This window comes from Streptomyces sp. NPDC018263 (assembly GCF_055562575.1).
Map to the genome: position 1 here is coordinate 170,422 of NZ_JBVHFA010000003.1, position 54,316 is coordinate 224,737.

56 protein-coding genes and 1 pseudogene (2 of these 57 running past the window's edge) are annotated in these 54,316 nt (G+C 71.7%); 23 read left to right on the plus strand and 34 right to left on the minus strand.

Annotated elements, in window-relative coordinates:
* The 9 genes and pseudogenes from ACZ3HQ_RS09885 to ACZ3HQ_RS09925 form a co-directional block, all read right to left on the minus strand.
* Window positions 1–107: the beginning of a hypothetical protein gene (locus ACZ3HQ_RS09885; RefSeq protein WP_467509200.1), read on the minus strand. Its footprint begins 544 nt before the window's first position; only the first 107 of its 651 coding nucleotides appear in the window; it begins with the start codon at window positions 105–107; its stop codon lies off the left edge, out of view.
* Window positions 104–556, minus strand: coding sequence for a hypothetical protein (locus ACZ3HQ_RS09890; protein ID WP_467509201.1), 453 nt, complete (start codon window positions 554–556; stop codon window positions 104–106). The genes ACZ3HQ_RS09885 and ACZ3HQ_RS09890 overlap by 4 nt, the downstream gene beginning before the upstream one ends.
* A gap of 104 nt (window positions 557–660) precedes the next feature.
* Entirely contained in the window at window positions 661–3,759 is a 3,099-nt protein-coding gene (locus ACZ3HQ_RS09895; RefSeq protein ID WP_467509202.1) for an FG-GAP repeat domain-containing protein, read from the minus strand.
* A gap of 473 nt (window positions 3,760–4,232) precedes the next feature.
* A complete protein-coding gene (gene crcB, locus ACZ3HQ_RS09900) occupies window positions 4,233–4,607 on the minus strand; it encodes a fluoride efflux transporter CrcB (protein ID WP_467509203.1) in 375 nt (124 codons plus the stop codon).
* Window positions 4,608–4,642: 35 nt separating this feature from the next.
* A pseudogene (locus ACZ3HQ_RS09905) lies at window positions 4,643–4,831 on the minus strand (DUF190 domain-containing protein); the annotation flags it as partial.
* The gene (locus ACZ3HQ_RS09910; RefSeq protein ID WP_467509204.1) at window positions 4,828–5,304 is read right to left on the minus strand and encodes a fluoride efflux transporter FluC; all 477 of its coding nucleotides are present in this window, start codon (window positions 5,302–5,304) and stop codon (window positions 4,828–4,830) included. The pseudogene ACZ3HQ_RS09905 and the gene ACZ3HQ_RS09910, both read right to left, overlap by 4 nt.
* 187 nt (window positions 5,305–5,491) lie before the next feature.
* Window positions 5,492–6,265: a TIGR03943 family putative permease subunit gene (locus ACZ3HQ_RS09915; RefSeq protein WP_467509205.1), complete on the minus strand. Its 774-nt coding sequence runs from the start codon at window positions 6,263–6,265 to the stop codon at window positions 5,492–5,494.
* Complete coding sequence (locus ACZ3HQ_RS09920; RefSeq protein WP_467509206.1) at window positions 6,262–7,299, minus strand: permease; 1,038 nt, start codon at window positions 7,297–7,299, stop codon at window positions 6,262–6,264. The genes ACZ3HQ_RS09915 and ACZ3HQ_RS09920 overlap by 4 nt, the downstream gene beginning before the upstream one ends.
* Before the next feature lie 175 nt (window positions 7,300–7,474).
* The gene (locus tag ACZ3HQ_RS09925; RefSeq protein WP_467509207.1) at window positions 7,475–7,948 is read right to left on the minus strand and encodes a carboxymuconolactone decarboxylase family protein; all 474 of its coding nucleotides are present in this window, start codon (window positions 7,946–7,948) and stop codon (window positions 7,475–7,477) included.
* Between the two features lie 331 nt (window positions 7,949–8,279).
* On the opposite strand from ACZ3HQ_RS09925, the gene ACZ3HQ_RS09930 reads away from it, so the two are divergent.
* Window positions 8,280–9,155, plus strand: a complete 876-nt coding sequence (locus ACZ3HQ_RS09930) for an SCO2400 family protein (protein ID WP_467509208.1) — start codon at window positions 8,280–8,282, stop codon at window positions 9,153–9,155.
* Window positions 9,156–9,525: 370 nt separating this feature from the next.
* Here the strand turns inward: ACZ3HQ_RS09930 and ACZ3HQ_RS09935 are convergent, their stop codons facing one another.
* A complete protein-coding gene (locus ACZ3HQ_RS09935) occupies window positions 9,526–10,260 on the minus strand; it encodes a TIGR03943 family putative permease subunit (protein WP_467509209.1) in 735 nt (244 codons plus the stop codon).
* Window positions 10,257–11,270 (minus strand): permease, encoded by a 1,014-nt coding sequence (locus ACZ3HQ_RS09940; protein WP_467509210.1) that lies wholly within the window; start codon window positions 11,268–11,270, stop codon window positions 10,257–10,259. Before ACZ3HQ_RS09940 ends, ACZ3HQ_RS09935 begins: the two co-directional genes overlap by 4 nt.
* Window positions 11,271–11,430: 160 nt before the next feature.
* Here ACZ3HQ_RS09940 and ACZ3HQ_RS09945 point away from each other — a divergent pair, with 160 nt between their 5' ends.
* Window positions 11,431–13,218, plus strand: coding sequence for an NAD-binding protein (locus ACZ3HQ_RS09945; protein ID WP_467510001.1), 1,788 nt, complete (start codon window positions 11,431–11,433; stop codon window positions 13,216–13,218).
* A gap of 61 nt (window positions 13,219–13,279) precedes the next feature.
* Here the strand turns inward: ACZ3HQ_RS09945 and ACZ3HQ_RS09950 are convergent, their stop codons facing one another.
* A complete protein-coding gene (locus ACZ3HQ_RS09950) occupies window positions 13,280–15,088 on the minus strand; it encodes a S9 family peptidase (protein WP_467509211.1) in 1,809 nt (602 codons plus the stop codon).
* Between the two features lie 122 nt (window positions 15,089–15,210).
* On the opposite strand from ACZ3HQ_RS09950, the gene ACZ3HQ_RS09955 reads away from it, so the two are divergent.
* Complete coding sequence (locus ACZ3HQ_RS09955; protein WP_467509212.1) at window positions 15,211–16,014, plus strand: SURF1 family protein; 804 nt, start codon at window positions 15,211–15,213, stop codon at window positions 16,012–16,014.
* Here ACZ3HQ_RS09955 and ACZ3HQ_RS09960 read toward each other — a convergent pair.
* The 7 genes from ACZ3HQ_RS09960 to ACZ3HQ_RS09990 form a co-directional block, all read right to left on the minus strand.
* Window positions 16,011–17,303 (minus strand): hypothetical protein, encoded by a 1,293-nt coding sequence (locus tag ACZ3HQ_RS09960; RefSeq protein WP_467509213.1) that lies wholly within the window; start codon window positions 17,301–17,303, stop codon window positions 16,011–16,013. The two genes, ACZ3HQ_RS09955 and ACZ3HQ_RS09960, sit on opposite strands and share 4 nt — an antisense overlap.
* On the minus strand, window positions 17,300–18,004 hold the full coding sequence (locus ACZ3HQ_RS09965; RefSeq protein ID WP_167513599.1) for a SigE family RNA polymerase sigma factor: 705 nt from the start codon (window positions 18,002–18,004) through the stop codon (window positions 17,300–17,302). The genes ACZ3HQ_RS09960 and ACZ3HQ_RS09965 overlap by 4 nt, the downstream gene beginning before the upstream one ends.
* A gap of 325 nt (window positions 18,005–18,329) precedes the next feature.
* A complete protein-coding gene (locus ACZ3HQ_RS09970; RefSeq protein ID WP_467509214.1) occupies window positions 18,330–19,388 on the minus strand; it encodes an aspartate-semialdehyde dehydrogenase in 1,059 nt (352 codons plus the stop codon).
* Window positions 19,388–20,665 carry an aspartate kinase gene (locus ACZ3HQ_RS09975; RefSeq protein ID WP_030817256.1) on the minus strand — a complete coding sequence of 426 codons (1,278 nt, stop codon included), beginning with the start codon at window positions 20,663–20,665 and terminating at the stop codon, window positions 19,388–19,390. Before ACZ3HQ_RS09975 ends, ACZ3HQ_RS09970 begins: the two co-directional genes overlap by 1 nt.
* 158 nt (window positions 20,666–20,823) lie before the next feature.
* Entirely contained in the window at window positions 20,824–21,483 is a 660-nt protein-coding gene (locus tag ACZ3HQ_RS09980) for a DUF5063 domain-containing protein (protein ID WP_467509215.1), read from the minus strand.
* Entirely contained in the window at window positions 21,476–22,075 is a 600-nt protein-coding gene (gene recR, locus ACZ3HQ_RS09985) for a recombination mediator RecR (RefSeq protein ID WP_467509216.1), read from the minus strand. The genes ACZ3HQ_RS09980 and recR overlap by 8 nt, the downstream gene beginning before the upstream one ends.
* 52 nt (window positions 22,076–22,127) lie before the next feature.
* Window positions 22,128–22,466, minus strand: coding sequence for a YbaB/EbfC family nucleoid-associated protein (locus ACZ3HQ_RS09990; protein ID WP_467509217.1), 339 nt, complete (start codon window positions 22,464–22,466; stop codon window positions 22,128–22,130).
* 787 nt (window positions 22,467–23,253) lie between these two features.
* On the opposite strand from ACZ3HQ_RS09990, the gene ACZ3HQ_RS09995 reads away from it, so the two are divergent.
* Entirely contained in the window at window positions 23,254–23,979 is a 726-nt protein-coding gene (locus tag ACZ3HQ_RS09995) for an SLATT domain-containing protein (RefSeq protein ID WP_467509218.1), read from the plus strand.
* Window positions 23,980–24,096: 117 nt separating this feature from the next.
* On the opposite strand, the gene ACZ3HQ_RS10000 is transcribed toward ACZ3HQ_RS09995, so the two are convergent.
* Complete coding sequence (locus tag ACZ3HQ_RS10000; protein WP_467509219.1) at window positions 24,097–24,651, minus strand: hypothetical protein; 555 nt, start codon at window positions 24,649–24,651, stop codon at window positions 24,097–24,099.
* A 648-nt stretch (window positions 24,652–25,299) separates the two neighbouring features.
* Between ACZ3HQ_RS10000 and ACZ3HQ_RS10005 the strand changes: the two genes are divergently transcribed.
* The 5 genes from ACZ3HQ_RS10005 to ACZ3HQ_RS10025 all read left to right on the plus strand — a co-directional run bounded on the left by ACZ3HQ_RS10005 (window position 25,300) and on the right by ACZ3HQ_RS10025 (window position 30,063).
* The gene (locus ACZ3HQ_RS10005) at window positions 25,300–26,685 is read left to right on the plus strand and encodes an aminotransferase class III-fold pyridoxal phosphate-dependent enzyme (protein WP_467509220.1); all 1,386 of its coding nucleotides are present in this window, start codon (window positions 25,300–25,302) and stop codon (window positions 26,683–26,685) included.
* Between the two features lie 198 nt (window positions 26,686–26,883).
* Entirely contained in the window at window positions 26,884–27,576 is a 693-nt protein-coding gene (locus ACZ3HQ_RS10010; protein ID WP_467509221.1) for a GntR family transcriptional regulator, read from the plus strand.
* Window positions 27,577–27,907: 331 nt separating this feature from the next.
* Entirely contained in the window at window positions 27,908–28,702 is a 795-nt protein-coding gene (locus ACZ3HQ_RS10015; protein WP_467509222.1) for a hypothetical protein, read from the plus strand.
* Window positions 28,703–28,713: 11 nt separating this feature from the next.
* The gene (locus tag ACZ3HQ_RS10020) at window positions 28,714–28,905 is read left to right on the plus strand and encodes a hypothetical protein (RefSeq protein ID WP_393605664.1); all 192 of its coding nucleotides are present in this window, start codon (window positions 28,714–28,716) and stop codon (window positions 28,903–28,905) included.
* Between the two features lie 282 nt (window positions 28,906–29,187).
* A complete protein-coding gene (locus tag ACZ3HQ_RS10025) occupies window positions 29,188–30,063 on the plus strand; it encodes a LysR family transcriptional regulator (protein WP_467509223.1) in 876 nt (291 codons plus the stop codon).
* Between the two features lie 2 nt (window positions 30,064–30,065).
* Here ACZ3HQ_RS10025 and ACZ3HQ_RS10030 read toward each other — a convergent pair whose 3' ends face one another.
* Entirely contained in the window at window positions 30,066–30,815 is a 750-nt protein-coding gene (locus ACZ3HQ_RS10030; protein WP_467509224.1) for an oxidoreductase, read from the minus strand.
* Between the two features lie 214 nt (window positions 30,816–31,029).
* Here ACZ3HQ_RS10030 and ACZ3HQ_RS10035 point away from each other — a divergent pair, with 214 nt between their 5' ends.
* Window positions 31,030–31,680 carry a hypothetical protein gene (locus tag ACZ3HQ_RS10035; protein WP_467509225.1) on the plus strand — a complete coding sequence of 217 codons (651 nt, stop codon included), beginning with the start codon at window positions 31,030–31,032 and terminating at the stop codon, window positions 31,678–31,680.
* Here ACZ3HQ_RS10035 and ACZ3HQ_RS10040 read toward each other — a convergent pair.
* A complete protein-coding gene (locus ACZ3HQ_RS10040) occupies window positions 31,673–32,104 on the minus strand; it encodes a hypothetical protein (RefSeq protein ID WP_467509226.1) in 432 nt (143 codons plus the stop codon). The two genes, ACZ3HQ_RS10035 and ACZ3HQ_RS10040, sit on opposite strands and share 8 nt — an antisense overlap.
* 124 nt (window positions 32,105–32,228) lie before the next feature.
* Between ACZ3HQ_RS10040 and ACZ3HQ_RS10045 the strand changes: the two genes are divergently transcribed.
* Together ACZ3HQ_RS10045 and ACZ3HQ_RS10050 are read left to right on the plus strand one after the other, a co-directional pair.
* The gene (locus ACZ3HQ_RS10045) at window positions 32,229–33,071 is read left to right on the plus strand and encodes a helix-turn-helix domain-containing protein (protein WP_467510003.1); all 843 of its coding nucleotides are present in this window, start codon (window positions 32,229–32,231) and stop codon (window positions 33,069–33,071) included.
* Window positions 33,068–33,310 (plus strand): DUF397 domain-containing protein, encoded by a 243-nt coding sequence (locus ACZ3HQ_RS10050; protein ID WP_467509227.1) that lies wholly within the window; start codon window positions 33,068–33,070, stop codon window positions 33,308–33,310. Before ACZ3HQ_RS10045 ends, ACZ3HQ_RS10050 begins: the two co-directional genes overlap by 4 nt.
* Here ACZ3HQ_RS10050 and ACZ3HQ_RS10055 read toward each other — a convergent pair.
* Together ACZ3HQ_RS10055 and ACZ3HQ_RS10060 are read right to left on the minus strand one after the other, a co-directional pair.
* The gene (locus tag ACZ3HQ_RS10055; protein WP_467509228.1) at window positions 33,288–33,479 is read right to left on the minus strand and encodes a hypothetical protein; all 192 of its coding nucleotides are present in this window, start codon (window positions 33,477–33,479) and stop codon (window positions 33,288–33,290) included. The genes ACZ3HQ_RS10050 and ACZ3HQ_RS10055 overlap by 23 nt on opposite strands.
* A 91-nt stretch (window positions 33,480–33,570) precedes the next feature.
* Window positions 33,571–34,854 (minus strand): adenylosuccinate synthase, encoded by a 1,284-nt coding sequence (locus ACZ3HQ_RS10060; protein WP_399569710.1) that lies wholly within the window; start codon window positions 34,852–34,854, stop codon window positions 33,571–33,573.
* A gap of 186 nt (window positions 34,855–35,040) precedes the next feature.
* Between ACZ3HQ_RS10060 and ACZ3HQ_RS10065 the strand changes: the two genes are divergently transcribed.
* Complete coding sequence (locus ACZ3HQ_RS10065; RefSeq protein WP_467509229.1) at window positions 35,041–35,829, plus strand: diacylglycerol kinase family protein; 789 nt, start codon at window positions 35,041–35,043, stop codon at window positions 35,827–35,829.
* Window positions 35,830–35,838: 9 nt separating this feature from the next.
* Here the strand turns inward: ACZ3HQ_RS10065 and ACZ3HQ_RS10070 are convergent, their stop codons facing one another.
* Both ACZ3HQ_RS10070 and ACZ3HQ_RS10075 read right to left on the minus strand, forming a co-directional pair.
* Entirely contained in the window at window positions 35,839–36,297 is a 459-nt protein-coding gene (locus ACZ3HQ_RS10070) for a MarR family winged helix-turn-helix transcriptional regulator (protein WP_467509230.1), read from the minus strand.
* A gap of 68 nt (window positions 36,298–36,365) precedes the next feature.
* Window positions 36,366–36,902 carry a GbsR/MarR family transcriptional regulator gene (locus ACZ3HQ_RS10075; RefSeq protein WP_467509231.1) on the minus strand — a complete coding sequence of 179 codons (537 nt, stop codon included), beginning with the start codon at window positions 36,900–36,902 and terminating at the stop codon, window positions 36,366–36,368.
* Between the two features lie 73 nt (window positions 36,903–36,975).
* Here ACZ3HQ_RS10075 and ACZ3HQ_RS10080 point away from each other — a divergent pair, with 73 nt between their 5' ends.
* The 7 genes from ACZ3HQ_RS10080 (at window position 36,976) to ACZ3HQ_RS10110 (ending at window position 42,873) form a co-directional block, all read left to right on the plus strand.
* A complete protein-coding gene (locus ACZ3HQ_RS10080; protein WP_467509232.1) occupies window positions 36,976–37,872 on the plus strand; it encodes an ABC transporter ATP-binding protein in 897 nt (298 codons plus the stop codon).
* Window positions 37,872–39,428, plus strand: coding sequence for an ABC transporter permease (locus tag ACZ3HQ_RS10085; protein WP_467509233.1), 1,557 nt, complete (start codon window positions 37,872–37,874; stop codon window positions 39,426–39,428). Before ACZ3HQ_RS10080 ends, ACZ3HQ_RS10085 begins: the two co-directional genes overlap by 1 nt.
* 118 nt (window positions 39,429–39,546) lie before the next feature.
* Window positions 39,547–39,945 (plus strand): hypothetical protein, encoded by a 399-nt coding sequence (locus ACZ3HQ_RS10090; RefSeq protein WP_467509234.1) that lies wholly within the window; start codon window positions 39,547–39,549, stop codon window positions 39,943–39,945.
* A 100-nt stretch (window positions 39,946–40,045) separates the two neighbouring features.
* On the plus strand, window positions 40,046–40,720 hold the full coding sequence (locus tag ACZ3HQ_RS10095) for a DUF4097 family beta strand repeat-containing protein (protein WP_467509235.1): 675 nt from the start codon (window positions 40,046–40,048) through the stop codon (window positions 40,718–40,720).
* A 76-nt stretch (window positions 40,721–40,796) separates the two neighbouring features.
* Window positions 40,797–41,312 (plus strand): GNAT family N-acetyltransferase, encoded by a 516-nt coding sequence (locus tag ACZ3HQ_RS10100; RefSeq protein ID WP_467509236.1) that lies wholly within the window; start codon window positions 40,797–40,799, stop codon window positions 41,310–41,312.
* A gap of 251 nt (window positions 41,313–41,563) precedes the next feature.
* Window positions 41,564–42,028 (plus strand): glycine-rich domain-containing protein, encoded by a 465-nt coding sequence (locus ACZ3HQ_RS10105; protein WP_467509237.1) that lies wholly within the window; start codon window positions 41,564–41,566, stop codon window positions 42,026–42,028.
* Between the two features lie 152 nt (window positions 42,029–42,180).
* Window positions 42,181–42,873, plus strand: coding sequence for a class I SAM-dependent methyltransferase (locus ACZ3HQ_RS10110; protein ID WP_467509238.1), 693 nt, complete (start codon window positions 42,181–42,183; stop codon window positions 42,871–42,873).
* Here the strand turns inward: ACZ3HQ_RS10110 and ACZ3HQ_RS10115 are convergent.
* Entirely contained in the window at window positions 42,853–44,061 is a 1,209-nt protein-coding gene (locus tag ACZ3HQ_RS10115; protein WP_467509239.1) for a cytochrome P450, read from the minus strand. The two genes, ACZ3HQ_RS10110 and ACZ3HQ_RS10115, sit on opposite strands and share 21 nt — an antisense overlap.
* A gap of 110 nt (window positions 44,062–44,171) precedes the next feature.
* Between ACZ3HQ_RS10115 and ACZ3HQ_RS10120 the strand changes: the two genes are divergently transcribed.
* The gene (locus tag ACZ3HQ_RS10120; RefSeq protein ID WP_467509240.1) at window positions 44,172–44,393 is read left to right on the plus strand and encodes a DUF7489 domain-containing protein; all 222 of its coding nucleotides are present in this window, start codon (window positions 44,172–44,174) and stop codon (window positions 44,391–44,393) included.
* A 2-nt stretch (window positions 44,394–44,395) separates the two neighbouring features.
* On the opposite strand, the gene ACZ3HQ_RS10125 is transcribed toward ACZ3HQ_RS10120, so the two are convergent.
* The 3 genes from ACZ3HQ_RS10125 to ACZ3HQ_RS10135 all read right to left on the minus strand — a co-directional run bounded on the left by ACZ3HQ_RS10125 (window position 44,396) and on the right by ACZ3HQ_RS10135 (window position 47,521).
* Complete coding sequence (locus ACZ3HQ_RS10125; protein WP_467509241.1) at window positions 44,396–45,289, minus strand: alpha/beta hydrolase; 894 nt, start codon at window positions 45,287–45,289, stop codon at window positions 44,396–44,398.
* A 185-nt stretch (window positions 45,290–45,474) separates the two neighbouring features.
* On the minus strand, window positions 45,475–46,668 hold the full coding sequence (gene kynU / locus ACZ3HQ_RS10130) for a kynureninase (protein WP_467509242.1): 1,194 nt from the start codon (window positions 46,666–46,668) through the stop codon (window positions 45,475–45,477).
* Window positions 46,661–47,521, minus strand: a complete 861-nt coding sequence (locus tag ACZ3HQ_RS10135) for a tryptophan 2,3-dioxygenase family protein (RefSeq protein WP_467509243.1) — start codon at window positions 47,519–47,521, stop codon at window positions 46,661–46,663. Before ACZ3HQ_RS10135 ends, kynU begins: the two co-directional genes overlap by 8 nt.
* A 449-nt stretch (window positions 47,522–47,970) precedes the next feature.
* Here ACZ3HQ_RS10135 and ACZ3HQ_RS10140 point away from each other — a divergent pair, with 449 nt between their 5' ends.
* Both ACZ3HQ_RS10140 and ACZ3HQ_RS10145 read left to right on the plus strand, forming a co-directional pair.
* The gene (locus ACZ3HQ_RS10140; protein WP_467509244.1) at window positions 47,971–49,401 is read left to right on the plus strand and encodes a glycosyltransferase family 39 protein; all 1,431 of its coding nucleotides are present in this window, start codon (window positions 47,971–47,973) and stop codon (window positions 49,399–49,401) included.
* Window positions 49,398–49,817, plus strand: a complete 420-nt coding sequence (locus ACZ3HQ_RS10145; protein ID WP_467509245.1) for a DUF3151 domain-containing protein — start codon at window positions 49,398–49,400, stop codon at window positions 49,815–49,817. The genes ACZ3HQ_RS10140 and ACZ3HQ_RS10145 overlap by 4 nt, the downstream gene beginning before the upstream one ends.
* A gap of 195 nt (window positions 49,818–50,012) precedes the next feature.
* Here ACZ3HQ_RS10145 and ACZ3HQ_RS10150 read toward each other — a convergent pair whose 3' ends face one another.
* The 4 genes from ACZ3HQ_RS10150 to ACZ3HQ_RS10165 form a co-directional block, all read right to left on the minus strand.
* Window positions 50,013–50,462, minus strand: a complete 450-nt coding sequence (locus ACZ3HQ_RS10150; RefSeq protein ID WP_467509246.1) for a hypothetical protein — start codon at window positions 50,460–50,462, stop codon at window positions 50,013–50,015.
* 60 nt (window positions 50,463–50,522) lie between these two features.
* Entirely contained in the window at window positions 50,523–52,850 is a 2,328-nt protein-coding gene (locus ACZ3HQ_RS10155; RefSeq protein ID WP_467509247.1) for a tetratricopeptide repeat protein, read from the minus strand.
* A gap of 115 nt (window positions 52,851–52,965) precedes the next feature.
* Window positions 52,966–53,475 (minus strand): hypothetical protein, encoded by a 510-nt coding sequence (locus tag ACZ3HQ_RS10160; RefSeq protein ID WP_467509248.1) that lies wholly within the window; start codon window positions 53,473–53,475, stop codon window positions 52,966–52,968.
* 122 nt (window positions 53,476–53,597) lie between these two features.
* On the minus strand, window positions 53,598–54,316 hold the 3' portion of the coding sequence (locus ACZ3HQ_RS10165; protein ID WP_467509249.1) for an MFS transporter. The gene runs 754 nt beyond the window's last position; the window shows 719 of its 1,473 coding nt (coding positions 755–1,473); the start codon falls outside the window, past its right edge; its stop codon occupies window positions 53,598–53,600.

A 54,316-nucleotide genomic window follows, 5' to 3' on the forward strand; every position in this document is an offset into this window, starting at 1 on the left:
TGGCCGACCATGCCCAGCTCGCCCAGTTCACCCAGCGCCTCCGTCAGGCCCTTGGCGATCTCCTCCAGGCCTTGCGCCTGGAGATCCATCCCGCCCTCGCCGCTCATACCGCACCCCCGTGCCGCGTCTCGTCGTCCAGGTCCACCGCCGCCTCGTCCGGCACGATCCCCGCGACCGGCGGGAACACCATCCCGTCAGACCCGTCCGCACAGTCCAGCGCCACCCCGCACGGCACGCCCGCGGCGGGCACCGCCAGGTCCAACAGCCGTGCACCCAGAATGCGTTGATACGGCCACTCCCGCGCCGACTCCCCGCGCGCGGTGGCGTACCGGGCGAGCGCCTGCTCGTCGGAGAAGGCCAGGATGAAACGGATGCCGTTGAAGTCGGCGGTCAGCAAAGCTTGTTCGCCGCCCGGGTCGCCGCCCAGCGCTACGAGCACGGGAGTACGGCGGAACTCCCCGAGCAGCTCGGCGAACGCCCGTCTGCGAGCCGCCACTTCCGCCGCCTGGGCGGGCGCAATGCCCGAACCCGCCTTCCGGTCCCCGTTCTCAGACATGCCGCCATCATCACGACTGCGACGAGAGCGGACAAGTTCATACCCGTCACGCCCTTGTCACGTGCGGGGCGTGGCGGTCGCGGGTACCGCGTCGTTCCCGGCCGTCAGGACAGCGCCTTGTAGAGGCCCCAGCCAGTGCCGATCTTCACACGTCCGCCGAAGCCGCCCTTGCCGTTGCCCGCCCAGCGGTACAGGTTGCCCGAGGTGTCGCGGGCGACGAGGTCGTTGCGCCCGTCCTGGGTCAGGTCGCCCACACCGACCAGCGCGTTGTACGTGCGGAAACCGGCGGCGATCTTCACTCGCCCCCCGAAGCCGCCCTTTCCGTTTCCGTACCAGCGGTAGAGGTTGCCGGCCTTGTCCCGGCCCAGGAGGTCGCCGGTTCTGTCGCCGTTGAGGTCACCCACTCCCACCAGCGCCGTATAGCCGGACAGTCCGGTGCCGACGCGCACCCGGGACTTGAACGTTCCCTTGCCGGTGCCGGCGTGGAACCACAGGGCTCCGGACCGGTCACGGGTCAAGAGGTCGGAGTGGCCGTCCCGGTTGAGATCCCCGGCCGAGGTCAGCATGTCGTACGTGTTCCAGCCCTTGCCGAGGAGGGTGGACTTGTTGCTTCCCCGGGCGAAGTACACCTGCCCGAAGCCCCAGTACGCCCGCAGCTCGCCTGCGGAGTTGCGGACCAGCATGTCCGCGTACCCGTCGCCGTTGATGTCGCCGACCGGCACCAGGGTGGAGGAGGTCGGCCAGTCAGCGGTGTAGCTGCGGTTGTAGAAGTGCCCCTGGGGATGACCCTCCCACGAGTCGGTCCGGCCGTCCTTGCGGACCGCCACCATGTCGGGGAATCCGTCGCAGTCGTAGACATGGGTCGGGAGGGCGCCGCACAGCACCTGGAGGAGGCCGCTTCCCACCTTCACCGGCGCGGTCCCGCCGCCGACGCGAGCGGTCAACTGGTAGGTGTAGGTGCCGCTCGGGGGGAGAGCGCCGTTCGGCTCCCTGCCGTTCCACGAGGCCTGGACGGGGTAGCGGCTTCGTACGGCTCCGCCCCTCAGCGTGGCCACCCTGCGCCCGGTCGCCTTCTGGGCGATGTCCACCTGCCAGGAGTCCACGGGGCGGCTCAGATGGAACGAGGCCGTCCAGGTCGAGTAGTACGACGAGGGCTCCCTGGGCGCGACGTTCCCGTTGGTGTATTCCTCCCCCACGACCGGGCCGGAGTCCGGCACGCCGTCCGCCGCCACGTGCACGCGGCGGTCGGCGTCCGCGTAGGCGACATGACCGCTGTACTTGTCCACCGTCCATGTGATCCCGCGGTCGTCCGCGAGCGGGCCGGCGGGGAGAGCGGCGAAGGAGCGCTCCGCGAGCGGGCTGCCGGTGTGGAAGTCGGTCAGTTTGAGCTCGCCCGCCGCACGGTCGTGCCGGATCACATAGCCGTCCCCGAGCATGGCGGGGCCCGACGGCACGGCGAAACCGTGATTGTTCGTCAGGTCGTAGACGCCGGCCTGCTTGTCGGCGCCGCAGGACCAGTACAGCCATCGCGCGGTCGCCTGCAGTTCGGTGGGCACACAGGCGGCACCGGTCCGCACGGTGCGCACGGGCTTGCCGGGCACGGTGGCGTCCGAGGTCAACCGCTCCGCGGTCAGCGTTCCGGGGGCGGCGGGGGCCGCGCTCCACAGGGTGGAGTACCAGAGCGCCGCGGCCTGCACCGGGCGGCTGCGGATCACCCGGCCGTAGCCCGGGTCGATCAGATACTGGGTCTTCGGGGAACCGCCGTCCACCACCACGTACGAGGGGGAGGCGTCCCGCACTGCGCCGCCGCTGCCGGGCAACTGCACCCGCACGTGCGAGGTGTAGGGGTCCACCCGGGTCTCCAGGTACGTTCGCCCGCCCGTCTCGGAGAGGAAGGAGACCCCGTACTCGTTGCCCTCCACCATCCGTACACAGTCCTCACCCGTCGCGCAGCGCACGGTGGACGAGGGCATGCCCACGGGCAGGGGCTCGGCCGCTCCCGCGACAGGGACCGGCCCGGTGCCGATGTCCTGCTGATGGATGGAGATCCTGCCCTCGGTGCTGTCCACCCGGCCGAGGGTGCCCCGGTACAGGCTCAGTCCCAGAAGCTTGGCGGACACCGGGGGCAGCGGCTGGGCCACCTCGTGTGCCGGTGTCCCTTCGGGGCGCGCGGTGAAGCGGTGTACCGCCCAGTCGCCGCTGCCGGTACCGCCGACGACCAGGGCGCTTCCGTCCGCCGCCTGGGGCGGAGAATCCGATGCGAGCGCGAGGTGCTCGAGCACGGTGGTCGGCTCCGTGCCGTCGAGCGGGCGGGCGGTCAGCCGCGGGCCGAGCGCGGTACCCGAGGTGGTGTCGGGTGAAGAGGTCAGGAGGGTGTCGCCGAGCAGCGCCAAAGGGAACGCGTCGTCGGGGAGCGGAAACTCCTCCGTACCGGTGGAGAAGTCCCCTCGCGGCAGCCAGCGCAGGCCGGCGTAGCCGTGCCCCCACCAGGCGATCCGGTCGGCGCTCAGCAGGATGTTGAGTCCCTCGCCGCTCATCGCCTCGGGGAGCGGGGTGATCACGGCCGTCGCAGGGTCCAGCAGTCCGTAGCGGTACGCGCCGTCCTGCCGGAAGGAGATCACCGCGCCGCGGTCGTCCGTGGCCTGCTGCTGCAGGGAGAGGCTGCTCAGGCTGGCACCCTCGGGCAGGCCGGTGATCTGCAGCGGCTGCGCGGCGGAGGCTGCCGGGTCCAGGAGCACCCCGGCGGAGCTGGTGGTGCTGGTCGCGGACTCCAGTGCCAGCACCTTGCCGCCGACGGTCCCCCGGAAGGTGTGGTGCGCCGGGAGCTGTATGTCCCGCCGCTCACCGGTGTGCGGATCGAGCACGGTGTACCAGGCGGCGCCCCGGGCCGGGCTCGGTGAGATGGCAAGCAGGTCGCCACCGGCGCCGACGGGACGTACGAGCGCGTTGGCCGGCAGGGTCTGCAGGCCGGGCACCTGCGTCGGGGTGCCGCTCGCGAAGTCGGTCCAGGTGTAGCCGTCCCTGCCCTCCTGCTGGTGCAGAAAGCCGGTGCCGGTTGCCGCCAGCGGGGTGTCCTCACGAGGTGTGGCCCGGTCGGCGGGCGGGATCACGACCTCCTGGGACGGATTCGCCGCGGTCGTCACCTGGGCGGCCTGCGCGGCCGTGGCGAGCGGGACCGCTGTTCCTGCAACCGCCAGAACCATGGCGGCCGCACCGGCCGCGAGGCTCCCGCCCCCGCTGCGGCGGCCACGTCCAGGCAGTGCTTCAGTCGACGTCCGGGTCGATGCCCCCACGCCACGCCCCCTTATTGATGCGATTATGTGCCGCCGTGCGGCGCCCCCGTTCGTGGCCGGACACTGCCGCGCCGGTCCACGGTGGCCGCGGTGGATCTCGTCAGCCACGTGCGGCTAGACGTTAATGGATCAACGAGGCCCTGGTCAGCCGCGTAAAGATCACGATCAGGCAATCTGACGGTGGGGAACCGCTACGGCGCCTGGTTCACCAGAATGCTGCGCGGGGAGGCACCCACTTCCGGGGCGGTTCGGCGGGGTACGGCAGGTCGAGGTGGAGGGTGAGACGGCGGCGAGGGGCGGGAGTCTGGTGCCGTAAATGGCCCTGAGACCTTGGGGGTTGATGAGGTGTTCGGGCCATGGCTCAGGGGGCGTACGAGTCCGCATCAACCCCAGATCGCCTCCGCGAACGCCGTCCCCACGAACGCCGCGCCCAGGCCCGCCACCACGCTGGCGACGACGTTGGCCGCGGCCATGAAGCGGGCGCCGTCCTCCGTCAGGCGGAGAGTCTCGTAGGAGAAGGTGGAGTACGTGGTGAGGGCGCCGCAGAGGCCGGTGCCTATGAGGAGTTGGATGTGGGAGGAGGCGGCGCCCGCTACGACCGCGCCCGTCAGGAGGCCGAGGATGAAGCAGCCGAGGACGTTGACGGTGAAGGTGCCCCAGGGGAAGACGGCGTCGTGGCGTTTCTGGACGGCGCGGTCGGTGAGGTAGCGCAGCGGGGCTCCGGCCATGCCGCCGAGGATCACGAGAAGCCAGTTCACGCCTTCCTCTCCTTGCCCGGGTGACGCCGGGAGTGCCGGGCGGTGTGGATGAGCGAGGACGCGTCGAAGCCCTCGATGCCCCGGAACACGCCGGCGCCCGCGAGGCCGGCCGCGTGCGCGCGGCGCACGATCTCGCTGTAGAGCGGCTTGTGGTGGTGGGTGTCGTGCTCGCCGACGAAGAGGGTCACCCTGAGGGCGTCGCCGGTCAGCCGTGTCGTGGTCATCGCTGCCTCCGGGCCAGGACGCGCCGCGTGAGCGCGACCGCGAGCCCTGCCGAGCCGAGGGCCGCGAGCGGGGTCGCGGCCAGATAGGCGAGGGCAGTGCGCGCCTCACCGGCGTTCACCAGCCGCTCGATCTCGACGGCGTACGTGGAGAACGTGGTGAAGCCCCCCAGCACCCCCGTGCCGAAGAACGGCCGGACCAGCCGGTGCGCCGTCCACACCTCGCTGATCAGCACCATGAACACGCCGATGACCGCGCAGCCGGTGACGTTGACCAGCAGGGTGGTCCAGGGGAAGCCGGGGTTCGCCACCGGCCACAGCAGCGACGCCGCGTAACGGGCCGTCGCGCCGATCGCGCCGCCGGCCGCGACCACCGCCACGACCGGGCCCTGACCGCGCCAGGCTTCCTGCCACCGGGCGGGAGAGCACGGGTCGACGTCGGGGTCGACGGGTTCGTTCGTCGTGGGTCGTGTCATGGGCGTACGTCTCCTACTCGCCGGCACCCGCGCACGCGGGCGCACTCCGTCGCAAGTAGGGACTGTCGGCGGCGTCGATGCCGCGGTTCGGGTACGGCGAGCCCCACCGCCGCGCCGCGCGGGTGAGGCGCGGCCGGTCACCAGGGTATCGCGGGGGCGGGGCGGGGTGCGGCGCGGCCGTCCGGGGCTACGACGGGGTCAGCGGGAGGTCGTCCGTGTACGCGTTGACCGGCTGGGCGATGGGGTGGCTCTCCTTGACGTCCAGCGCGGCCTCGGCGGTCTTGGTGCCGAGGCGGCCCGCGGGGTGCCAGGTGCCGGTGACCGCGAGCCAGGTGTTGGCGGGCGGGGCGTCGGTGCCGTGGACGCGGACCTTCACGGTCTGGGAGTCGGCGGCGCAGCAGGTGAAGATGATCCGGGTCAGGTACCAGCCGCCGCCTGCCCCGGCCGGGGTGACGAAACCGGTGAGCTGGACCTGCCGGCCCTTGATCGCCAGCGTGGGGTCCTGCTGGACGCGCTGGGTGAAGGCGGTGAGGGTCAGGGGGAGCGGGGAGGTGGTGGGGAGGGCGGGGAAACGTTCCTTCGGGGCGGTCTCCACCGGCTTCCCGTTGGAGTGGGCCGCCGTGTACGCGCCGAGGGCGGGCGGGGCGTAGAGGAGGAGGCTCAGGGCGGGGAGGGCGAGGAGCCAGGCGACCTTGGGGGCGGTGGAGTGGTCGTGGCCGTGCGTGTGTTCATGGGGGGCGTGGGCGTCGTGCGGGGCGTGGGCGTCGTCGGGGTTTTCGCTTCGGCGCAGGTCGAGTACGGCGTTCACCGCGGCGAGGAGCAGCAGGACGATGCCGGAGGCGATCAGGACGGGGCGCAGGCCCTCCTTGACATAGCGCAGGTAGAGGTCGGTGAAGAGGGCCGTGTGCAGCAGGCCCGCGCCGATGAGGGCGAGCAGGGCGGTCTGGGCGAGGCGTCTCACAGCAGCGCGCCTCCGATCAGGGCGCTGGCGGCGACGGCGACGACCGTGGTCGCGGCGGAGAACCGTACGGCGAAGGCGCGGCCGAAGGTGCCTGCCTGAAGGGCGATCAGCTTCAGGTCCACCATGGGGCCGACCACCATGAAAGCGAGCCGGGCTGTGGGGGAGAAGCCTGTGAGGGAGGCCGCCACAAAGGCGTCCGCCTCCGAGCAGACGGCGAGCAGGACGGCGAGCCCGGCGAGGAACAGCACGGAGAGCCAGGGCGAGCCCGAGAAGGTGTCGAGCACGGTGCGCGGTACGGCGACGTTGAAGGTGGCCGCGGCCATCGCCCCGAGCACCAGGAAGCCCCCGGCGTGCAGGAAGTCGTGCTGGAAGCCCTGGCGGAACTCGGCCCAGCGGCTGTGTCCGTGCTGGTGGCCGGTGTGCCGTACGGCCGGGCGCAGCCACTTCTCCTTGCCGAAGCAGAGCCACAGCCAGCCCATCACGGCGGCGGTGGCCAGCGAGGCGACCAGCCGGGCGGCGACCATCGCGGGGTTGCCGGGGAAGGCGACCGCCGTGGCGGTGAGCACGATCGGGTTGATCGCGGGCGCGGACAGCAGGAAGGCGAAGGCGGCGGCCGGGGTGACGCCCCGCCGGATCAGGCTGTTGGCCACCGGTACGGACGCGCATTCGCACCCCGGCAGCACCGCGCCCGCGACTCCGGCGACCGGTACGGCGAGCGCGGCCCGCTTGGGCAGCACGCGGGTGAACAGGTCGGCCGGGACGAAAGCGTTGATCGCGCCGGACAGCACGGTGCCCAGGATCAGGAACGGCAGCGCCTGCACGGTGATCGCCAGGCAGACCGTGCGCCACGCCTGGACGGCGGGGCGGTCGAGCACCCCCGCGCGGGCGAGCAGCAGCACCGCGATCCCGACGGCCGCCGCGGCGGTGAGGGCGAGCAGGGGGCGTACGGGGCTGGGGCGGGCCGGTGGAGCGGTGGGGGTGGCGACCGTCGCCGCCCCGTCGACCACTCCCACCAGCTCATCCGTTTTTCCCATTTTCACTCCGGATGTCGGTGTTTGGCCGACGATAAGCGAGGGGCGTGTGCGGGGTGGGATGCACACGCCGTCTCGCCTCCGGATGCGTGAGGAGGTTGCGGGCCGGGGTTGGTTCGACCCGGCCCGGCCCGGCCCGGTCTGGCTCGGCCCGGCCCGGCTTCGACCCGGTTTCGGCTCAGGCCAACTGGCCGACCTGGTAGTCGCCGGCGGGCATGCGGATCATGACGTTCATGCGGTTGTAGGCGTTGATGAGGCCGATGAGGAAGACCAGGGCGGCGAGCTGGTCCTCGTCGTAGTGCTTGGCCGCGTTCGCCCACGCCTCGTCGGTGACGGCACCGGGGGTGTCGGCGAGGCGGGTGCCCTGCTCGGCCAGTTCGAGTGCGGCGCGCTCGGCGTCGGTGAACACGGTGGCCTCGCGCCAGGCGGCGACCATGTTCAGCCGGAGCTGGGTCTCGCCCGCGTGCGCGGCCTCCTTGGTGTGCATGTCGAGGCAGAAGCCGCAGCCGTTGATCTGGCTCGCGCGGATCTTCACCAGCTCCTGGGTGGCGGCGGGGAGGGTGGAGTCCGAGACCACCTTTCCGGCCGCGTTGAAGTGCTTGATGATCTTTGCGGTGGCGGGGATGGCGAAGGGGTTGAGGCGGGGGTCCATGGATGCGCTCCTGGAGGTCGTTCCGGTGGATTCACGGTTACGACGGGTGGAGTGGCGGGGGTGTGACATGGGCGGGTGTGAGGTGGGTCACTCACATGGCTTCGGGTCACATGGCTTCCGGTCACACGGTGTGCGGCCACACAGGGCTCGACCACATGGAGTGCGCCCCACATGAGGTACGCCCACACGGCTTCCGGCCACATAGGTTCCGGCCACTCGGAATCCGCTGGGAATGTGTGCAGGAGAGCCACATGGGGCGCACACACTCTGCTGATGGTCCCGTTACGGTGGCGGGCGCTCACCCGCGCCCGTCGACCCAGGAAGACCGCGAATGGACTACTGCTCCGCCTGCCGTCGGCATCTGAACGGCGCCCTGGTCTGCCCGGGCTGCGGCGTCTGCGCCTCCCCGGACCTGGCCCCGATGCCGGTCCGCACGAGCGCGTACGCCGTACGGCAGCCCGTCGACGACGACGTACCCGTGTCCCGCCAGGGCAGGTCGGTGCCCCCGCCGGCCGTTCCGCGCCGTCCGGCCGAGGTGGCCTCGGGCAGTGGCCGCGCGGCCCGGCGCCGGGAGCAGTCCCGCTGGCGGAAGACGCGTCGCAGGGCCGCCCTGGCGACGGCCGTCGCGCTGGTCGGCGGTGGCTTCACCCTGGCCGCCGCCCTGAACCACCAGCCGGCCGACCGCACCCGCCCGACCGCGGCCCAGGGCGAGCAGCCGATGGGCGGTACGGGCCCCGAGGCCACGGCCGGCCTCCCGGCCCCGACGGTGCCCCCGACCGGGCGCCCCACCCCAGCCCCGAGCACCCCGCCGCACACGAGCGCCGAGCCGAAGTCCGCGGCGGCTCCCCGCTCCAGCAGCACCCCCACGCCGCACAAGGCCGGCCCGAAGGCCACCAAGCCGTCCCCGTCCGCGTCCCCCTCGACGCACCCCCACTCCCGCTCCCTGCTCCCCCTCCCCCACGACCCGGTGCCGGTCTCCACCACCCCCGTCTCCCGCCTCACCCCGCCGAAGCAGTCCCCCACTCCCGCGAAGCCCACCCCCACGACGCCCTCCCCCACCGAGCGCACCCAGCGCACCGAGTCCCCGTCGACCCCACCCTCCGAGCCGCAGTCCGCGACCCCCACGGACTCGCACTCCCCCACGGCGACCCCCTCCACCGCCCCCTCCCCCTCCCACGTCTGCCTCCTGGTCCTCTGCCTGAGCTGACCACCCGGCGTAGGTCGGACCGCCGCGCACGGAGCGCCATTCCGGGGAGCGAGGGAGCCCGTCCGCGGGTCGGCAGCTCAGCGGCGCCCTTCACAGGCACCGGGCGAAGTCATCCGAACCTCGCGCGGCCACTCCCGCCGTACGCCGTGGGGCAACCTCCGCTGCGCGTCGACCCAGCCGGTCTCAAGGCACAGCGGCAGGAAGACCCGCACCCCGGAACCGGCCAGGCACCTCCGCGTCGAGGAGGTCGTGCAGCGGAGGCGCTCCCGGCATCCGGCGCCCCAGTACCCGGACTCGGAGACGGGCGTCGCCGTCCGAGAGATGGACCAGAGCCGCCCAACCGTCTCCGCCCGGCCGGGCCCGGCGTCCCTCACTTGTTCCACGTCTCGTCATAAGGATCGGCCGGAGCAGCCACCGGCCGGGCCGACGTCACCCGGAGATACGGGATCACCCCGTTGTTCACCGGGTCCCGCGTCACGCGCGAGGCGTACACCCCCGTCACCTCCATCCACGCGTCCGGACGGAGGACCGGCGGGAGTTGGCCGGTGAGGCCGATCTTGACGGGCTGGGCGTCGGCGGCGCAGCAGTTGAGGGCCATGCGGACGAGGTACGGGGCGCCGTGGGCGTCGAGGGCGAGGAAGCCGGTGACGCGGACGATGCGGCCGCGCAGGGAGTGGGTGTAGGCGGCGCGGGAGGCGTAGTCGACGACGCTCAGCCGGACGGGGTCCGAGGTGGGCAACGGGTCCAGGCCGTAGGGGGGTTGGAGTGCCGTACCCGTACGGACCGCGCTGTAAGAGCCCAGCGCGGGCGGGGCGATGAGGATGAGGGCCAGGACGGGCAGCACCAGCAGCCAGGCCACACCGGGCTCGGGATGACCCCCATGACTCCCTTGACCCCCGTGCCCCCCTTGACCCCCGCGCCCCCCACCCCGCTTCCGCTCGTACCGGACCGTCGCCAGCGCGGCCACCACGAGGACCACCCCCGCCGCCAACACCAGTGGCCGCAGGCCCGACTTGACGTACCGGAGGTACAGATCGGTCGTCCCCGCGTGCAGCAGCGCGCCTCCGAGGAGGAACATCACGGCGGCCTGCGCCTGGCGGTTCACAGCAGTACCGCCCCGGTGACCAGCGCGCCCGTGATGGCCAGCGCGAACGTGGCCGGGGCGAAGCGCAGCGCGAAGCCGCGGCCGAAGGTGCCGGTCTGCATGGCGAACAGCTTGAGGTCGATCATCGGGCCCACCACCAGGAACACCAGCTTGGCCGTCGGGGAGAAGTCGGTGAGGGACGCGGCGACGAACGCGTCCGCCTCCGAGCAGATGGACAGCACCACGGCGAGTACGGCGAGGGCGAGCACCGCGAGGAAGGGGTTGCCCGCGGCCGTGCGCAGCCACTCCGCCGGGGCCACCGCCTTCAGGGTGGCCGCGGCCATCGCCCCGAGGACCAGGAAGCCGCCCGCGTGCATGGTGTCGTGGCGTACGGAGTTCCAGAAGGTCTCCGCCTTCGTCTCGCCCTCGTGCGCGCCGTGCGCGGGTGGGCGCAGCCAGTCGGCGCGGCCGAGCCGCTGCCACAGCCAGCCCATCGCGCAGGCCACCAGCAGGCTCGCGGCGAACCGGGCGAGCACCATCTCCGGGTTGTCCGGGAAGGCGACGGCCGTGGCGGTCAGCACGATCGGGTTGATCGCGGGCGCGGACAGCAGGAACGCCAGCGCGGCCGCCGGGGTCACCCCCCGCCGCACCAGCGCGCCCGCCACCGGCACCGACGCGCACTCGCACCCCGGCAGCACCGCGCCCGCGAGGCCCGCGACCGGTACGGCGAGCGCGGGCCGGGCGGGCAGGGCGCGGGCGAAGAAGGCGGGCGGGACGAACACGGCGATGGCGGCCGACAGCAGCACCCCGAGGACCAGGAAGGGCAGCGCCTGCACGGTCACGGCGACGAACACCGTCATCCAGCTCTGCATCACCGGGGTGCCGAGCGCGCCCCGGATCGGCGCCTGAGCAAGGACGGCGAGCAGCAGCACCAGGGTCAGGACGAGCGGGGAGCTGAGCCGGGTACCGGTACCGCCCGACCGTTCGCCGGGCGGCTCGGTGCCCGGCGGGGCGTCTTCGGTGATGGCCACGGGTGAGGACCTCCGGCTGGGTGCGGCTGCCAGGGCGTACGCGGCCGCGGGTGGGGCCGTTCAGGTGATCGCTGGAACCGGCCGCCTTCTTGGGGCAGTCTTTTCCCTCGTGGCGAACAGCGTTCCGTATCAGGGCGGTTCAGGTGGCGCGTCGGCGCCGATGGTGGTGGGCGGGGACGACGGTCTCGCGCACCGGCTGTCCGCCGAGCTGCGCGGAGTCTACGGCGAGCAGGTCGTCCTCGTCGTGCCGCCGAACGCGCGCACCGCGCGGCGGCCGGTGGTCGGGCGGCCCCGGTCGGCTCCCGCCGCGCTCTTCGACCGGGTGGTCTCGGTGGCGGTCGGCCGGGGCGGGCCCGCACCGGGCGGCGGCTCGAACACCGTGTCCCAACACCCGGGCGGGGAACGGGTGCTGGAGGCCGAGTTCCTCACCGAGCAGGTGCTCGCGGAGGCGGGGGTGGAGCGGGCGGCCGCACTGGCGCTGGTGTACGAGGACGACGAGACCAACATCCGTGCCGCGCTGACCGCCCGGCGGCTGAATCCGCGCCTGCGTCTCGTACTGCGGCTGTACAACCGGCGGTTGGGTCAGCACATCGAGGAACTCCTCGATCAGGCGGCCGTGTTGGTGGGCCAGTCCGAGGAAGCGCTGCGGGACGCGGCCACCTCCGTGCTCTCCGACGCCGACACCGCCGCGCCCGCGCTCGCCGCGACCGCCGTCGCCGGTACCGGCAAGGTGATCCAGGCGGAGGGGCTGCTGCTGCGCGCGGTGGAACGGGTCGCGCCCCCGGCCGGCAGCCCCGCCTTGCCCGGCCTGTGCACGCTCGCCCTGCTGTCCGCCGAGGGCGACGACGAGGGGCCGGTGCTGCTGCCCGACGACGAGGAGGTACGGCGGGCGGGCGGCCGGTCCCGCGTGATGCTGGAGCGGTTCTCGGCGGCGGAGGGCGCGGCGGCGGGGAACGGACGCGGCGTGGGCGGCGTGCCACCCCTCTCCTCCCTGTTCTCCAAGCAGTTGAGATGGTCGCTGGCGGTACTGGCGGGCTGCGTGATCGCGCTCGCGGTGGCCCTGTCGATCGTGACCGGCATCCACCCCGTAGGAGCCTTCTATCTGACCCTGCTCGACCTGTTCGCCATCGACGATCCCGCGCTGGGCGAGCCGTTGGGGCGTCAGATCCTCCAACTCCTCTCCGGGCTGGTCGGGTTGCTGCTCCTCCCGGTACTGCTGGCCGCCGTGCTGGAGGGGTTGGGCACCTTCCGTACGCAGTCCGCGCTGCGCAAGCCACCGCGCGGGCTAGGCGGGCACGTCGTCCTGCTGGGGCTGGGGAAGATCGGTACGCGGGTGCTGATCCGGCTGCGCGAGCTGCACGTGCCGGTGGTGTGCGTGGAGGGCAACCCGGAGGCGCGCGGGCTCGCGGTGGCGCGGCGGCTGCGGGTGCCGGTGGTGATCGGGGACGTGACGCAGGAGGGCGTACTGGAGGCGGCCAAGATCCACCGCGCGCACGCCCTCCTCGCGGTGACCAGCTCGGACACCACCAATCTGGAGGCGGTGCTGTACGCGCGCGGGGTCCGTCCCGACCTCCGCGCGGTACTGCGCCTGTACGACGACGACTTCGCCACCGCCGTGTACCGCACCCTGCGCGTCGCCCACCCGCTGGCCACCACCCGCAGCCGCAGCGTCTCCTACCTCTCGGCCCCCGCCTTCGCCGGAGCCATGCTGGGCCGCCGCGTCCTGGGCGCGGTCCCGGTGGAACGCCGGGTGCTCGTCTTCGCGTCGGTGGACGTGGCGAACCGCCCCCAACTGGAGGGCCGCACCCTGGCGTCCGCCTTCCAGCCCGGCGTCTGGCGCGCCCTCGCCGTGGAGAACGCCCCCGACGCCCCACCCGACCGCCTCCTCACGAAGGAAGACCGGGTGGTGGTGGCGGCGACGCGCCGGGGGCTGGCGGAACTCGGCTGAACCGTCCCGGTGGAGGCTGAGCCCCCTCCTTCTCAGAGACTCCCTCCTTCTCAGAGACTCCCTACTTCTCCGAACCCCCCAGGTGCCGCCGGGCGAAGTCCATCTCCAGCCGGACCTGCTTGATCCGCTCGTCCACCACCAGGGAGCCGTGGCCCGCGTCGTAGCGGTACACCTCGTGCGGGGCGCCCCGGTCGCGGAGGCGCTCGACGTAGTTGTCGATCTGGCGGATCGGGCAGCGGGGGTCGTTGACGCCGGCGGAGATGTAGACGGGCGCCTTGACCTGGTCGACGTAGGTCAGCGGGGAGGACGCGGCGAAGCGGTCCGGGACCTCCTCCGGGGTGCCGCCCAGGAGGGTGCGGTCCATGGCCTTCAGCGCCTCCATCTCGTCGTGGTACGCGGTGACGTAGTCCGCGACCGGCACCACGGCGATGCCCACCGTCCACGCCTCCGGCTGGGTGCCGATGCCCAGCAGGGTGAGGTAGCCGCCCCAGGAGCCGCCGGTGAGGACGAGGCGCTCGGGGTCGGCGAGGCCGGAGGAGACGGCCCACTCGCGCACAGCCGCCACGTCCTCCAGCTCGATCAGGCCGACCCGGTGCTTGAGCGCGTCGGTCCAGGCGCGCCCGTACCCGGTGGAGCCCCGGTAGTTGACGCGGACCACGGCGTACCCCTGGTCCACCCAGGCCGCCGGGCCCGCCGCGAAGGAGTCGCTGTCGTGCCAGGTGGGACCGCCGTGCAGGTCGAACACGGTCGGCAGGGGGCCGGTGGCCCCGGCGGGCTTCTGGACGAGAGCGTGGATACGGCCGCCGGGGCCGTCCACCCACACGTCCTCCACCGCGACCGAGGGCGGGCTCTTCAGGCCGGGCGGGTCGAGCACGACCTGCCCGCCGGTGGAGCGGACCACCGGCGGCTCGGCGGCGGAGGACCACAGGTACTCCACGCTGCCGTCGGGCCGGGCGGTCGCCCCGGAGACGGTGCCGGGCGGGGTGGGGATACGGTCCAGCTCGCGGGTGGCGAGGTCGTAGCGGAACAGCTCGCTGCGGGCCTCGAAGCCGTGCGCGATCAGCAGGGCGGAGCCGTCCGGGTACCACTCGGCGGCCACGTCGCCGGGCAGGTCCAGCGGCAGGTCGGTCTCCGTGCCGCTCGCCACGTCCCAGACCAGCGGTTCCCAGCGGCCCCGGCGCTGGTGCCCGATGAGGAGACGGGTGTCGCCGTCGACGGGGGCGAAGCCCAGCACCTCCAGGCCCAGCTCCTCGGTGCCGCCGCGCGTGTCGTCCAGGTCGGCGACGGCCGCGCCGTCCGGGCGCAGCACGCGCAGGGCGCTGTGCATGGCGTCGCCGTGCTCGGTGTGCTCGATCGCGATCAGCGTGCCGTCGTGCGAGAGGTCGCCGACGCCGGCGGACTCGCGGTGCCGGTAGATCTCCACCGGCGCCTCACCGGCGCGCGCGAGGTGGATCGTCGTACCGTCCTCGTCGGTCGAGCGGCCGATCACGGCCGTCCGCCCGTCGCGGCCGAGGGCGAGCCCGGCCGGGTAGGAGGGCGCGAGGCCCGGTACGGCGGTCTCGTCGGGGCCGCCCCCGAAGGGCTGGCGGCGCCAGACCCCGAACTCGTCCCCGTCCTTGTCGTCGAACCACCAGATCCACTCACCGTCCGGCGAGAGCACACCGTCCGTGGTGCCGTTCGGCCGGTCCGTGGCCTGCCGCTGCGCACCGGTCGCGCGGTCCCACGCGTACAGCTCGTACGTGCCGGTCGCGTTCGACACGAACAGCGAGCGGTCGGGCGCGTCCTCGGCCCAGTCCGGCAGCGAGACCCTCGGCGCGCGGAACCGCTTCTCCCAGTCGGGCATCTCCACAGCTTCGTCAGCTTTGTCCATGCCCCCTAGGATCACCCGCCCGACGCCCTACGGGACACCCCTGAGCTGGGCGATGAGGCGCGGGGCCGGCCGGGCGCGGGGCCGGAGTGAAGGTGACAAAGGGGGCGCCGTACCTTTGGGGGGTGTACCGGTTTCTGCTGACACCCCGCTGGTGGGGCATCAACGTCTTCGTGCTGCTCGCCATCCCGTTCTGCGTGTTCATGGGGTCGTGGCAGCTCAGCCGGTTCGAGGGGCGGGTGCAGGACCATCGCACCGCCACCGAACAGGCGGCGGACTCCCGCCACCAGGAGGCGGTGCCGCTCGCGCGGATGCTGCCCGTGGACAAGGCCACCTCGGGGCGGCGGGTCGTGGTCAGCGGCGAGTATGGCCGGCAGTTGCTCTCGCCCGGCCGTGAGCTGGACGGGAAGACCGGCTTCTACGTCGTGACCCTGCTGCGCACCCCGAACGGCGAGTCCCTCCCGGTGGTCCGGGGCTGGCTGCCCGGCACGGCGGACGCGGCGAAGGCACCGAAGCCCCCGGCCGGGAAGGTCACCGTCACCGGCGCGCTCCAGGCCCCCGAGTCACCGGGCAGCAACGGCGTCCCCGCGACCGGCGGACTGCCCGCCGGGCAGACCAACGCCATCGCCCCGGCCTCCCTGGTCAACCTGGTGCCGGACAAGCTGTACGCGGCCTGGGTCACCCTCGACCGGGGCGAGGCCGGGATGAAGGCGGTGCCCGCGACGGCGCCCGTCGGGACCGGGCTGGACCTGAAGGCGTTCCAGAACCTCGGCTACACCGGCGAGTGGTTCGTCTTCGCCGGCTTCGTGGTCTTCATGTGGTTCCGCCTGCTGCGCCGCGAGGCCGAGGCCGTCCGCGACGCCGAGCTGGGCCTGGTGACGGACGGCGCCGGCGCCCCCGAGGACGCCGGCACCCCCGCCAAGGTCTAGCTCTCCGACTGCATCCCGGTGTAGTACACCGTCCCCGCGCACGCGTTCGGGACGGCCGCCGTCGCCGCCGCGCCGGACGCCGCGCTGTACGTGACCTGCACGCTGCCGTCGGCCGGGCCGTCGACCGTGAGGAGCTGCGGGGCCGCGCCGACCGCACCGCCGGTGCCGCTGTCCGTGGTGCCGGTCGTGCCCGTGTCACCGCTGGGCGAGGGGTCGGGCGAGGGCCCGCCGGTGGCCGAGCCGCTGCCGCCGGTGGTGCTGTCGCCGCCGCCCGGCACCGGGCAGGTCTCGGACGGCACGAAGGCGAACTTCTCCGCGTACGCGCCGCCCGGCCGCAGCACCAGGGAGGACACCGACAGCGCCGGGTCGGGCAGCCCGCTCGCCGCGTCGCCGGACACATGCGCGGCCACGCTCAGCTTGGCCTGGTCGGCCGCGCCCACCGCCACCGCGCCGACCTGGCCCGCCCCGGTGACCGTGCAGGCGGTGCCGGAGACGTTGGCGACCCGGAAGGTGCCGTAGACCACGCCGGCGGAGTCGGGTCCGCTCGCGCTGCCCGTGACGCCCAACTGGGCCGGGGTGCAGCTCGGGGTGCCGGAGGCGAGGCTCGCCGAGGGGTCGGCGGCGCCGGGCGGACCGGACGCGTCGTCGCCCTTCCTGCCGGGCTCGTCCTTCTTCCCGCCGCCCTTGCCGGTGCCGGGCGTGCCGCCCGTGCTGCCACGGGTGTCGCCGGTGGCGCCGTCGGAGGTACGGCCCTTGCCCTCGGTGCCCTGCGTCGACTCGGACTGGCCGGCCATCGCGGTGTTGGGGTCGGTGCCGGACGTGTCGGAGACGTGCACCAGGGCCGGGATCGCGGTGCCGAGCAGCAGCGCCGCCGCCGCCATCCCGACCGCCGCGTGCCGCTTGCGGGCCCGCCGCGCGGGAACGGCCCGCCGCAGATGCTCCAGCGAGCCGGTACGGGGCTCCACGTCCTCCACGGCGGAATGCAGCAGCCGCCGCAGCGCCTGCTCGTCCGCCCCGAGGCCGTCGTCCAGGCCGTCGGCCTCGATGCCCCGGCCGGCCCGCTGGGAGCCGGACGACGACGTGCCGCTCAGCTCCAGCAGCCGTTCGAGCCCGTCGAGTCCGTCGAGCCCGTCCAGCTTCCGTGTCTCCGCTTCGGCGGAGGCGTCCGGACGGGCGGACTCCTCCCGGCGGCTGCCGTCGTTCACAGTTTCGTTCCCAGCGTGCGTCGGCTTGTCGTTCCGGTCGGCCCCCGTGGCTGACTCGTCGGCCGGCTCGTCGTGCTCGCTCATGTCTTGGCCCCCATGGACACCCGCAGCGCGGCGATGCCCCGTGAGCCGTACGCCTTCACCGAGCCCAGCGAGATGCCGAGCGTCTCGGCGACCTGGGCCTCCGTCATGTCCGCGAAGTAACGCAGCACCAGCACCTCGCGCTGGCGGCGCTGAAGGCCCTTCATCGCCTTGATGAGCGAGTCCCGTTCGAGCTGGTCGTACGCGCCCTCCTCCGCGCTCGCCATGTCCGGCATCGGCTTGGAGAGCAGCTTCAGGCCGAGGATGCGGCGGCGCAGCGCGGACCGGGAGAGGTTGACGACCGTCTGGCGCAGGTACGCCAGGGTCTTCTCCTTGTCCCGGACGCGTTTGCGGGCCGAGTGGACGCGGATGAACGCCTCCTGCACGACATCCTCGCAAGAGGCGGTGTCGTCCAGGAGCAGGGCCGCGAGACCGAGCAGGGAGCGGTAGTGCGCCCGGTAGGTCTCGGTGAGATGGTCGACGGTGGTGCCGGCGGCCGCGTCACCCGCGGTGTCGTCGGCTCCGTCGCGCTGGCCGGGTATGCGGGTCGGGCGCGCTGCGGGCATCGGCGCGATCACCGGCATGCCGCCGGGCACACGCGGACGGAGTGCCGCACGGGGCGGCCGGAGCGCCGCCGCGCCACGGGCTGCTGGGGATACGCCCGGCTCGAAGAGAGCCGGTGCGAGTTCGAGTACCTCTGCCACGCCAGTTGGACACGCGTACCCCCGACAGGGTTGTACGTGCCGGGCGTCACATTCACGACGACCGACAGTTCCTCAAGTGCCGCCATGCGTCCCGCTCTTCCCCTACGCCTAGTTGAAAGGGCGTCACCACGCCCCACCGCGACGCCCCGCGCCCGGAATCCACGTCCCGCCGCACCAGGGTGAGGGCAAAGACGCTCCCGGTGCTCGCGCGGTTGCGGAGAACTGGGAGGGAAATCCTCTGTCGTGACGAAGGCCGGGTACAAGTGGTTTGGACCATGGTTCCGGCCACATTCCCCAGGAGAATCCCATGAGTGTCACAGGATTCTCACATCATTTCGGCGGCCACCAGTTCGGCGATCTGGGCGGTGTTGAGGGCGGCGCCCTTGCGCAGGTTGTCGCCGCAGACGAAGAGTTCGAGCGCGGTGGGGTCGTCCAGCGCCCGGCGCACCCGGCCCACCCAGGTGGGGTCGGTGCCCACGACGTCCGCCGGGGTGGGGTACTCCCCGGCGGCCGGGTCGTCGCACAGGACCACGCCGGGGGCGGTGGCGAGGATCTCGCGGGCGCCGGCCACGGTGACCTCGTCCTGGAAGCGGGCGTGGACGGTGAGGGAGTGGGTGGTGAGCACCGGGACCCGTACGCAGGTGACGGCGACCGGCAGGGCGGGCAGGCCGAGGATCTTGCGGGTCTCGTCGCGGACCTTCATCTCCTCCGAGGACCAGCCGTCCTCGCGCAGCGACCCGGCCCAGGGCACCACGTTGAGCGCGACGGGCTCGGGGAACGGCCCGGTCAGCTCGCCCACCGCACGCCGTACGTCACCGGGCGCGGTGCCCAGGTCGGTGCCCGCGACCAGGGACAACTGCGCGCGCAGCGTCTCGATCCCGGCCCGCCCGGCCCCGCTGACCGCCTGGTACGAGGAGACCACCAGCTCGCGCAGCCCGAACTCGGCGTGCAGCGCGCCGAGGGCGACGATCATCGACAGGGTCGTGCAGTTGGGGTTGGCGACGATCCCGCGCGGCCGCATCCGGGCCATGTGCGGGTTGACCTCCGGGACCACCAGCGGCACCTCGGGGTCCATCCGGAAGGCGCCGGAGTTGTCGACCACGACCGCGCCGCGCGCGGCGGCGATCGGCGCCCACTGGGCGGAGACCTCGTCGGGCACGTCGAACATGGCGACGTCGACGCCGTCGAAGGCGTCCTCGGTGAGGGCGGCGACCTCGACCTCCTCCCCGCGCACGGCCAGCTTGCGGCCGGCCGAGCGCGGGGAGGCGAGCAGCCTGATCTCGCCCCAGATGTCCGCCCGTTGGGACAGGATCTGGAGCATCACCGCTCCTACGGCTCCGGTCGCCCCCACGACCGCCAGTGTCGGGCGACCGGTGCGTGCCATCAGCGGCCCGTGCCCCCGTAGACGACGGCCTCGTCGGTGTCGGAGTCGAGCCCGAAGGCGGTGTGCACGGCGCGGACGGCCTCGGGGACCTCGTCGGCGCGGGTGACGACCGAGATGCGGATCTCGGAGGTCGAGATCAGCTCGATGTTCACGCCCGCGTCGCTGAGCGCCTCGAAGAAGGAGGCCGTGACACCCGGGTTGGTCTTCATCCCGGCACCGACCAGGGAGATCTTGCCGATCTGGTCGTCGTAGCGCAGGGACTCGAAGCCGATGCCGGGGCGGTTGCGCTCCAGCGCGTCGATGGCCTTGCGGCCCTCGGTCTTCGGCAGGGTGAAGGAGATGTCGGTCAGGCCCGTGGAGGCGGCCGACACGTTCTGCACGACCATGTCGATGTTGATCTCGGCGTCCGCGATGGTCCGGAAGATGGCCGCGGCCTCGCCCGGCTTGTCCGGCACGCCGACGACGGTGATCTTGGCCTCGGAGGTGTCGTGCGCGACACCGGAGATGATGGCCTGCTCCACCTGCTGTTCCCCTTGCTCGATCGGCTCGCTGCTGACCCACGTGCCGCGCAGCCCGCTGAAGGAGGAGCGGACGTGGATCGGGATGTTGTACCGGCGGGCGTACTCCACGCAGCGGTGGAGCAGCACCTTGGAGCCGGACGCGGCCAGCTCCAGCATGTCCTCGAAGGAGATCCAGTCGATCTTCCGGGCCTTCTTCACCACGCGCGGGTCGGCGGTGAACACGCCGTCCACGTCGGTGTAGATCTCGCAGACCTCGGCGTCGAGCGCGGCGGCGAGCGCGACGGCGGTGGTGTCGGAGCCGCCGCGGCCCAGCGTGGTGATGTCCTTCTTGTCCTGGCTCACACCCTGGAAACCGGCGACGATGGCGATGTTGCCCTCGTCGAGCGCGGTGCGGATGCGGCCCGGCGTGACGTCGATGATGCGGGCTTTGTTGTGGACCGAGTCGGTGATGACCCCTGCCTGGCTGCCCGTGAACGACTGGGCCTCGTGGCCCAGCTTTTTGATCGCCATCGCCAGCAGGGCCATGGAGATACGCTCTCCGGCGGTCAGCAGCATGTCGAATTCACGTCCGGCAGGCATCGGAGACACCTGCTCGGCGAGATCGATCAGCTCGTCCGTCGTGTCGCCCATCGCGGAGACCACGACAACCACCTGGTTGCCGTTCTTCTTGGCTTCCACGATCCGCTTGGCGACGCGCTTGATGCCCTCGGCATCGGCTACGGAGGAGCCTCCGTACTTCTGCACGACAAGGCCCACGTGCGCTCCTCGCTCGGTTCGTTTGTGTCGGCTCAGTCTATCGAGCGTCCGAAATCCACCATCGCGCTCCCGCATGGTGAGACACCGTCCGCCCGGTCCCGAACCTGCCCAGCACCACGCGGACCACGCGAAAAGTGCCCCGCGTCACAGCGCCGCGGTCAGCGCACCTGGCGGATGCCGAGCGGCGTGCCGATCTCCTCGGCCATGACGCGTCCGGCCTCCCTCTCCAGCGCCTCGTCGCCCAGGTCCTGGTCGGTGTCGAGGCCGTCCAGCTCCTCCAGGGGCTGGTTGAGGCGGACGTGGATGAGGACGGACTGCAGGGCGCGCAGCACGGCGGAGGCGGTGGCACCCCAGTTGGAGAAGTAGGAGAACTGCCACCACCACAGCGCCTCGGCGGTGCGGCCGGCCCGGTAGTGGGCCATGCCGTGGCGCAGGTCGGTGATGATGCCCGCGAGGTCGTCGGAGATCCGGGCGGCGACCGGCGCGGTGCGGGGCGCGTACGGGTCGAAGACCTCGGAGTAGATGTCGACCGGCTCCAGCAGGCGGGCCAGGTTCTCGCGCAGGCCGTCCGCGTCCGGCTCGGGGCCGGGGTCGGGCTCGTACCGCTCGTCGGGGAGGAAGTCCTCGTGCGCGCCGAGGCGGCCGCCGGCCAGCAGCAACTGGGAGACCTCCAGCAGCAGGAAGGGCACGGTGGAACCGGGTTCGTCGCCCTTGGCGACCTCGGTGACGGCGACCAGGAAGCTCTCGACCTGGTCGGCGATCTGGACGGCGAAGTCGTCCGGGTTCTGCGACGTGGCGTGCAGCGTGGCGTCAGACATCTAGGAGTCGTCTCCCCTCGAAGGCTCGGCCGAGGGTGACCTCGTCCGCGTATTCCAGGTCCCCGCCGACCGGGAGGCCGCTGGCCAGGCGGGTGACCTTCAGACCCATGGGCTTGATCATGCGGGCGAGGTACGTCGCCGTGGCCTCGCCTTCGAGATTGGGATCGGTGGCGAGGATCAGCTCCGTGACGGTGCCGTCGGCGAGGCGGGCCAGGAGTTCCCTGATCCGCAGGTCGTCCGGGCCGACGCCCTCGATGGGGCTGATCGCGCCGCCCAGGACGTGGTACTTGCCCCGGAACTCACGGGTGCGCTCGATGGCCACGACGTCCTTTGGCTCCTCGACCACGCAGATCACCGAGAGGTCGCGGCGCGGGTCGCGGCAGATGTTGCACAGCTCTTCCTGCGCCACGTTTCCGCAGGTCGCGCAGAAGCGGACCTTGGCCTTGACCTCCATGAGGGCGTGCGCGAGCCGTTTGACGTCCGTCGGCTCGGCCTGGAGGACGTGGAAGGCGATCCGCTGCGCGCTCTTGGGACCGACGCCGGGGAGCCGCCCCAGCTCGTCGATGAGGTCCTGGACCACGCCTTCGTACAACGGACTGCCTTTCCTTCAAGACCTTGCGGTACGTACGGTAGTTGCCCCGGCCTCAGAAAGGCAGACCGGGGATGCCGCCGCCGAGTCCCTCGGCCAGGGGGCCGAGCTTCTGCTGCTGGAGGGCCTGCGCGTTCTCGTTCGCCGCCTGGACGGCCGCGACGACGAGGTCCGCGAGGGTCTCGGTGTCCTCCGGGTCCACGGCCTTCGGGTCGATCTTCAGCGCGCGCAGGTCGCCGGAGCCGGTCACGGTCGCCTTGACCAGACCGCCGCCCGCCTGGCCCTCGACCTCCGTGTTCGCCAGCTCTTCCTGGGCCCGCTGGAGGTCCGCCTGCATCTTCTGGGCCTGCTGGAGCAACTGCTGCATGTTCGGCTGGCCGCCACCGGGAATCACGGGGTGTCTCCTGTCTGTCTGCTGCCTCTGCTGCCTGTCTGCTGCCTGTCAGGCCGCTTCTCTGCTCGGCACGAGCCTACGTGGTCCACGCGACCCTCGCCCTGTCACTCTTTCGGGTGAGCCCGCCTCCGGCCCCCTACCTGATCAACCCCCTCTTCCGGGCGTACCACCCCGCGAACCCGGCTCCCCGCCACCCGTTGAGCGGTAGGAAGGACACTTCGCGCCGCCACGGGGTGTGACGGCCGCGCGATCGGTGTTCGTGTTCAGTAGGGAGTACCGGGTGGGTCAGCCGGAGCAGCAACCCGACGATCCCGCATCCGCTCAGGGAGCGCGGCGGGACGGTCCGGGCGGCGCCCCGGGCACAGAGGGGTCTTCGGCGGGCGGGCCGGGTGCGGACGGGGTGTGGCGGGGTGACCGGAGTACGGACGGCTCGCGGCAGGGCGGCCCGGGTGCGGACGGGGTGTGGCGGGGTGACCGGAGTACGGACGGCTCGCGACAGGGCGGCTCGGGTGGGGACGGGGTGTGGCGGGGTGACCGGAGTACGGACGGCTCGCGACAGGGCGGCCCGGGTGCGGACGGGGTGTGGCGGGGTGACCGGAGTACGGACGGCTCGCGGCAGGGCGGCTCGGGTGGGGACGGGTGGTGGCCGGGCGGCCCCGGTCTGGACGGGTCACCGCGGGAGAACCATGGCGCGGACGGGGTGCGGTCCTGTGATCCGGACGTGAGCGGGCCTCGGCCGGAAGACCGGGGTACGGACGCCTCTGGGCCGGACGATACGGGTGCGGACGTGTCCCGGCGCGGCCCGCGAGGGCCACGGTTCAGCGGGCGGAACGCGGCCGGCCCGCTGCCCGGGGATCTGGTGGGGCGCCCGTTGCCGCTCGGGGACTGGGGGCAGCCGGCGGAGCGGCTGGACGAGTTGTACCGGTGGGTGGAGCGGGGGGCGCTGCGGACGGCGGAGTGGTATCTCACGGACCGGGTGTGGCGGCGGCGGGCCGCGCGGGGGCTGCGGGGCGGTACGGCCGCGGGGGTGGTGGTCGGGGCGGCGTTGCCGTTGCTGGACGCGACCGGGGCGGTGGCGGGGTGTGCGCCGTGGGGGTACCTGGCGTTGCTGCTGGGGGCCGCGTGCGCCGGGGCGGACCGGTGCTTCGGGCTGACCTCGGGGTGGATGCGGAATGTCGCCACGGCTCAGGCGGTCCAACGGCGCTTGCAGGCGCTTCAGTTCGACTGGGCGTCGGAGAGCGCGCGTGAGGTGCTGGGCCCCGCGGAGGGCACCGCGGGGGAGGCGGCGGAACGTTGCCTCGGGATTCTGCGGCGCTTCTCCGAGGACGTGACGGAGCTGGTCCGTACGGAGACGTCGGACTGGATGCAGGAGTTCCGGGGCGGGCGTCCACCGCTGACACCTCCGCCGCCGCCGTCCCGCCCCGCCGACCCCGCCCCGGTCTCCCGCTACCTCCCCCCGCCCCCGGGCGCCCGCCCCAACATGCCCCGCCAGCGCCCCCCGGACCCCCGCTGACGGCTCCGCCGGGGGCGGGTGCGGGTCGTGCGGCCTACCGGTTCGGCGAAGCCGCGCTGGGACATCCCGGCAGGAGCGCCGCTGCCCCGCGAGGGGTCAAGCACACGGGGTACGGCGTCATCCCGTCCCGCTTCCCACTGCGCCGACCCGGCTGTACGTGACGGCTTCCGCGTCGGCCGGCCCCGCCCGCCTCAGGCGGCCGCCCGGGGAGAGGGTGAGGGTGGTGGGGGCGCCCGGGGCGCAGGAGGAGAGGGGGGCTCCGGAGGTCACCGTGGCCGCGGTGAGCCGTAACGTTCCCCCGGCGTCCGGCTTCCGGGCCAGGGTCGCGGCGAAGACGCAGTGCTGGTCGGCCCCGTCCGCGACCAGGGTGAGTACGCGCTCGCCGACCCGCCCCTGGGTCAGGGTGAGCCGGTGCGTGCCCGCCCCGTCGACCCGGGCCTCCCACCTGCCGAGGTAGCGCTCGGGTACGTCTCCCCCGGCGGGGCCGGGCACGACGGTCGCCGTCTCCGAGACCCCACCGCCCCGCAGCAACGTGTACAGGGTTCCCCCGGCCCCCAGGGCGACGACCAGCGCGGCCACGACGAGCAACCACGTCGACCGCCGGTCCCGCGCATCCCCGTTCACCTCCGGATGCCCGTACGCGGCCACCGCCCACCCCCGCCCATCCCCCACAGCCGCATGCTCCCGCCCCTCACCGGCACCCACGGAACCCCGTCCGCCCCCCTGCCCCCCGCCCCCAGCCGACACCACGCCACCCCCACCTGCTCCCGCACCCGCGTCCGCACCCGCACCCGCACCCGCACCCGCCGACGGCGAATCCGCCCCACAAGGGCCACCCGCACCCGACGACGAAAGCTGCACGGGTGGTGCGGGTGGGAACCCAGACCCGGCCGAAGGCCGGGTGCCCACCCCAGAACCCGCACCCACACCCGCATCCGCACCCACCGACGAGCCGGCTCCACCCCCACCCGCACCCGCCGACGGCGAATCCGCCCCACAAGGGCCACCCGCACCCGACGACGAAAGTTGTACGGGTGGTGCGGGTGGGAACCCAGACCCGGCCGGAGGCCGGGTGCCCGCCCCAGAACCCCCACCCGCACCGAACACCCAGTCCCAGTCCTCCCCCGGCCCCAACTCCCGCATGACGCAACCACCTTCCCCCGAAGCGCGCCGACGGCCCGAGAATAGTGCGGGCATACGGGACAAGGCCGCGCCCCGCGAAAAGCGCCCCCACTCACGACAACCTGTCGCGCATCCCGCCCCCGCCCACAACAGTCCGCCGATGTCGCCACGACGCCCCCACCCCCTACCCTCACCCGCATGACGCCTCAGCCGAACCCGGAGCAGACCCCCACCCCCGACCCCGAGACCGGTGCCGCCGTGAAGGCCGCCGACCGGGCGCACGTGTTCCACTCCTGGTCCGCGCAGGACCTGATCGACCCGCTGGCCGTGGCGGGCGCGGAGGGCTCGTACTTCTGGGACTACGACGGCAAGCGGTACCTGGACTTCACCAGCGGACTGGTGTTCACGAACATCGGCTACCAGCACCCGGAGGTCGTCGCCGCGATCCAGGAGCAGGCGGCGAAGATGACGACGTTCGCCCCGGCCTTCGCCGTGGAGGCCCGCTCGGAGGCGGCGCGGCTGATCGCGGAACGCACACCGGGCGACCTGGACAAGATCTTCTTCACCAACGCCGGCGCGGACGCGGTCGAGCACGCGACGAGGATGGCCCGGCTGCACACCGGCCGCCCCAAGGTGCTCTCGGCGTACCGCTCGTACCACGGCGGCACCCAGCAGGCGGTGAACCTGACCGGCGACCCCCGCCGCTGGCCGTCGGACAACGGCAGCGCGGGCGTGGTCCACTTCTGGGCGCCCTTCCTGTACCGGTCCCGTTTCTACGCGGAGACGGAGGAGCAGGAGTGCGCGCGGGCGCTGGAGCACCTGGAGACGACGATCGCCTTCGAGGGCCCCGGCACGATCGCGGCGGTGATCCTGGAGACGATCCCCGGTACCGCCGGGATCATGGTCCCGCCTCCGGGTTACCTCGCCGGGGTCCGCGAGATCTGCGACCGCAACGGCATCGTCTTCATCCTGGACGAGGTGATGGCCGGGTTCGGGCGTACCGGTGAGTGGTTCGCGGCGGACCTCTCGGGGGTCGTCCCGGACCTGATGACCTTCGCCAAGGGCGTGAACTCGGGGTACGTGCCCCTGGGGGGTGTCGCGATCTCCGGTGCCATCGCGGAGACCTTCGCCAAGCGCCCGTACCCCGGCGGCCTGACGTACTCCGGGCACCCGCTGGCCTGCGGGGCGGCGGTCGCCACGCTGAACGTCATGGCCCGCGAGGGCATCGTGGAGAACGCCAGGCACCTCGGCGAGACGGTCCTCGGCCCCGCCCTCGCCACCCTCGCCGAGCGCCACCCCAGCGTGGGCGAGGTCCGCGGTACGGGCATGTTCTGGGCCCTGGAACTGGTCAGGAACCGCGAGACCCGCGAGCCCCTGGTCCCCTACAACGCGTCCGGGGAGGCCAACGCCCCCATGGCCGCCTTCGCCGCCACCGCCAAGAAGAACGGCCTCTGGCCCTTCGTCAACATGAACCGCACCCACGTGGTCCCCCCGTGCAACATCACGGAACCGGAACTGAAGGAGGGCCTGGCGGCGCTCGACGCCGCGCTGGCCACGGCGGACGAATACACCACGTCTAGCTGAACAGGCCGGGCCGGCGGCGCCGCACGTCGGCCCGGCCTCGCCTAAAGCGACCCACACAGCATCCCCCCACACATAAAGGGCACCGGGGCTGATGCCCGGCAGGGGTGAACGCGTAAGGTGACGTGCTCGTAAGAGGTAGTGGAAATAGGCACGTGCGTACGAGTACCGCACCCATCCGTGTGAGGAGACTCCGGGACGATGCCCGGCTACGGCGCTGTGACGCGCAGTACCTTGCGACAGCAGATCGCCGACGCGCTGCGTGACGAGGTGCTGGCCGGGCGGCTGCTGCCGGGGCGGGCGTTCACGGTGAAGGAGATCGCGGACCTGTACGGGGTCTCCGCGACGCCGGTGCGCGAGGCCCTGGTCGACCTCTCGGCGCAGGCCCTGCTGGAGGCCGACCACCACCGGGGTTTCCGCGTCCCCGAGTACTCCCTGGACGACTACCGGGGCATGATCGAGGCCCGCTCGCTGGTGACCGAGGGCATGTTCCGGGTCCTCAGCCGGGGCCACTCCGCCTTCGCGAACCCCGACGACCCCGACACCGCCGCCGCGCTCGCGACGGTACGGCGTCGCGGCGAGGAGGCCCAGCGGGCGAACGCGGCCGGCGATCTCACCGTCCTCATCGGGTACGACCTCCGCTTCTGGCGCGAGCTGAGCGTGCTGTTCGGCAACCCCTACCTCGCGGAGTTCCTTCACCGCCTCCGCGTCCGCTCCTGGGTCTGCGCCGTCCAGCACCTCCGCCGCCTCCCCGAGGTCCGCGGCCGCCTATGGGCCGGCCACATAGACCTGGTCGACGCCCTCTCCGCCCACGACCCCGAAGCCGCCCGAGCAATCGTCTCCGCCGCCAACGCCCACGCTTTGCAGATGGTCGAGGAACTCACCGGCGACTGAACCGAAGCAGGGACCGCCCCGAATTGGGCACGGCCCCTTCCGGCCGCCCTCAGCATCACAAGAAGGACATACGGCAAGCAATGCTGCCCTAAGAGTGCCTGTCGAGCTGGACAAAGTGCCGCTTCTGCTTCGAATTCACCATCACTGTACTTCGAGTCGCGGCGAAGCTCAGATGTTCCTCAGATAAAAGGCATCCCGTTCCCGCTCGACGGATCACTCGCATAGTGTCTGACTACCGAGCGCGAAGGTGGTGACCGGCCGAAGATTCAGCTTTCAACTTATTGCTGGATCGTAGGCTCACTTTCGCCTCTTATTCCGAACTGGGGGGTTCATGCTCAAGGAAATTTGCACGACCAGAATTTCTGCTGTCGCTTCCGCGGTAGTTGCGGCTGCCGCGCTGGCCGTCACTTTGGCGCCGTCCGCGCAGGCGGCGGCCACGCCCACGGATGCGCAGATCACCGCAGCGCTCCAGCGTCACAATGACGGCACCTGGACACAGGCCGACGTCGATCTCATCCGTTCCGTTCCAGAACTGGCCGCCGTGGTCGAGGACGTGACACGGCCCCAGGAGGTCACCACGAACTCCGTGATGTTCACGGCCGGCGGCCAGCCTGTGGGGCCGGCGAACGGAGAACCGCTCACCCCCGAGCAGGTGGCAGAGGTCATGCCCGGCCCGGACGCCGAGCTCAGTGTCCCCGGTGAGGTCGTCACCACTCCGGCCGAGACGGACGTGGAGCCCGGGACCAGCGGCATCAGCCCGAGGATCACGGGCGGGACATGGAAGATGACCCACATCACCTACACCCACCGCAGCTACAGCGGCGATATCATCTTCCGCTACCACACCTACGCCAGGTTCAACTACGGCGGCGGCAAGGTCCGCGCATGGGGCGAGCGCTACGACGACTTCACGAACGAGTCCAGCAGCGTGATGCAGGTCAAGATCGGGGCGAAGAGGATCACCGACACCAAGTCGGCCACACCGGCAAATTCGGCTTCATCCAAGATGAAGCGAGAGGTCGACCTGTGTGTGCTCAAGTACGGGTGCTACGCGACTCTGCACCCGTGGGCCCAGGTCAAGGTATACGGAAGCGGAAAAACGGCAATCGGCGGCAGTGGCGTCTGAGGGGGAAACAAGTGAAGTCGCTCATCGGGTCGATTATCGCAATCGTCACTCTTTTCATCCTGATTCTCCTGGCGCTCGGTTCGCAATTCGGCGACCTTGAGATCACGGTATGGATCGTGGCGTTGGCCGCGTCGCTCTTCTTCGTCGTGCGCCATCATCGACGCAACAAGAACAAGGAGCAGTCCGGAAACGCCCCGGTGTAGGCGCTTCCGCTTCACCCCTTGATGAACAGCGAGAGCCTTGCCCATTCCTTTCTCGAATGGGCAAGGCTTTCCTGCTTTACCTCGGCCTCGTCGCAGAAGGCCCGTACGGGGGCCCGCGGGCGCAGCCGCCGCCCGCACGGTCTCACCGGTTCCGGCGCAGCCGGTGGCCGCGCGGGCCGGCAGCAGCACCACCGAATTCACACCCTCCCGGACGGCGGGGAATCCCCGCCGCCTCGACCGAGTTGCCCTGAGAGGGCCGATCGCACGGAGGGAACAGACCTGATGAGTCTGCGGCAGTTCGAATACGCCCTGGCTGTGGCCGAGGAAGGGTCTGTCACGGCGGCGGCGGAGCGGTTGCGGGTGGCTCAGCCGTCGGTTTCGCAGCAGATCAGGGGGCTGGAGCGGGAGCTTGGGGTGGAGTTGTTCGCGCGGACCCCCACCGGGCTCACGCCCACCGTCGTCGGGCGGGCGTTTCTGCGGGAGGCGCAGGTTGCCGTCAGTGCCGCGCGGCGGGCCGCGGCGACCGCGCGGGCCGGGGGTGCCGAGCTGGTGGGGGAGCTGACCGTCGCCGTGCAGATGGGGTTCGGGACGCGGCAGCTTCCCGAGGCGCTCGGGGCGCTGCGCAGCCGTTATCCCCGGCTGGAGGTCAGCCTCTCCGAGGAGCCCAGTTCCGCCGAGCTGGACCGGCTGTGCCGACGGGGCGTGCTGGACCTCGCCCTGATGGCGAAGTGCGACCGGACCCCCGCCGACGCCCACCGCCTCGGGGAGGAGGAGTTTGTCGTGGTGCTGCCCGCCAACAGCCCTCAACTCGCCTACCCCCGCATCGAATTGCTCGACCTCAAAGGCGAGCCCTGGGTCCGCTTCGACCGGGACAGCGCGCTCGACGGCGTCCTCGTGGAGGCGCTGCGGGAGACCGACCCGGAGCCCGGCACCGTCGCCCGCGTCTCCCAGACCGCGACCGCCGTCCGCTGGGCCGCCCAGGGACTCGGCGCCACCCTCGTCCCCGCCTCCGCTGTCCCGGAAAGCCACGAACACCTCGCGCGCCCGGTGTCCCCCGCCGTGGCCCAGCCCGTCATCGCCGTGGTCCGGAACCCGGCCGGCCCGGCCGAGACGGCCCTGCTGGAATTCCTCCGCCAGGAGAATTGGTCCGGCTCCTGAATTCAGCCCCGCCGGAATTCCCCACCGTCGATCACGAAATTGCTCCCCGTCACCCAGCTCGCCTGATCCGACACCAGGAACAACACCGCCCGAGCGATGTCATCGGGCACCCCGTCCCGCCCCAGCGGTACGAGCGACTCGCCCCCGCTCTGCGTCGGGTCCAGCCGCGCCCACTGCTCCCGCGTCGCCTCCCCGCCCGGCGTGGTGACCCGCCCCGGAGTGACCGTGTTGACCCGCACCCCGGCCGGCGCCAGCTCGGCCGCCAGCCCCCTGCTGTAGTTCTCCAGACCGGCCTTGGCCACCGTGTAGTGCAGGAACGGCGGGAACGCGACCGGCACCGCGGCCGAGGAAATGTGCACGATCGCCCCCGACCCCCGCTCCCGCATACCCGGCGCCAGCAGCGCGTCCAGCCGCACCGAGGCCAGCAGGTTCAGGTTCAGCGTCTCCAGCCACACCTCGTCCGGGATGCCGAGCGCGGACTCGTACGGGCTCGCCCCGCCCGCGTTGTGGACCAGGATGTCCACCCCGCCGAGCACGTCCACGGCGGCCGCCGCCAGCTCCTCCGCACCCTCCCGGCTCCGCACGTCGGCCGCGACGAAGGACGCCCCCTCCGGCACCGTCCCCGACGCCGAGCGCGCGGTGGTGAGCACCTCCGCCCCCTCGTCCAGCAGCCGCCGCACGATCGCCGCCCCGATGCCCCGCGAGCCCCCGGTGACCAGCGCCCGCTTTCCCTTGACATTCCCGGTCGCCATTTCAGCGTTCCTCTCCTCGGCAGTTCACGAATCGGCAATCCACGAAGATGTCTCTTCGAGTCCCTTCACCGTAGGCCCGGAAAACAGGGGCAATCAAAGACCGAATAACAGCAGAGCCCATAGGACTTTCCTATGCCCCGCCGTACGGACTACGCTGCCTGGTCCACCCGTGTGCGAGGAGACCCCCCGCACCGGCCGATGCGAGGAGTTCTTCTTGGCCTGTGACCTGTGGCTGGTGCCGCTCGTGGACGTGCTGTGCCACACGCCGGACAACCCGTTCGCCGAGGAACTCGCCGTCTACAACAACGCGTTGGGCGCCGCCGGGCTCCCCCCGGTCCCGGTCTACCAGTACATGCCGGGGCTCAACGGCGAGGTCGCCCCCGTCGCCGGGTTCGACTACGACGCGCTGCACTTCCTGCGCCGCGCGCACCTGCTCCAGCTCTGCGGCCTGCCCGTCACCCCTGTGGGGGAACTGGGCGGCGATTACGAGCAGTTGCTCGAAATGTTCGAGTCAACCGCCCAGCAGTCCCACCTGGTCTGGCACTACGACCACGCCGGCGCGTACGTCCCCCTCGACTTCGCGCAGCCCCTCTCCAACGACGAACTCCTCGCCGGTGGCGGCCCCCTGGGCTCGTCCCACGCCCTGCTGCGCGAGCTGGAGCAGGTCGCCCCGGCCATCGGCATCGACCCGGCGAACCCGCCCGCCGCCCCGGCGCCCCCCTCGGCCCCCACCGAACTGGAGGAGCCCGCCGTCCCGGCGCCCTACGACCCGAGCCCCTTCGCCCGCGAGCGGCACGTCTGGCTCGGCCTGCACGCCGCCGCGACCCGCTCCCTCGCCCAGGGCTCGATGATCGTCTTCAGTTGAGCTGGTGCGGCTGCGGCGCCCCCTGGCTTCCGTCCAGCAGCGCCGCCCGCAGCAGCAGCGTGTGCACGAACCGGTCCGGCGCGGTCGGGGGAAACCGCCAGCCCAGCGGCCAGGTCTGGCCGTCCAGCGCCGGAACCGGGATGTAGCTCACCCGGTACGGGCCGCTGGTGAGCCGGGTGACCTCCGCGGGCCAGGCGTGATGCGCGGTACTCCCCGGCGCGACCAGGAAGTACACACACCTCCGCCCGCTCCCCGACTCCACCACCGGCCCCGGATCACCCCCGGTCATCCGCGCCATCCGGTCCGCGATGTCGCGCCCCCGGTCGCCGTCCAGCCGTACCGCGTCGAACTGCACTCCTGCCCTGCGCAGTTGGATGCCCATGGCGGGAACCCACTGGATGCCCGCGTGACTTTGCGTATTCATGCAATCAGTTTCGGCAGGCGACGCTACGGTTTCCATGACTCTCCGTCGACCCATCGGAACGGTCGGGAGTCGGGGGCAATCGTTGAAGACCGGTTGAGTTCGGTTGAGTCCAGGGGTGATCGCAATGGCGCGAGCGGCGAACAAGCTGGCTGCGAGCGGGACGGCACACATGATCGCCGCCTTCGCGAAGGCACGACGAGAGCAGTTGGGGCTGACACAGGAGGAGTTGGGCGCCCTCATCGGCTACACCGCGTCCGCGATCAGCGCGATGGAGACGTGCGCGCAGCCCGCCAGCGACAAGATGCTGATGGAACTGGAGCGGGTGCTCGGGGATGGCATGGGCATCTTCGAGCTGGCCCGCAAGTTCATCCTGATGGACAAGTACCCGGCCCAGTTCCAGGACTTCGCGCTGATGGAGGCGGAGGCGGTCACGCTGTCCTCCTACGAGACCTACGTCGTCGCTGGCCTGTTCCAGACGGCCGACTACGCACGAGCGCTGATCGGGGGCAGCTACCCCAAGCTGCCCGATGAGCAGGTGGAGCAACTGGTGGACGCACGCCTTGCTCGGCGGGCCCTGTTCGACCGCGCGGAGCCAACTGCCATGATCGAGCTGATTCTTGACGAATCCGCGCTGCGGCGGCCGTTTGGGAGTTGGGACATCCTGCGTGGACAACTGGAGTCGCTCGCCGAGGACTCAGAGCGCGACAATGTGAGCGTGCAGGTTGTGTCCTTGGAGCGAGGAGCACGGGGCGCCCACGCGGGTGAGCGCGGCAACATGGTGCTGGTGGAAACCGCAGAGCACCACCACGTCGTGTACCTCGAAGGTCAGGACGAGAGCGTGCTGGTCAGTGATCCTGCCAAGGTGGCACGCCTCGCACACAGGTATGCAAAGATCCGGACACAGGCTTTGAGTCCGGACGACTCTGTGAGCCTCATCCGGAAGTTGGCGGGAGAACAGCGAACATGACTAGCAACCTGCGATGGTTCAAGTCGAGCTACAGCGATGGCGGCGGCGGCAACTGCATCGAAACCGCCTACACCTGGCACAAGTCCTCGTACAGCAACGCCAGCGGCGGCCAGTGCGTCGAAGTTTCTCCCTGCCCCGCCACCATCCACGTCCGTGACTCCAAGCAGGCCGACGGCCCCCTCCTCGCCGTAACCCCCACCGCTTGGACCACGTTCCTCACGGACGCGCGACGAGGCTGATCTCCGGCGGCCACAGCACGCCCGACCCCATCAACAGGGACGGGCCGAGATGGAGCGGGCACACCGGCAAGGGCGACCGGTTGTGCCGCCGTACCTCGAACACCACGGGGTCCCCGCACTCGGACACCTCGCCGTAGGGCCCCCCGCACATATCCCGGTCGCTGCTCATGGAGAGATTCCACCGCGCCGGAACGCGGAACGCCCGCCGAGCGCGCCCATAGGGCGGACCGGCGGGCGTACCCACGTACAGACGGCGTGACCTAGAGGAACGAGTTGATCTCGATCGTCTCGTCACGGCCGGGGCCGACACCGATCGCGGAGATCGGCGCGCCGGACATCTCCTCCAGCGCCTTCACGTAGTTCTGCGCGTTCTTCGGCAGGTCGGAGAAGGACTTCGCCTTGGTGATGTCCTCGGACCAGCCGGGCAGCGTCTCGTAGATCGGCTTCGCGTGGTGGAAGTCGGTCTGGGAGTAGGGGAGTTCCTCGACCCGCTTGCCGTCGATCTCGTAGGCGACGCAGACCGGGATCTCCTCCCAGCCGGTGAGCACGTCGAGCTTGGTGAGGAAGAAGTCGGTGAGGCCGTTGACGCGGGTGGCGTAGCGGGCGATCACCGCGTCGAACCAGCCGCAGCGGCGGTCGCGGCCGGTGGTGACACCGCGCTCGCCACCGATGCGGCGCAGCGCCTCGCCGTCCTCGTCGAACAGCTCGGTCGGGAACGGACCGGCGCCGACACGCGTGGTGTACGCCTTGAGGATGCCGATGACCCGGCTGATCTTCGTCGGACCCACGCCCGCGCCGGTGCAGGCACCGCCGGCGGTCGGGTTGGAGGAGGTGACGAAGGGGTACGTGCCGTGGTCGATGTCGAGCAGGGTGCCCTGACCGCCCTCGAACAGCACGACCTTGTCGTCCTCCAGCGCCTGGTTGAGCACCAGGACGGTGTCGGCGACGTACGGCTTGAGCTGCTCCGCGTAGCCCAGCAGCTCCTCCACGACCTGGTCGGCGGCGATGGCGCGACGGTTGTAGAGCTTGGTGAGCATCTGGTTCTTGACGTCGAGCGCCGCCTCGACCTTCTGGGTGAGGATCGACTCGTCGTAGAGGTCCTGGACCCGGATGCCGACGCGGTTGATCTTGTCCGCGTAGGTCGGGCCGATGCCCCGGCCGGTGGTGCCGATCTTGCGCTTGCCGAGGAAGCGCTCCGCCACCTTGTCCATGCTGACGTGGTACGGCGTGATGATGTGCGCGTTACCACTGATCAGGAGCTTCGACGTGTCGACGCCGCGCTCGTTCAGACCGCTCAGCTCGGAGAGCAGGACCGAGGGGTCGACGACGACACCGTTGCCGATGACCGGCGTACAGCTTGGGGAGAGGATTCCGGAAGGGAGGAGGTGGAGCGCGTACTTCTGGTCGCCCACGACGACCGTGTGGCCGGCGTTGTTGCCGCCCTGATAGCGCACTACATAGTCCACCGAGCCACCGAGCAGGTCGGTCGCCTTCCCCTTGCCTTCGTCACCCCACTGAGCACCGAGCAGCACAAGTGCGGGCACGCGCGTACACCCCTTCCGGGCGGGGCATGTCCATGGTCGGGGTGTGGGCGTACGCCGCTCACCCGCGACCGTCTTTGGCCGCACGACCGTCGGACCGGATGCCCCGGAATAGACGAAGCCCCTGGCGCAATAGCGCAAGGGGCTCTTGCACAAAGATGCTACCCGAGGAAGCGAGGCAGGACCGAGGTGGCGACTTCCGCGACGTCCGATCAGCTCCTTGTGATCATCGATCCGATGGCCCGGCACACGGACGGGGAGTCCGTGCGGATAGCGAAAGACGTGCTCAGCGCGGGTGCGACGGCGAAGGTGTGCCTGCCGGACGGCCCGGAGGAATTCGCCCGCGCACTGGGCCGACGGGGGTCGCGGCGACCGGTGGTCATCGGGGACGATCGAGCACTTGTTCGAGCGGTGGGGTTGCTGCACCGGCATCGGGAGCTGGCCGGATGTGCGCTGTCCGTGGTGCCGGTGGGGGCCGCGGGGCTGGCGCGGTCGCTGGGGGTGCCCGGTGGGCCGGTCGCCTCCGCGCGGGCCGTCCTGGAGGGCGTCTCCCGGCAACTGGATCTGCTGGTGGACGACAGCGACGGCGTCGTCCTCGGCTCGCTGGGCATACCGCCCGCGGCCGTCCCCGCCGAGCCGGTCGGCGTGGGCGCCCGGCCGTGGCTGCGCACCCTGGTCCGCACGCTCGCCGCCAGGCCCGCCCGGCTCCGGGTCGAGATCGACGGCGTCACGGTCATCGACCTCGACCGCCCGGTGGAGTCGGTCTCGGTGACACCGGGCAGGCGGGGGGTCGCGGAGGTCGAGATCCGCCCTGTGTCCCTGGGCGCCGAGTCCTCCCCCCTCCGCTCCTGCGGCCGCACGGTCACCGTCACGGGCGAGGACTTCCACTACCGCGCCGACGCGGAGACCTCCGGCCCGGTACGGAGGCGCACCTGGCGGGTGGCGGAGGGGGCTTGGGGGTTGGTGGTACCGGGGTGACGGGGGCGGTCAGTGGTGCCAGGCGTGGCCGCCGGTGTTGTGGATGAAGCGCTGGAGCACCTTGAGGGTGGTCAGGTACTCCTCGTCCGAGATGCCCGCGTGCCGCTCCGCCCACAGCTCGTCCTGGAGCGCGGCCGCCTTGCGGAAGAAGGCTCCGCCCTCGGCGGTGAGGCCGAGCCGGCCCTCGGCGTCCTCGGTCACCCAGCCCAGGGCCACCGTGCGGTCGATCTCCTCGTCCATCGTCCCGGCGCCGGTGGCGAGGTAGTTCCGCAGCAGGTCGGACACCTCGGCGCGGGTCTTCGGGTGCTCCGCGTGCGCGAGCTGGGCGAGGACCCACCACTGCGGCTGGGTGGTGCCGATCCCGGCCAGCGCGGCGCGGGTGCGGCCGACCACGGCGTCGTAGGCGGCCCAGCTCCAGTAGCCGATGGGCTGCTTGATCAGTTCGGGGTCGGGGTGCGAGTACTCCATGGCCGGTCTCCGTGTCCGCTCGTGCTGCTTCGACGGGACCGACCGTAGGAACTCAAGCGGACTTGAGGTCAAGGGGTGCCGGGGGTGGACTCCGGGCGCCGGTCGCGGTCGGCTCGCCGGTCGCGGTGGGCGCGCCAGCGTTCCATGATTCCGGCCACGTCTTCCTCGATGAACTCGAAGAACTCGAGGGTGTCGGCGAGGCGGCGGCCGGCCGGGGTTTCGGGGCCGAGGCTGGTGATGCCCTCGCGGAGGGCGTCCTCCCAGCGCTTGATGATGGCCTCGCGGCTGGTCAGGGCCTCGTACCACTGGTCGCTGTGCACGCGGTAGCGCTCACGCCGTGAACCGGGTTCACGCTCGCGGGAGACGAGGTGCACCTGGGAGAGGTAGCGCACGGCACCGGAGACGGCCGCGGGGCTGATTTTGAGGAGTTCACCCAGCTCCGCCGAGGTGAGCGTCCCCGTGTCGGAGGACAGCAGCGCCGCGAACACCCGCGCGGGCATACGCGGCACCCCCGCCTCCACCAACTGCGCCGCGAACCGCTCCACGAACCGCGACACCGACTCCGGATCGCGCCCGTCGCCACTCTCCACGCCCGCCTCCGTCATGCCCTCACCCTAACTCGGATTCATACGCTTCCTTAACTTCACAAATTTCTGAAGCAAGCGTACGTTCGCCATCATGACGAAGGCCATCACGGTCTCGGGGCTGCACAAGTCCTTCGGCCGTACCCACGCCCTCGACGGGCTCGACCTCGCTGTCGAGACCGGCGAGGTACACGGCTTCCTCGGCCCCAACGGCGCCGGCAAGTCCACCACCATCCGCGTCCTTCTCGGCCTGCTGCGCGCCGACTCCGGCGCGGCCCAGCTCCTCGGCCGCGACCCGTGGGCCGACGCGGTCGAGATCCACCGCCGCGTCGCGTACGTCCCCGGCGACGTGACGCTGTGGCGCGGCCTCTCCGGCGGCGAGGTCATCGACCTCTACGGGCGCCTGCGCGGCGGGCTGGACGCCGGGCGCCGCGGCGAACTGATCGCCCGCTTCGAGCTGGACCCCACGAAGAAGGGCCACACCTACTCCAAGGGCAACCGGCAGAAGGTCGCCCTGGTCGCCGCCTTCGCCTCCGAGGTGGACCTGCTGATCCTGGACGAACCGACCTCCGGGCTCGACCCGTTGATGGAGGAGGTCTTCCAGGCGTGCGTCCGGGAGGAACGGGACCGGGGCCGTACTGTCCTGCTCTCCTCGCACATCCTCAGCGAGGTGGAGTCCCTGTGCGACCGGGTCAGCATCGTGCGGAAGGGGCGCACGGTGGAGAGCGGGTCGCTGGCGGAGCTGCGGCATCTGACGCGGACGAGTGTGCGGGCGGAGGTGTCCTCGCCGGTGGATCTCGCGGGCTTTACCGGGGTGCACGACCTGGAGGTGCGGGGGTCGCACGTGCGGCTTCAGGTGGACACCGCCGAACTCGACGCCGTACTGCGGGTGTTGAGCGCGGCGGGGGTGCGGTCGCTGACGTGCACCCCGCCGACGCTGGAGGAGCTGTTCCTGCGGCACTACGAAGGTGCTGTCGAGGTGGCCGTCTGATGAGTGCGCTCGTGGGCACCGGCGTGCTGTTCCGCTTCGCGCTGCGGCGGGACCGGGTGCTGATCCCGGTGTGGGTCGCTGTCAACGCCCTGATGGTGCTGTCGATGCCGGGGACCCTCAGGGGGCTGTACGCCACGGAGGCGGAACGGGCCGCGCTGCGGGGGCAGATGGCCGGCAACGCCTCCCTGCGGGCCCTGACAGGGCCCCTGCTGGACGATTCCCTGGGGGCCCTGACCGCCTGGCGGGTCGGGGTCTACGCCGGTCTGCTCGCCGCCGTGATGAGCCTCCTGATCGTCATCCGGCACACGCGGGACGAGGAGGAGAGCGGGCGGCTGGAGGTCATCGCCTCCGGCGCGGTGGGGCGGCGGGCACCGCTGAGTTCCGCACTGCTGGCGTCCGTGGCGGCGAACGGGGTGCTGGCGGCCCTGCTGATCGCCGGCCTGGCGTCCCTCGGCCTGTCGGGCGCGGTTGCCCTGGGGCTGGGTGTGGGCTTGGTCGGGCTGGTCTTCGCCTCCGCCGCGGCGGTGGCGGCTCAGCTCACGCAGAGCGCGCGGCTGGCGCGGGGGTTGACGTCAGGGTTGCTGGGGGCGGCGTTCGTGCTCCGTGCGGCGGGCGACTCGGGCTCCTCCTGGCTGACTTGGACGTCCCCGCTGGGGTGGCTGGAGAAGGTACGGCCGTTCGCGGGGGAACGGTGGTGGGTGCTGGGGCTGTTGGCCGCTGCCTCTGTTCTTCAGGGCGCGGTGGCCTACGGCCTGGCCGGCCGCCGGGACCTGGGCATGAGCTTCCTCCCCACCCGCCCCGGCCCCGCGTCGGGCCGCCTGAGCAGCGCGGGCGCCCTGGCCTGGCGCCTCCAGCGGAGCGCGTTGCTGGGCTGGAGCATCGGCTTCTTCCTGGCGGGCGTGGTCTACGGCGGCCTGACCTCCGGCGCGGCGGACCTGGTGGCGGGGAACTCCGGCGCGCGGGCGGTCCTGGAACGCATGGGGGGCCGGGCCGGGGTCACGGACACCTTCCTCTCCGCGATGATCGGCATGCTGGGCCTGGTGGCGGCGCTGTACGTGGTGGGGGCGGTGCTCCGCCTCGCCTCGGAGGAGTCCTCGGGCCGAGCGGAACCCTTGCTGGCCTGCGCGGTGGGCCGCCTCCGCTGGGCCGGGGGCCACCTGCTGATCGCCTTCGGCGGCGTGGCCGTCCTGATGCTGCTGGCGGGCCTGGGCCTCTGGGCGGGGTACGGGCAGCGTCCGGGCGCGCTGATGGGGGCGTGCCTGCTCCAGATACCGGGGGCGTGGACGGTCGGCGCACTGACGGTGCTGCTCTACGGGTTCGCCCCCAGGGCCGCTGCGGCGGGCTGGGCGGCGGCAGGCGCGGTACTGCTGCTCGGCTGGATCGGCCCAGCCCTGAACGCCCCGCACTGGCTACTGAACCTCTCCCCCTACGCCCACCTCCCCAAGCTGCCGGGGGCGGAGATGGGGTGGGGGCCGGTGGGGGTGCTGGTCGCGCTGGCGGCGTCGCTGACAGCCGCAGGCGCCGCGGGCCTACGCCGCCGGGACTTGGCGGGCTGAGGCCACGCGGGGGTGATGCTCCGAGGGGGCAGGGCTTCCTCGGCCCCGTACCGTACGGGTGACGGTCTCGCCAGGGTGGGGCTTCACTCGTGCGAGTGGTTATGGGCAGGGTGGTGGGGTGGCCTACTGGTTGGCCGGGGTCGTGGCGGAAGCGGAGCTGTTGAGGCGGGTTTCGGGGGCGCGGGTCGTCTCGCTCGGGCAGGGGATGGGGTTGCTGCCCGACGTGCACGGGGTGGTGTCCGAGGCGGAGCTGATCGCGTGGTCGGCCGCGGGGGCCGTGGCTCGGGTGGAGGCGGAGTACTTCGGCGGGGTCGGGGAGCAGTGGGCCACGGTGTGGGAGGGCGGGACCGTGGTGCTCGGTCCGCTCTACGCGGGGGAGGACGACGCCCTTCCGGCCGAGGGCAGCCCGATCTCGCGTGCGTTGAGGCGACTTGGAGTGGTCGCGGGTGGCGGCGGGGACGAGTTCGGTGCTGTGGGGCTGGGGCGGTGCCGGGCCACGGAGGACTGGCTCGGCTGACCCGGTTTCCGTCATTTTGGGTGGTGGGATCAAGCCGTTCCCGCTCGGGGAGGGGCGCGGCCTGCTACCTGTGAGGGGGCGGCGGAATCCAGGGGGACGCATGAAGACCAAGCTGCTGGTGGCCGGGACGGCCATCGCGGGGCTCGCGCTGAGCGGCTGTGCCGTACAGAACAAGTCGGCGACGGCCCAGTACGGGATCGACGCGGAGGTGACCGCGCTGAGCGTGACGACCAAGGGCGGCAACATCGACGTCGTCCCGGGTGACGGCACCGGCGCCCACGTCACGGAGAAGATCCGGTACGCCCACGACAAGCCCCGTACCGAGCACTCGGTGAGCAGCGGCACGCTCACTCTCACCGCTCCCCGCTGCGACGACTGCGGGGTGGACTACACCGTCTCCGTACCCCCCGGCGCCACCCTGACCCTGGACACCGAGGGCGGCAACATCACCGTCCGCGAGGTCAACGGCGCGATGAAGGCCCGGACGGCCGGCGGCAACGTACGCGTGACCGACGCGGCCCCCAGGACCCTCTCCGCCCGCACGGACGGCGGAAACATCGAGGCGTCCCTGAAGAAACCCCCGACCACCCTGGACGCCGAAACCGGCGGCGGAAACGTCGAGGTGACCCTCCCCCGGACCCCCTACGCCGTGGACGCCACCACCAGCGGCGGCCGCAACACCGTATCGGTCCCCACCGACCCCTCCTCCCCCCACCACGTGACCATCCGCACGGGCGGGGGAAACATCAACGTCAACCTGACGCCTTCCCCGTAGGGGTGAACCCCGCGGCGGCGATCCGGGCGGGCAAACCCCTTTGCCGAGCCGCGACCCCCTCGCCAAGACTGTGCCGATGCTGATCCGACGAGAAGCCCCCGCAGACGAGCCCGCGGTGCGCGCGCTCACCGCCGCCGCGTTCGCCGGCCCGGAGACGCCGGTCCCCGTGGAGGTCGGCCTCCTCGACGAGTTGCGGACCAGCGGGGCCTGGCTCCCGGAACATTCGCTGGTCGCCCTCGGCGAACGAGGGGAGATCGTCGGGCACGTCGTCTGCACGCGGGGCCACGTCGAAGCCCACCCGGCACTCGCACTCGGCCCGCTCAGCGTGCACCCGAACCACCAACGCCGTGGCGTCGGCCAGGCCCTCGTCCACGCCGTACTGGGCGCGGCGGACGCGACCGACGAACCTCTCGTCGCCCTGCTCGGCAACCCCGCGTACTACAGCCGCTTCGGCTTCCGGCCGAGCACGCAGTACGGCATCACCCCGCCCGACCCCGGCTGGGGCGACTACTTCCAGATCCGCACCCTGACCACATACGACCCCGCCCTACGGGGCGCCTTCACCTACCCCGCGCCCTTCAACAACCTCTGACCCGATAAAGCCGTTCCTCCTCACCGGTAAGCAAAGCCCCGGAATCCCCAGAACTCGATACCCGTACTTCAGCAAACTCCCGCACCGCCCCGCACCCCACAAATCCCGAGCCCCGACCAATTCCCGGGGACTAACGCCCCATGACACCGGACGCCCTCTGTGCATAAACGCTCCGTAGCGTCACGGTTACCTCAACGAACATCGCGCCTCCCGGCATTCGGCAGCGGCATCCCGCAGATTCGGAGGGCACCATGGCAACAGCGTGGATCACCCGCGAACCCCAGCACGGCAACGAGCCCACCCGCGATCCTCGGGACTACGTGACGCCGGAGGTGTGGGACCGCGAGGTCACGCTCCTCATGCGCGACCACCCGTTCGACAAGGTGATGGCGGAACGCCTGTTCGCCGCCGCCGTCTCCTACCTCATCACCGCCATGGAGAAGTGGGGCCAGGGTCTGGAGATGTGCTGCGGCCGGATCGTGGACATCGCCGTGCACACGTTCATCCTGGACACCCGCAACTACCGCGAGTTCTGCGCCCGCCACTTCAACGGCGGCTTTCTCGAACACATCCCGGAGATCGCTTTCAAGCACGACGGCTCCGTCGAACGCACCGCGCACATCATCGCCGCCAACGGCTTCCCCGTGGACTGGTCCCTGTGGGAGGCCGATTACGGGAAGTGCGGCCCGTGCAGGCCCGGTTCGGACTGTCACTGAGCCGGTAGAGTCCCTCAGGCCCGAGACCGTCACCGGACGGCCTCGGGCCTTTTCGCGCGCATATGTGACAGTTTTCGGCCTTCCGGGCTCGGCGCGTAAGGCAGCCGGGTAGCTTGGCGGCTCCGAAAACGCACCCGCCCCGGAGGGCCCACATGAGCAGCGCCGCCCCCATGACCCCGGCCGAGTACTGGGGCAAGTACCGGCCGTACCGGGGTGAGGGGGAGGAACCGCGGCCGGGGGCCGAGCGGTTCGAGTGGACCGGGGTGCCGGGGCAGGGGCCCGGTGCCGAGGTGCTCGGGGAGCCGGGGAGTGCACTCGACCTGGGGCCGGCCGAGGGGGAGAACGCGGCCTTCCTCGCGCGGCGGGGGACGCGGGTGACCGGGGTGGACTTCTCGGCCACCCAGGTGGCCCGCGCCCGGCGGTTCTGGTCCGACCTGCCGGGGCTGGAGTTCGTGCACGCCGAGGTCTGCGCGTTCCTCGCGGCCGACTCCCGTCAGTGGGACGCCATTTACTCGACCTGGGGCGCGGTCTGGTTCACCGATCCCGATGTGCTCTTCCCTCTCGTCTCACAACGCCTCGCCCCCGGCGGGGTGTTCGCCTTCTCCCACCGTGAGCCCATCGTGGGGCAGTACGGCGCGCAGGAGATGGGCGGACGGTGGCTGGAAGGACGGTCCGGCGAACTGGTCGTTCACCGTTGGCAGTTCACTGCCCCCCAGTGGGCCGACCTCCTCAAGCGCCACGGATTCCTCGACGTCCGCGCCGAGGTCGTGCCCGGCTTGGAGCCAGGGGGACTCGGCACACTGATCGTCCGAGGCACCCGGTCCTCAGGCGACGGTCACCTTTAGTTCCTCCAGCCCCCGCATCACGAATCCCGGTTTTCGGGGTGGGTCTGTGGTGAGGGTCAGGGTGGGGGTCTGGGTGAGGAGGGACCTCATGGAGGCGCTCAGTTCCAGCCGGGCCAGCGGGGCGCCGATGCAGTAGTGGGTGCCCGCGCTGAAGGAGATGTGGGGGTTGTCCCTACGGGACAGGTCCACCTTCGTCGGGGCGTCGAAGGCCGCCTCGTCGTGGTTGGCCGAGCCGAAGAGGAGGGCGAGTTCGGCGCCGCGAGGGATCACCGTCCCGGCCAGCTCGATGTCGTCCAGGACCCAGCGCTCGAAGAGCTGGAGGGGCGTGTCGTAGCGGAGCAGCTCCTCCACCGCCGTGGGGATCAGGCTCAAGTCCGCGCGCAACAGAGCCAGTTGATTCGGGTGCTCGAACAGCGCCAGCCAGCCGTTCGTCGTCGCGTTCACCGTCGCCTCGTGGCCCGCGTTCAGCAGCAGCACCGCCGTGGAGATCATCTCCTGCTCGGTGAGCCGGTCGTCCTCGTCGTGGGCCGCGATCAGGGCCGAGATCAGGTCCTCCCCGGGGGACGAGCGGCGCGCCGCGATCAGACCCCGTAGGTACTCCGAGAACTCCACCGACGCCCGTACCGCCCGCGCGGCCACCTCCGGGGACGGGTTCAGCTCGTACATCCCGCAGATGTCCGCCGACCAGGGCCGCAGCGGCGCCCGGTCCCCCTCCGGGATGCCCAGGAGTTCCGCGATCACCGCGACCGGGAGGGGTTCCGCCACGTCGGCCAGCAGATCACCGCCGCCCGCCGCGACCAGGCCGGCCACCAGGGAGTCCGCCAGCCCGTGCACGTACTCCCGCAGCCGCTCCACCGTGCGCGGGGTGAACGCCTTCGACACCAGGCGCCGGATGCGGGTGTGGTCCGGCGGCTCCAGGTCGAGCATGCCGTGGTCGTTGAGGGTGTGGAACGGCTCGTGCTCCGGCGGCGGCGCCGTACGCCCGAACTCCTCGTGCGTGAACCGGTGTTGGTACGTCCGCCCCAGCCTCCGGTCCCGCAGCAGCGCCGAGACGTCGGCGTGGTGCGGCACCAGCCACTGGTCCGTCGGCTCGTACCGGATCACCCGCCCGCGCGCCCGCAGCTCCGCGTAGGCCGGGTAGGGGTCGGCGAGGAACTCGGGTGACCAGGGGTCGAAGGTGGTGCCCATGGGGGGACGCTAGTCCGTGCGGGCCCCACCGGGGTAGATGACATGTGTCATCCCCAGGACGTGCCCCTCGGCACTGCCCCTGGGGGACCCCGCCTTCCTAGACTCGTCCCATGTTCAAATCCCGCAAACCCGGACAGGACGACGCCTGGGAAGGCGTCGTCACCGACAAGTCGCGCGGCATGCTCGACGGCGCGAACATGTACCACTTCGTCGAACTCCGCCTGGAGAACGGCGAGTCCACGAAGGTACGGATCGGCCGACAGCTCTGGAAGTCCCTGGCCGTCGGCGACCGCCTGATCAAGCGGGCCGGCGACGACCCGGTCAAGGCGTGACCTCAGAAAGCCAGTTGGGCGATCTCCTCCGCCACCACCGCCGCCGCGTCCGCCGCCGGGTCGATCAGCGGGAAGTGCCCCACGTCCTCCAGCAGCGTGACCCCCACGACCTCCCCGGCCCTGGCCGCCGCGTCCGCGAAGGACTCCGCCACCTCGTAGGGGACATCCCGGTCGGTACGGCCCTGCACCAAGGTCGTGGCGATACCGGTCGGGAGGAGCAGCGCGGGGTCCGCGTGCGGCGCGCGCTCCGCGAACGAGTGCTCCCCGCCCAGGAGTTGCAGCGCGGCCCCCTCGCAGACCTCCAGCTTCTCCGCCAGCCCCAGATCCGCGATCGGCGCCAGCGCGACGACCCCGCGCAACGGCGCCGGCCGGTCCGTACGCCAGGGCGAGTCCGCCGGGAGGACGTGCCGCGCGGCCGCCCACAGCGCGAGGTGCCCGCCCGCCGAGTGCCCGGTGAGGACGACGCGCCGGACGTCCGCACTGGGCAGCGCCTCGCGGGCCAGTTCGGGCAGCGCGTCCAGCGCGGCGGCGACGTCGTCGAAGGTCTCCGGCCAGCGGCCCGCCGGGGGGACGGGCGCGGTCTCGCCGCCCGTGTTCTGCGCCGGGATGCCGGGCCCGCCGCGCCGGTACTCCACGTTCGCCACGGCGAAGCCGCGCCGCGCGAGGAAGTCCGCGAACGGGGTGATGTGCCGCCGGTCGTACCGCGCCCGCCACGCCCCGCCGTGCAGGACGACGACCAGCGGCGCGGACGCCGCCCCGGTGCGCGGGGCGTAGAAGTCGATCACCTGGTCGGGGTGGTCCCCGTAGGGGGCGCTCGCGTCGGGGTCGACGGGCGGATGGGAGAACGCCGACTCCTCCTCGGCGGCGGCACGGGCTGCGCTTGCGTCCTCCGGCATGCTCCAACCTTCCGGCTGTGTAAGGGGTTTGGGGGACCGGGCCACGGTGGGGATTCGGCCGTTGGCCGGGACGGTATCAGGCCCGTGACGTGCGCGGACACGGGGATGTCACCCAGGGTGAGGCAAAAGGGGGGCTGCGCGGAGTTCGTCCCTCCGCACAGCCCCCCGGCGCCTCACCCGTACGCCTACGCCAGCACCTCGCCGAGCACCCGCGCCGCCCGCTCCGCGTCCGCGAACCCGACGTACAGCGGGGTGAAGCCGAAGCGCAGCACGTCCGGGTGGCGGAAGTCGCCCACCACGCCCCGGTCGATCAGCCGCTTCATCACGTCACCGGCGTCCGCGCAGCGCAGCGCGACCTGGCTGCCCCGCTCCTCGTGCCGCAACGGCGTCACGCACTCCACCCGGCCGGGCTCGGTGTACGCGGTCACGCAGTCCAGGAAGAAGTCGGTCAGGGTCAGCGACTTGGCCCGTACGGCGTCCACCGAGACCCCGTCCCACACCTCCAGGGCCGCTTCCAGCGCCAGCATGGAGAGGATGTCCGGCGTGCCGACCCGCCCGCGCCGCGCGCCCGGCACCGGGGTGTAGTCGGGGTTCATCCCGAAGGGTTCGGCGTGCGAGTTCCAGCCCGGCAGCGGGGAGTCGAAACGGTCCTGGAGATCGGCGCGGACATACAGGTACGCGGGCGAACCGGGGCCGCCGTTCAGGTACTTGTAGGTGCAGCCGACCGCCAGGTCCACCCCGTGCGCGTCCAGCCCGACCGGCAGCGCGCCCGCGCTGTGGCAGAGGTCCCAGACGACCAGGGCGCCGGCGTCGTGGACGGCCGCCGTCAGCGCGGGCAGGTCGTGCAGGCGGCCGGTGCGGTAGTCGACGTGGTTGAGCAGGACCGCGGCCGTGCGGGGGCCGAGGGCGGCGGGAATCTCGGCGGGGTTCAGGGCGCGTAGCTCGCAACCCGTCATGCGGGCGGCCGAGTTGGCGATATAGCCGTCCGTGGGGAAGGTCGTGGCGTCGACCAGGATCTCGTTCCGGCCCTCGCCCGCCATCCGTACGGCGGCCACAAGTGCCTTGTAGACGTTGACGCTTGTGGAGTCGCCCACCACGACCTGCCCCGGTCCGGCGCCGATCAGCGGGGCGATCCGGTCCCCGATCCGCTCCGGCGCGGTCCACCAGCCCGACTCGTCCCAGGAGCGGATACGCAACTCGCCCCACTGGCGGGCCAGTACGTCCCGCATCCGCTCGGGTACGTGCGCGGGGAGCGCGCCGAGGGAGTTGCCGTCCAGGTACACGCCGTCGTCGAGGACGAACCGGTCACGCAGTCCGGCGAGCGCGTCGGCCGCGTCCAACTCCTTGGCGCGCAGCGCCAGTTCCGTACGGTCAGACATGGGACCTCGCCGTCCACAGCTCGGGGAACACGTTCTTGCGGGCCCGCTTCTCCAGCCAGGCCACTCCGGCGGAGCCGCCGGTGCCGGCCTTGGAGCCCATCGCGCGGCGGGTCGCCACCAGGTGGTCGTTGCGCCATCGCCAGACCAGCTCGGCCACGTTCGTCAGGGCTTCCCCGAGACGGGCGAGGTCGGTGTCGGGGTCACCGGAGTACACGGCCGTCCATGCGGCCTCGACCGCCTCGACGGGCTCGTACCGCTGGGACACGTCGCGGTTCAGCACCTCTTCCGGGATCGCGTGGCCGCGCCGGGCGAGCAGGCGTACCGCCTCGTCGTACAGGCTCGGCTCGCACAGCGCCTTCTCCAGCTCGGCGTACGTACGGGGGGTGCCCCGGTGCGGGACGAGCATCGACGCGGACTTGTCGCCGAGCAGGAACTCCATGCGGCGGTACATCGCCGACTGGAACCCCGACCCCTCCCCCAGGGCCGAGCGGTACGAGTTGAACTGGGCCGGGGTGAGCTGGGCCAGCGGGCGCCAGGACGCGTTCAGGGCGTCCAGCTCCCGTACGGAACGCTTCAGCGCGGCGATCGCGGTGGGCACGTCGTCCGAGCGGAGCGCCTTCGCGGCGGTCTCCCACTCGTGCGTGATCACCGTGAACCACAGCTCCATCACCTGGGTCGTGACCAGGAAGACCATCTCTCCGGGGTCGTCGGAGAGGGTGTGCTGGAGGTGGGTGAGCACGTCGGCCCGGACGTAGTCCTCGTACGGCGTCGTACCGGCGAAATCGAGATGCGGGGTCTCGGGCTCAGCGGCCTCTTCGGCGGCCTGGGAAGGGGGGTGAGCCTGATGGGACATCGCTGTCTCCTGTTGAACTCCGGGTAGCGGTCCGCCCCTGCCGAATCCGGCACGGGGGCCCCGGTCCCCACGGGGAATCCTCCGCAATCCCATGGGATACGGCAAGCGGCGGCTGCGCCGGCCCGGGCGGGGGCCGGGCTGTGTGGGCCGTAGCGGGACCGCTGGGCCGCTGGGCCGTCGGGCCGTCGGGCCGTCGGGCCGTCGGGCCGCTGACCGTAAGCGACCGTTCTCTTCCTGGATGAGATCACCTAGGGTCACAAGTGGGGCGGGAGTGGCCGTGGGTGTCATGGGGGCACGGGGGATCGCGGGCTCGCGCGTATCGGGGGAGGGGTGCGGGCTGTGCTGTGCGCGTTTTCGGGGGCGGGGTCGTGACCTCGGTGGAGGTGCGGGCGCGGGCTGCGGGGGCTCCCGTACGGCCCCCTAGGGGCAGGGCCCTGTGGGTGGTGCCGGTGGGGTGGACCGTGGGGCTCGGGCTGTGGGGGCTGTCGCGGGACCACAGCGTGTGGCGTGACGAGGCGGCGACCTGGCAGGTGGCCCGGCGTCCGGCGGGCGACATCTGGCACCTCCTCGGGCAGGTCGACGCCGTGCACGGGCTGTACTACCTGCTGATGCACGGCCTTTTCACCTGCTTCGGCCCAGGCACCACCACCCTCCGCCTGCCCTCCGTCCTGGCCGTCGCCGTCGCGGCGGGCTGCGTGACGGTCATCGGACAACGGCTGGCCGGGAACCGCGCCGGGCTGGGCGCGGGCCTGGCCCTCGGGCTGCTCCCGGCTGTGCAGTTCCACCTCCAGGAGGGCCGGCCGTACGCGCTGGTCATGGCGGGCGCGGCCGTCTCGACGCTGCTCCTGACGGTGCTGCTGGAGCGCCCCGCGTCCTGCTGGTGGGCGGCGTACGGCGTGACGGTCCTGCTGTGCGGGCTGCTGAACTGGCTCGCCCTGCTGGTGCTGGTCGCGCACGCGGTGACGCTGTGCTGGACGCGGGCCGCGCGGGGTACGTGGGCCCGCTGGGCCCTCGCCGCGGCGGGCGCCCTCGCGGGGACGGCTCCGCTGATCCTCTTCAGCCGGGGCCAGTCCGAGCAGATCTCCTGGATACCGCCCCTGACCTGGCACATGCTGATCGGCCCCGCGATTCTGCTGGCGATCGGCACCCTGGGGGCCCTTCTGGACCGCCCTCACCCCGGCAGGCCCTCCGTCGCCTCGATCGGCCTGCCCCTACTGGCGGTCCCCCTCCTCGCCCTGACAGGGATCTCCCTGATCAAGCCCCTTTTCCTGGACCGCTACATCCTCTTCGGCCAGCTCGGCCTGACCCTCCTGATCGGCACGGCACTGGGCCGGGCGATCGACGCGACGACCCCCCGCTTCCCGAGGACCGCACGCCTGATCCTCCCCCTGGCACTCCTGTCGGCCCTGGGCGCCCTCCTCCCCTACTCCCTGGCCAGACGCTCCCCCGAGAGCCGCGTGGACGACGTACTGTCCGCCGCCGACCGCGTCCACCACCTGAAGCACCCCGGAGACGCGGTCCTCTTCATCCCGTCCGCCCGCCGCGACACGGCCCTGGTCTCCCCCGACGCCTTCAGGGACCTGCGGGACATAGCCCTGACGGAGTCGCCGGTGGCCTCGGGCACCCTCAAGGGCGTAGAGGCGCAGCCGGCCGCCATCACGGCCGCGATCCCGCGCTGCACCCGAATCCTGCTGGTCACAGACGCGCCAGGTGTGGCGAAGCGCGACTCGGCCCGCCGCGACAAGGCCAAGAGGGCCGCCCTCCGCAGGTACTTCACCCCGGTCGCGGACGAGACCGTACGGGGCCGGCGAGTGACGGTCTACGAACGCCTCCCCGACCCCCTCCGGGCCCCGACCCCTAGTGGCAGACTTCACCCATGACTACGCACAAGAACCTGCTCGGCGGCCCGGACCCGACGCACCTGCCCGAGAACGAAGAGGCGTACCGCCTGCTGGGCGAGGACTCGCAGGCCCCGGCGGAGGTCGTGGCGAAGTACCCCACGTTCTCCCTCGCCTGGGCGATGCTCGCGGACGACGCCTTCGAGGCCGGCCGCGTGGTCGAGTCCTACGCCTACGCCCGCACCGGCTACCACCGCGGCCTCGACGCCCTGCGCCGCGCCGGCTGGAAGGGCCACGGCCCCATCCCCTGGTCCCACCGCCCCAACCGAGGCTTCCTCCGCTGCCTCGCCGCCCTCGCCCGCGCGGCCGACGCCATCAACGAAAAGGAAGAGGCCGACCGCTGCTGGCAGTTCCTCCAGGACAGCAGCGAGGACGCTTACACGGAGCTGCGCCGGTAGGTGCGCCGGCTTGGCTCGTCACAGGTGTCGTGGCGAGCCGGCCTTCCGGTCGACGCGGGTCTGCGGGGTGACCGGCAGAGTTTCGAGTCCGTGTTGACCAGCCGACCAGGGTCCTGCGCCCTCCAGAATTCCGGATCTCTGTCGCGCTCCGGCTCCCTCACGCCCAGGCCGGAACGGCGGACGAGCAGCCCGTCCTCACCCAGAGCAGAGTCGCGAGATCGTGCGCGAAATGCACGTCTTGCCAAGCGGAAACCCGGCCCGCTGGGCGACACCGGCGGGGCTGTCGGCGGTGAACCAGCGCACTGGCTGACAGCCGTGGTCGCGGGTCTCGGCCCATTGCGCAGCGAGCGTGCTCTTGCCGACACCACCCAGCCCATGAAGGGCCTGCACCGGCACCGCCCCCGGCGCGCTCAATACATCGTCCAGTCGCTCGAGTTCATCCCTGCGTCCGACGAAGCTGGTCCGGTGCCGGGGGATATTGCTCATCACCTCCCCAGCCGACACCTGCGACGCCGGGCGCAGCGCGTCGGACGGCAACTCCACGCGGGAGGTGTAGTTACCCGAGACGGCCATGCTGTACGGGCCGACCGCCGTGGCACCGGTGCCCGACGCGAACGGTCCCGCGCCGCCGAATGCCTCGCTCATACCCACCCCTGCTTGTAGCGCGCGGCTGCTGCGCCCAGCCGCTCTCGGAGCTGCAACCCTTCAGCCCCTCGACACACGTCCGAACTCCAGCTTCGGACTGCTCAAAACTCGCTTCTGCCATGCCAGCGCGTAGGCGTGCTCAGCTTTTGCCGTCAGCGAATGGTCGGCCCCGAATCGTTCTCGGCACAGAGCCACGCTATGCCGCAGCAGAGTGATGGCGTGTTCCAGATTGCCGACCCTCCGGTGAGCAAGGGCGAGATTGCTGCGGGCGGTGAGGGTGTCAGGGTGGTCCGGGCCGAGGATCCGAACAAAGTCGCGGAGGTTCTGCTCAAGAAGAGTGATGGCGTGGGTCAAATCATCGGCGTCTCGATAGGCATTGGCGAGGTTGTTACGAGTGACGAGCGTGTAGGGATGGTCGAGGCCGAGGGCCCTGCTGCAGTCCCCGAGGGTCTGCTCAAAGAGGGTGATGGCGCGCGTCAGGTCGTCGGCGCTCTGGTGTGCGGCGGCGAGGTTGTTACGGCCGGCGAGGGTTTGCGGATGGTCGTGACCTAGGATCCGGGTGCAGTCTTCCAACGCCCGTTCAAAAAGCGGAATGGCGCGGGCGGGATCTCCGACATCCAGATAGGCATTTGCGAGGTTATTGCGAGTGCTGAGCGTATGAGGATGATCAGGACCGAGGACCCGGCCGCAGTCGTCGAGGTTCTGCCTGTGGATGGGGATGGCGCGGCTGGGATCGCCGACGGCTTGATAGGCGCCGGCGAGGTTGTTGCGGGTACTGAGTGTGTGGGGGTGGTCGGGGCCAAGGACCCGTATGCGGTCCTCAAGGTTCTGCCGGTGGAGGGCGATGGCGCGGGTGGGGTCGCCAGCGGCCTGGTATGCGTTGGCCAGGTTGTTGCGGGTGGTGAAGGTGTGTTGGTGGTCAGGACCAAGAACCCGCATGCGGTCCTCAAGGTTCTGCCGGTGGAGCGGGATGGCGCGGGTGGGGTCGCCGGCGTCCAGATAGGCGCTGGCCAGGTTGTTGCGGCTGGTGAAGGTGTCGGGTGCGTCATCGCCCAGAAGTCGTTCGTAGCTGGCATGGGCACGTAGAAGGGCGCTGATCGCGCGTGTGACGAGGCCCTGGTTTTTGAGGTAGAGGCCGGTCTGGTTGAGGATGCGGGCGGCGATGAGGTCGGTGTCCTCGTCGGTGTATTGGGTGAGGGCTTCGATGTGTGGAACGAGGGCGCGCCATCGGGGCCAGGTGGCCGGGTCGTCCCACTGCTGGGGCAACGCAGTTCCGATGTTGGCGGCCGCGCTGGCACGAGCCCGCTCGATGCGATCCGCTGAGCGGTGCGGATTCGTCCGGTCCGGGGTACGGGCGAGCGCCTGGACCAGGCGGTGGACGGCGATCGTTCCCGTTGCCGGGTCCGGAGTGATCATGCTGTAGGCGGTCAGCAGCCCCAGCGCCTGGTTCGTCTGGACCGGCCCGCCGTCGGGGAGCCCCGCCAGGGAGGCTGGAATGGCCTCGGGGGCGTACCAGGCCAGGATGCGGAGCAGGTCGACGGCCAGGGGCTGGCGGGACGCGATGTGGTCGAGGGTGATGGTCCAGACCCGCGCCACGGTCCGTTCGTCCGGGGTCGTGGCACCCGCCTGCTCGTACATCTCCGCGGGGTGTTCGGCCAGGAGCTGAAGGTAGGTACGGGGGGTCGTGAAGGGGGTCTGGGCGATGTAGGCCCCGGCCTGCTCGACGGCCAGGGGCAGGTGCCCCAGTTCCTCGCACAGTTCCGCGGCGCCGTCCAGGTCGCGCGGGCCCTTGCGGGTGATGATCGACGTGATCAGGTCCAGGGACTCCTCCGGCGCCAGGACGTCCAGGCGGACCAGCGCGACGTCCCCGCCCCACCCGTCCCCGAGTCGGCTGGTGATCAAAAAACGGCCGCCCGGTGCCCGGCTGAGGAGCGGAGCGATGTGCGCGGGGTCGTTGACGTTGTCGAGGACGACCAGCCAGCCGGTGTGGCCGGCCAGCCACTGCAGCCCCCACTCGGCCAGCGCGTCGACCGGCAGCACCTTCAGCGCGGGCTGGAGCGCTACGGCGAGGTCGGCGAGACCCTGCTGGACACCGGCCGGGCTGTCGGCGGTGAACCAGCGCACCGGTCGGCGTCCGTGCTCACGAGTCGCGGCCCAGTGCGCGGCAAGGGTGCTCTTGCCGATGCCGCCCAAGCCGTGCACGGCCTGCACCAGCACCGCCCCCGGTCGGCTCAGCACACCGTCCATTCGGTCGAGTTCGTCGTCCCGGCCCACGAAGTGGTCGGGCCGCCACGGCAGGTCGTCCAGCCCGTCGCGGACGTCCACCTGCGACGGAGGCCGCAGCGCGTCGGCCGGCAACTCGGTGCGGGCGTTGTAGATACCGGCCACTGCCACACTGTGCGGCGCACTGGCCGTGGCAGCCCCCGTATCGCGGGCGAGCTGCCCGAACCCCGGCTCGCCGACCCCGTCGTCCAACTTCACTCCCGCCCCCGCTACCGGTGCCTCAGCGCTCGTGCACGATCCCCGAAACCGCATGGGAGCCCGCCCCGGTCGCTTCCGCGTCCCCGGTGTTCGCGGCCCGCGCCGGTCCTCCCGCCGCCTCACCAGACCGCTTGATACCGGTCACCGCACTGCCCCCGTCCCGCGCGGTCGCCTTGCCCGTCCCCACCACCGCGTCACCCGTCGTCTCGGCGACGAACGCCAGGAGCGACCGCAGCTCGCCCACCACCTGATCGCGCTCCGCCTCGTCCAGGTTCTCCAGCAGTCCCTCGAACCGGGCCGCCCACGCCCCCTCCTGGCGGGCCCGCTGCGCCGGCGCTTCCTCGCCCGCGGCGGTCAGAGCGTGGGCGGTGTGGTCCAGACGTTCCAGCTCCGCCGCCTCACGCCGGGCGTCGCCCCGGCCGAACAGCGCCGCGACCCGCCCCCGGAACCCGTTCCACGCGTCCGTACCCGCCGCCTGCACCACCGCACTGCCACCGGCCGCAGCCAGCGCCGTCATCGCCTCGAACAACATGATGGCGTCCCCCTCGTCGTGCCCACCGTGGTTTCGTGGGCTATCACGCTAGACACTCGTCCACAGTTGCGGCAGTCCGTTGAAGCAACCCGATCGGGTGCAGCGTCCCGTTCTGGCGCCCCTCACCCCCTCGAAACCGGCTCCGTCTCCCCCGTCTCCAGTGGCGGAGTCGTGATGCTGCCGTGGGTTCGGCATTTCGGGTGCGGGCAGTTCGGGGTGGGGCGGTGGCGGATCAGGGTGGCGGAGAGGAGCGACGCCAGGACGAGGACTCCCGCGCAGATCGGCATCGCCTTGTCGAAGGACGAGTTGAAGGCCGCCGGGAGGCGGTATGCCTCCGGGCCCATGCCGGTCAGGAGGGGGAGGGCGGCCACCGCCACCAGGCCCGCCGCCCGCGCCGCCGCGTTGTTGATGCCGCTGGCCAGGCCCGCTCGGGACGTGTCGACCGAGGCGAGGACCGTCGCCGTCAGGGGGGCCACCAGGGTGACCATCCCCGTGCCCATGACCAGGAGCGCGGGGAGGACGTCCGTCAGGTAGTTCGCGCCGGGGCCGACCCGGAGCATCAGGAGCATCGCCGCCGCGCACAGCAGAGGGCCGACCGTCAGGGGGAGGCGGGGGCCCACTCGGTCCGCGAGGGCGCCCGAGCGGGAGGAGAACAGGAGCATCAGGATCGTCGGCGGGAGCAGAGCCGTACCCGCCGCCAAGGGGGAGTAGCCCGCCACGACCTGGAGTTGCAGCGCCGTCAGGAAGAAGAAGCCGCCGAACGCCGCGTACACGCACAGCGTGACCAGGTTGACGGCCGTGAACTGGCGCGAGGCGAAGATGTCCGGCGGGAGCATCGGGT

Excerpts from the sequence above, each read along its gene's own strand:
- ACZ3HQ_RS09890 (WP_467509201.1), bottom strand. The coding sequence starts at position 556 with ATGTCTGAGAACGGGGACCGGAAGGCGGGTTCGGGCATTGCGCCCGCC.
- ACZ3HQ_RS09895 (WP_467509202.1), bottom strand. The coding sequence starts at position 3,759 with ATGGTTCTGGCGGTTGCAGGAACAGCGGTCCCGCTCGCCACGGCCGCG.
- ACZ3HQ_RS09910 (WP_467509204.1), bottom strand. The coding sequence starts at position 5,304 with ATGACACGACCCACGACGAACGAACCCGTCGACCCCGACGTCGACCCG.
- ACZ3HQ_RS09920 (WP_467509206.1), bottom strand. The coding sequence starts at position 7,299 with ATGGGAAAAACGGATGAGCTGGTGGGAGTGGTCGACGGGGCGGCGACG.
- ACZ3HQ_RS09925 (WP_467509207.1), bottom strand. The coding sequence starts at position 7,948 with ATGGACCCCCGCCTCAACCCCTTCGCCATCCCCGCCACCGCAAAGATC.
- ACZ3HQ_RS09930 (WP_467509208.1), top strand. The coding sequence starts at position 8,280 with ATGGACTACTGCTCCGCCTGCCGTCGGCATCTGAACGGCGCCCTGGTC.
- ACZ3HQ_RS09945 (WP_467510001.1), top strand. The coding sequence starts at position 11,431 with ATGGTGGTGGGCGGGGACGACGGTCTCGCGCACCGGCTGTCCGCCGAG.
- ACZ3HQ_RS09950 (WP_467509211.1), bottom strand. The coding sequence starts at position 15,088 with ATGGACAAAGCTGACGAAGCTGTGGAGATGCCCGACTGGGAGAAGCGG.
- ACZ3HQ_RS09960 (WP_467509213.1), bottom strand. The coding sequence starts at position 17,303 with ATGAGCGAGCACGACGAGCCGGCCGACGAGTCAGCCACGGGGGCCGAC.
- ACZ3HQ_RS09970 (WP_467509214.1), bottom strand. The coding sequence starts at position 19,388 with ATGGCACGCACCGGTCGCCCGACACTGGCGGTCGTGGGGGCGACCGGA.
- ACZ3HQ_RS09980 (WP_467509215.1), bottom strand. The coding sequence starts at position 21,483 with ATGTCTGACGCCACGCTGCACGCCACGTCGCAGAACCCGGACGACTTC.
- ACZ3HQ_RS10005 (WP_467509220.1), top strand. The coding sequence starts at position 25,300 with ATGACGCCTCAGCCGAACCCGGAGCAGACCCCCACCCCCGACCCCGAG.
- ACZ3HQ_RS10010 (WP_467509221.1), top strand. The coding sequence starts at position 26,884 with ATGCCCGGCTACGGCGCTGTGACGCGCAGTACCTTGCGACAGCAGATC.
- ACZ3HQ_RS10015 (WP_467509222.1), top strand. The coding sequence starts at position 27,908 with ATGCTCAAGGAAATTTGCACGACCAGAATTTCTGCTGTCGCTTCCGCG.
- ACZ3HQ_RS10025 (WP_467509223.1), top strand. The coding sequence starts at position 29,188 with ATGAGTCTGCGGCAGTTCGAATACGCCCTGGCTGTGGCCGAGGAAGGG.
- ACZ3HQ_RS10030 (WP_467509224.1), bottom strand. The coding sequence starts at position 30,815 with ATGGCGACCGGGAATGTCAAGGGAAAGCGGGCGCTGGTCACCGGGGGC.
- ACZ3HQ_RS10040 (WP_467509226.1), bottom strand. The coding sequence starts at position 32,104 with ATGAATACGCAAAGTCACGCGGGCATCCAGTGGGTTCCCGCCATGGGC.
- ACZ3HQ_RS10045 (WP_467510003.1), top strand. The coding sequence starts at position 32,229 with ATGGCGCGAGCGGCGAACAAGCTGGCTGCGAGCGGGACGGCACACATG.
- ACZ3HQ_RS10050 (WP_467509227.1), top strand. The coding sequence starts at position 33,068 with ATGACTAGCAACCTGCGATGGTTCAAGTCGAGCTACAGCGATGGCGGC.
- ACZ3HQ_RS10055 (WP_467509228.1), bottom strand. The coding sequence starts at position 33,479 with ATGAGCAGCGACCGGGATATGTGCGGGGGGCCCTACGGCGAGGTGTCC.
- ACZ3HQ_RS10070 (WP_467509230.1), bottom strand. The coding sequence starts at position 36,297 with ATGGAGTACTCGCACCCCGACCCCGAACTGATCAAGCAGCCCATCGGC.
- ACZ3HQ_RS10075 (WP_467509231.1), bottom strand. The coding sequence starts at position 36,902 with ATGACGGAGGCGGGCGTGGAGAGTGGCGACGGGCGCGATCCGGAGTCG.
- ACZ3HQ_RS10080 (WP_467509232.1), top strand. The coding sequence starts at position 36,976 with ATGACGAAGGCCATCACGGTCTCGGGGCTGCACAAGTCCTTCGGCCGT.
- ACZ3HQ_RS10085 (WP_467509233.1), top strand. The coding sequence starts at position 37,872 with ATGAGTGCGCTCGTGGGCACCGGCGTGCTGTTCCGCTTCGCGCTGCGG.
- ACZ3HQ_RS10095 (WP_467509235.1), top strand. The coding sequence starts at position 40,046 with ATGAAGACCAAGCTGCTGGTGGCCGGGACGGCCATCGCGGGGCTCGCG.
- ACZ3HQ_RS10100 (WP_467509236.1), top strand. The coding sequence starts at position 40,797 with ATGCTGATCCGACGAGAAGCCCCCGCAGACGAGCCCGCGGTGCGCGCG.
- ACZ3HQ_RS10105 (WP_467509237.1), top strand. The coding sequence starts at position 41,564 with ATGGCAACAGCGTGGATCACCCGCGAACCCCAGCACGGCAACGAGCCC.
- ACZ3HQ_RS10110 (WP_467509238.1), top strand. The coding sequence starts at position 42,181 with ATGAGCAGCGCCGCCCCCATGACCCCGGCCGAGTACTGGGGCAAGTAC.
- ACZ3HQ_RS10115 (WP_467509239.1), bottom strand. The coding sequence starts at position 44,061 with ATGGGCACCACCTTCGACCCCTGGTCACCCGAGTTCCTCGCCGACCCC.
- ACZ3HQ_RS10120 (WP_467509240.1), top strand. The coding sequence starts at position 44,172 with ATGTTCAAATCCCGCAAACCCGGACAGGACGACGCCTGGGAAGGCGTC.
- ACZ3HQ_RS10125 (WP_467509241.1), bottom strand. The coding sequence starts at position 45,289 with ATGCCGGAGGACGCAAGCGCAGCCCGTGCCGCCGCCGAGGAGGAGTCG.
- kynU (WP_467509242.1), bottom strand. The coding sequence starts at position 46,668 with ATGTCTGACCGTACGGAACTGGCGCTGCGCGCCAAGGAGTTGGACGCG.
- ACZ3HQ_RS10135 (WP_467509243.1), bottom strand. The coding sequence starts at position 47,521 with ATGTCCCATCAGGCTCACCCCCCTTCCCAGGCCGCCGAAGAGGCCGCT.
- ACZ3HQ_RS10145 (WP_467509245.1), top strand. The coding sequence starts at position 49,398 with ATGACTACGCACAAGAACCTGCTCGGCGGCCCGGACCCGACGCACCTG.
- ACZ3HQ_RS10150 (WP_467509246.1), bottom strand. The coding sequence starts at position 50,462 with ATGAGCGAGGCATTCGGCGGCGCGGGACCGTTCGCGTCGGGCACCGGT.
- ACZ3HQ_RS10160 (WP_467509248.1), bottom strand. The coding sequence starts at position 53,475 with ATGTTGTTCGAGGCGATGACGGCGCTGGCTGCGGCCGGTGGCAGTGCG.